General features: G+C 62.2%; 57 protein-coding genes. 19 read left to right on the top strand and 38 right to left on the bottom strand.

Annotated features, from left to right (window positions below):
* The first annotated feature begins 207 nt into the window (after nt 1-207).
* Entirely contained in the window at nt 208-366 is a 159-nt protein-coding gene (locus tag ACERJA_RS14210) for a hypothetical protein (protein ID WP_006065432.1), read from the top strand.
* Nucleotides 367-514: 148 nt separating this feature from the next.
* Here the strand turns inward: ACERJA_RS14210 and ACERJA_RS14205 are convergent, their stop codons facing one another.
* From ACERJA_RS14205 to ACERJA_RS14190, 4 genes are all read right to left on the bottom strand, one after another.
* Nucleotides 515-1213, bottom strand: coding sequence for a glycerophosphodiester phosphodiesterase (locus tag ACERJA_RS14205; RefSeq protein ID WP_373608920.1), 699 nt, complete (start codon nt 1211-1213; stop codon nt 515-517).
* A gap of 153 nt (nt 1214-1366) precedes the next feature.
* Nucleotides 1367-2047 carry an NTP transferase domain-containing protein gene (locus ACERJA_RS14200; protein ID WP_373608919.1) on the bottom strand — a complete coding sequence of 227 codons (681 nt, stop codon included), beginning with the start codon at nt 2045-2047 and terminating at the stop codon, nt 1367-1369.
* Nucleotides 2035-3021, bottom strand: coding sequence for a CDP-glycerol glycerophosphotransferase family protein (locus ACERJA_RS14195; RefSeq protein ID WP_373608918.1), 987 nt, complete (start codon nt 3019-3021; stop codon nt 2035-2037). The genes ACERJA_RS14200 and ACERJA_RS14195 overlap by 13 nt, the downstream gene beginning before the upstream one ends.
* Before the next feature lie 839 nt (nt 3022-3860).
* Complete coding sequence (locus tag ACERJA_RS14190; protein WP_373608917.1) at nt 3861-4031, bottom strand: hypothetical protein; 171 nt, start codon at nt 4029-4031, stop codon at nt 3861-3863.
* Between the two features lie 168 nt (nt 4032-4199).
* On the opposite strand from ACERJA_RS14190, the gene ACERJA_RS14185 reads away from it, so the two are divergent.
* Together ACERJA_RS14185 and ACERJA_RS14180 are read left to right on the top strand one after the other, a co-directional pair.
* On the top strand, nt 4200-4655 hold the full coding sequence (locus tag ACERJA_RS14185) for an HIT family protein (protein WP_006065438.1): 456 nt from the start codon (nt 4200-4202) through the stop codon (nt 4653-4655).
* Nucleotides 4656-4726: 71 nt separating this feature from the next.
* Nucleotides 4727-4951: a hypothetical protein gene (locus ACERJA_RS14180; RefSeq protein ID WP_373608916.1), complete on the top strand. Its 225-nt coding sequence runs from the start codon at nt 4727-4729 to the stop codon at nt 4949-4951.
* Nucleotides 4952-4954: 3 nt separating this feature from the next.
* On the opposite strand, the gene ACERJA_RS14175 is transcribed toward ACERJA_RS14180, so the two are convergent.
* The 3 genes from ACERJA_RS14175 to ACERJA_RS14165 form a co-directional block, all read right to left on the bottom strand.
* A complete protein-coding gene (locus tag ACERJA_RS14175) occupies nt 4955-5950 on the bottom strand; it encodes an A24 family peptidase C-terminal domain-containing protein (RefSeq protein WP_373609062.1) in 996 nt (331 codons plus the stop codon).
* Between the two features lie 144 nt (nt 5951-6094).
* Nucleotides 6095-6484: a ferredoxin Fer gene (fer, locus tag ACERJA_RS14170; RefSeq protein ID WP_006065441.1), complete on the bottom strand. Its 390-nt coding sequence runs from the start codon at nt 6482-6484 to the stop codon at nt 6095-6097.
* A 328-nt stretch (nt 6485-6812) separates the two neighbouring features.
* Nucleotides 6813-7997: an anion permease gene (locus ACERJA_RS14165; protein ID WP_373608915.1), complete on the bottom strand. Its 1185-nt coding sequence runs from the start codon at nt 7995-7997 to the stop codon at nt 6813-6815.
* Nucleotides 7998-8315: 318 nt separating this feature from the next.
* Between ACERJA_RS14165 and ACERJA_RS14160 the strand changes: the two genes are divergently transcribed.
* Entirely contained in the window at nt 8316-9005 is a 690-nt protein-coding gene (locus tag ACERJA_RS14160) for a hypothetical protein (RefSeq protein ID WP_373608914.1), read from the top strand.
* A 15-nt stretch (nt 9006-9020) separates the two neighbouring features.
* Here ACERJA_RS14160 and ACERJA_RS14155 read toward each other — a convergent pair whose 3' ends face one another.
* The 3 genes from ACERJA_RS14155 to ACERJA_RS14145 all read right to left on the bottom strand — a co-directional run bounded on the left by ACERJA_RS14155 (nt 9021) and on the right by ACERJA_RS14145 (nt 12651).
* Nucleotides 9021-9446 carry a universal stress protein gene (locus tag ACERJA_RS14155; RefSeq protein WP_373608913.1) on the bottom strand — a complete coding sequence of 142 codons (426 nt, stop codon included), beginning with the start codon at nt 9444-9446 and terminating at the stop codon, nt 9021-9023.
* Between the two features lie 40 nt (nt 9447-9486).
* Nucleotides 9487-10653 (bottom strand): anion permease, encoded by a 1167-nt coding sequence (locus tag ACERJA_RS14150; RefSeq protein ID WP_373608912.1) that lies wholly within the window; start codon nt 10651-10653, stop codon nt 9487-9489.
* 141 nt (nt 10654-10794) lie between these two features.
* Entirely contained in the window at nt 10795-12651 is a 1857-nt protein-coding gene (locus ACERJA_RS14145) for an SLC13 family permease (RefSeq protein ID WP_373608911.1), read from the bottom strand.
* A gap of 126 nt (nt 12652-12777) precedes the next feature.
* On the opposite strand from ACERJA_RS14145, the gene hisA reads away from it, so the two are divergent.
* Nucleotides 12778-13515 carry a 1-(5-phosphoribosyl)-5-[(5-phosphoribosylamino)methylideneamino]imidazole-4-carboxamide isomerase gene (gene hisA / locus ACERJA_RS14140; protein ID WP_373608910.1) on the top strand — a complete coding sequence of 246 codons (738 nt, stop codon included), beginning with the start codon at nt 12778-12780 and terminating at the stop codon, nt 13513-13515.
* 78 nt (nt 13516-13593) lie between these two features.
* On the opposite strand, the gene ACERJA_RS14135 is transcribed toward hisA, so the two are convergent.
* From ACERJA_RS14135 to ACERJA_RS14120, 4 genes are all read right to left on the bottom strand, one after another.
* On the bottom strand, nt 13594-13857 hold the full coding sequence (locus tag ACERJA_RS14135) for a hypothetical protein (RefSeq protein ID WP_373608909.1): 264 nt from the start codon (nt 13855-13857) through the stop codon (nt 13594-13596).
* 218 nt (nt 13858-14075) lie between these two features.
* On the bottom strand, nt 14076-14996 hold the full coding sequence (locus ACERJA_RS14130) for a manganese-dependent inorganic pyrophosphatase (RefSeq protein ID WP_373608908.1): 921 nt from the start codon (nt 14994-14996) through the stop codon (nt 14076-14078).
* 103 nt (nt 14997-15099) lie between these two features.
* The gene (locus tag ACERJA_RS14125; RefSeq protein WP_373608907.1) at nt 15100-16629 is read right to left on the bottom strand and encodes a TrkH family potassium uptake protein; all 1530 of its coding nucleotides are present in this window, start codon (nt 16627-16629) and stop codon (nt 15100-15102) included.
* A 99-nt stretch (nt 16630-16728) separates the two neighbouring features.
* Entirely contained in the window at nt 16729-16998 is a 270-nt protein-coding gene (locus tag ACERJA_RS14120; protein ID WP_373608906.1) for a hypothetical protein, read from the bottom strand.
* Nucleotides 16999-17291: 293 nt separating this feature from the next.
* Here ACERJA_RS14120 and hisB point away from each other — a divergent pair, with 293 nt between their 5' ends.
* Entirely contained in the window at nt 17292-17879 is a 588-nt protein-coding gene (gene hisB / locus ACERJA_RS14115) for an imidazoleglycerol-phosphate dehydratase HisB (RefSeq protein ID WP_373608905.1), read from the top strand.
* Nucleotides 17880-17905: 26 nt separating this feature from the next.
* On the opposite strand, the gene ACERJA_RS14110 is transcribed toward hisB, so the two are convergent.
* Together ACERJA_RS14110 and ACERJA_RS14105 are read right to left on the bottom strand one after the other, a co-directional pair.
* Nucleotides 17906-19129 (bottom strand): glycosyltransferase, encoded by a 1224-nt coding sequence (locus ACERJA_RS14110; RefSeq protein ID WP_373608904.1) that lies wholly within the window; start codon nt 19127-19129, stop codon nt 17906-17908.
* A 104-nt stretch (nt 19130-19233) separates the two neighbouring features.
* Nucleotides 19234-19944: a hypothetical protein gene (locus ACERJA_RS14105; RefSeq protein WP_373608903.1), complete on the bottom strand. Its 711-nt coding sequence runs from the start codon at nt 19942-19944 to the stop codon at nt 19234-19236.
* 150 nt (nt 19945-20094) lie between these two features.
* Between ACERJA_RS14105 and ACERJA_RS14100 the strand changes: the two genes are divergently transcribed.
* Complete coding sequence (locus ACERJA_RS14100; protein ID WP_006065454.1) at nt 20095-20598, top strand: hypothetical protein; 504 nt, start codon at nt 20095-20097, stop codon at nt 20596-20598.
* Here ACERJA_RS14100 and ACERJA_RS14095 read toward each other — a convergent pair whose 3' ends face one another.
* Nucleotides 20599-21003 carry a hypothetical protein gene (locus ACERJA_RS14095; RefSeq protein WP_373608902.1) on the bottom strand — a complete coding sequence of 135 codons (405 nt, stop codon included), beginning with the start codon at nt 21001-21003 and terminating at the stop codon, nt 20599-20601. It lies immediately after the preceding gene.
* Nucleotides 21004-21202: 199 nt separating this feature from the next.
* Between ACERJA_RS14095 and ACERJA_RS14090 the strand changes: the two genes are divergently transcribed.
* A complete protein-coding gene (locus ACERJA_RS14090; RefSeq protein WP_006065457.1) occupies nt 21203-21823 on the top strand; it encodes a YigZ family protein in 621 nt (206 codons plus the stop codon).
* Nucleotides 21824-21849: 26 nt separating this feature from the next.
* Here the strand turns inward: ACERJA_RS14090 and ACERJA_RS14085 are convergent, their stop codons facing one another.
* The 5 genes from ACERJA_RS14085 to upp all read right to left on the bottom strand — a co-directional run bounded on the left by ACERJA_RS14085 (nt 21850) and on the right by upp (nt 28118).
* Nucleotides 21850-22719 (bottom strand): hypothetical protein, encoded by an 870-nt coding sequence (locus ACERJA_RS14085; protein ID WP_373608901.1) that lies wholly within the window; start codon nt 22717-22719, stop codon nt 21850-21852.
* Nucleotides 22720-22770: 51 nt separating this feature from the next.
* Nucleotides 22771-25473: a TRAP transporter permease gene (locus ACERJA_RS14080; protein WP_373608900.1), complete on the bottom strand. Its 2703-nt coding sequence runs from the start codon at nt 25471-25473 to the stop codon at nt 22771-22773.
* A gap of 7 nt (nt 25474-25480) precedes the next feature.
* Nucleotides 25481-26005, bottom strand: coding sequence for a DUF1850 domain-containing protein (locus ACERJA_RS14075; protein ID WP_373608899.1), 525 nt, complete (start codon nt 26003-26005; stop codon nt 25481-25483).
* 33 nt (nt 26006-26038) lie between these two features.
* Complete coding sequence (locus ACERJA_RS14070; protein ID WP_136350819.1) at nt 26039-26995, bottom strand: TAXI family TRAP transporter solute-binding subunit; 957 nt, start codon at nt 26993-26995, stop codon at nt 26039-26041.
* Between the two features lie 445 nt (nt 26996-27440).
* Nucleotides 27441-28118 carry a uracil phosphoribosyltransferase gene (gene upp / locus ACERJA_RS14065; protein WP_373608898.1) on the bottom strand — a complete coding sequence of 226 codons (678 nt, stop codon included), beginning with the start codon at nt 28116-28118 and terminating at the stop codon, nt 27441-27443.
* Between the two features lie 267 nt (nt 28119-28385).
* Here upp and ACERJA_RS14060 point away from each other — a divergent pair, with 267 nt between their 5' ends.
* From ACERJA_RS14060 to ACERJA_RS14050, 3 genes are all read left to right on the top strand, one after another.
* Entirely contained in the window at nt 28386-29108 is a 723-nt protein-coding gene (locus ACERJA_RS14060) for a DUF5828 family protein (protein ID WP_373608897.1), read from the top strand.
* 147 nt (nt 29109-29255) lie between these two features.
* Nucleotides 29256-30449 (top strand): anion permease, encoded by a 1194-nt coding sequence (locus ACERJA_RS14055; RefSeq protein WP_373608896.1) that lies wholly within the window; start codon nt 29256-29258, stop codon nt 30447-30449.
* An 81-nt stretch (nt 30450-30530) separates the two neighbouring features.
* Nucleotides 30531-31265, top strand: coding sequence for a hypothetical protein (locus tag ACERJA_RS14050; RefSeq protein ID WP_373608895.1), 735 nt, complete (start codon nt 30531-30533; stop codon nt 31263-31265).
* A gap of 103 nt (nt 31266-31368) precedes the next feature.
* On the opposite strand, the gene ACERJA_RS14045 is transcribed toward ACERJA_RS14050, so the two are convergent.
* The gene (locus tag ACERJA_RS14045) at nt 31369-32949 is read right to left on the bottom strand and encodes a tryptophan--tRNA ligase (protein WP_373608894.1); all 1581 of its coding nucleotides are present in this window, start codon (nt 32947-32949) and stop codon (nt 31369-31371) included.
* 193 nt (nt 32950-33142) lie between these two features.
* Between ACERJA_RS14045 and ACERJA_RS14040 the strand changes: the two genes are divergently transcribed.
* Nucleotides 33143-34852 carry a PQQ-binding-like beta-propeller repeat protein gene (locus ACERJA_RS14040; protein ID WP_373608893.1) on the top strand — a complete coding sequence of 570 codons (1710 nt, stop codon included), beginning with the start codon at nt 33143-33145 and terminating at the stop codon, nt 34850-34852.
* Between the two features lie 46 nt (nt 34853-34898).
* Here the strand turns inward: ACERJA_RS14040 and ACERJA_RS14035 are convergent, their stop codons facing one another.
* The 9 genes from ACERJA_RS14035 to ACERJA_RS13995 all read right to left on the bottom strand — a co-directional run bounded on the left by ACERJA_RS14035 (nt 34899) and on the right by ACERJA_RS13995 (nt 41931).
* Nucleotides 34899-36044: a cell division protein FtsZ gene (locus ACERJA_RS14035; RefSeq protein WP_373608892.1), complete on the bottom strand. Its 1146-nt coding sequence runs from the start codon at nt 36042-36044 to the stop codon at nt 34899-34901.
* A 76-nt stretch (nt 36045-36120) separates the two neighbouring features.
* Nucleotides 36121-37170, bottom strand: a complete 1050-nt coding sequence (endA, locus tag ACERJA_RS14030) for a tRNA-intron lyase (RefSeq protein WP_373608891.1) — start codon at nt 37168-37170, stop codon at nt 36121-36123.
* A 92-nt stretch (nt 37171-37262) separates the two neighbouring features.
* Nucleotides 37263-38039 (bottom strand): endonuclease NucS, encoded by a 777-nt coding sequence (locus tag ACERJA_RS14025; RefSeq protein ID WP_006065470.1) that lies wholly within the window; start codon nt 38037-38039, stop codon nt 37263-37265.
* A 64-nt stretch (nt 38040-38103) separates the two neighbouring features.
* Entirely contained in the window at nt 38104-38334 is a 231-nt protein-coding gene (locus ACERJA_RS14020) for an Lrp/AsnC family transcriptional regulator (protein ID WP_373608890.1), read from the bottom strand.
* A 55-nt stretch (nt 38335-38389) separates the two neighbouring features.
* Complete coding sequence (locus tag ACERJA_RS14015; RefSeq protein ID WP_006065472.1) at nt 38390-39085, bottom strand: hypothetical protein; 696 nt, start codon at nt 39083-39085, stop codon at nt 38390-38392.
* A 174-nt stretch (nt 39086-39259) separates the two neighbouring features.
* Nucleotides 39260-40384: a hypothetical protein gene (locus tag ACERJA_RS14010; RefSeq protein WP_373608889.1), complete on the bottom strand. Its 1125-nt coding sequence runs from the start codon at nt 40382-40384 to the stop codon at nt 39260-39262.
* 111 nt (nt 40385-40495) lie between these two features.
* Nucleotides 40496-40744, bottom strand: coding sequence for a hypothetical protein (locus tag ACERJA_RS14005; RefSeq protein WP_006065474.1), 249 nt, complete (start codon nt 40742-40744; stop codon nt 40496-40498).
* 317 nt (nt 40745-41061) lie between these two features.
* Nucleotides 41062-41283, bottom strand: coding sequence for a hypothetical protein (locus tag ACERJA_RS14000; RefSeq protein ID WP_240756831.1), 222 nt, complete (start codon nt 41281-41283; stop codon nt 41062-41064).
* A gap of 84 nt (nt 41284-41367) precedes the next feature.
* A complete protein-coding gene (locus tag ACERJA_RS13995) occupies nt 41368-41931 on the bottom strand; it encodes a hypothetical protein (protein WP_373608888.1) in 564 nt (187 codons plus the stop codon).
* A gap of 268 nt (nt 41932-42199) precedes the next feature.
* Between ACERJA_RS13995 and ACERJA_RS13990 the strand changes: the two genes are divergently transcribed.
* The gene (locus ACERJA_RS13990; protein WP_373608887.1) at nt 42200-42796 is read left to right on the top strand and encodes a DJ-1/PfpI family protein; all 597 of its coding nucleotides are present in this window, start codon (nt 42200-42202) and stop codon (nt 42794-42796) included.
* Nucleotides 42797-42852: 56 nt separating this feature from the next.
* On the opposite strand, the gene ACERJA_RS13985 is transcribed toward ACERJA_RS13990, so the two are convergent.
* The gene (locus ACERJA_RS13985) at nt 42853-42981 is read right to left on the bottom strand and encodes a hypothetical protein (protein WP_373608886.1); all 129 of its coding nucleotides are present in this window, start codon (nt 42979-42981) and stop codon (nt 42853-42855) included.
* A 118-nt stretch (nt 42982-43099) separates the two neighbouring features.
* On the opposite strand from ACERJA_RS13985, the gene ACERJA_RS13980 reads away from it, so the two are divergent.
* On the top strand, nt 43100-43777 hold the full coding sequence (locus tag ACERJA_RS13980) for an HAD family hydrolase (RefSeq protein WP_373608885.1): 678 nt from the start codon (nt 43100-43102) through the stop codon (nt 43775-43777).
* Nucleotides 43778-43801: 24 nt separating this feature from the next.
* Here ACERJA_RS13980 and ACERJA_RS13975 read toward each other — a convergent pair whose 3' ends face one another.
* From ACERJA_RS13975 to ACERJA_RS13965, 3 genes are all read right to left on the bottom strand, one after another.
* The gene (locus ACERJA_RS13975; RefSeq protein WP_373608884.1) at nt 43802-46165 is read right to left on the bottom strand and encodes a DEAD/DEAH box helicase; all 2364 of its coding nucleotides are present in this window, start codon (nt 46163-46165) and stop codon (nt 43802-43804) included.
* Nucleotides 46166-46237: 72 nt separating this feature from the next.
* Nucleotides 46238-46837 (bottom strand): hypothetical protein, encoded by a 600-nt coding sequence (locus ACERJA_RS13970; RefSeq protein WP_006065480.1) that lies wholly within the window; start codon nt 46835-46837, stop codon nt 46238-46240.
* Between the two features lie 123 nt (nt 46838-46960).
* Entirely contained in the window at nt 46961-47476 is a 516-nt protein-coding gene (locus ACERJA_RS13965) for a PH domain-containing protein (protein ID WP_373608883.1), read from the bottom strand.
* Between the two features lie 151 nt (nt 47477-47627).
* Here ACERJA_RS13965 and lipA point away from each other — a divergent pair, with 151 nt between their 5' ends.
* The 5 genes from lipA to lpdA all read left to right on the top strand — a co-directional run bounded on the left by lipA (nt 47628) and on the right by lpdA (nt 54066).
* Nucleotides 47628-48596: a lipoyl synthase gene (gene lipA / locus ACERJA_RS13960; protein ID WP_373608882.1), complete on the top strand. Its 969-nt coding sequence runs from the start codon at nt 47628-47630 to the stop codon at nt 48594-48596.
* Between the two features lie 272 nt (nt 48597-48868).
* Complete coding sequence (gene pdhA / locus ACERJA_RS13955) at nt 48869-49975, top strand: pyruvate dehydrogenase (acetyl-transferring) E1 component subunit alpha (RefSeq protein WP_373608881.1); 1107 nt, start codon at nt 48869-48871, stop codon at nt 49973-49975.
* A 1-nt stretch (nt 49976) separates the two neighbouring features.
* On the top strand, nt 49977-50975 hold the full coding sequence (locus ACERJA_RS13950) for an alpha-ketoacid dehydrogenase subunit beta (RefSeq protein WP_373608880.1): 999 nt from the start codon (nt 49977-49979) through the stop codon (nt 50973-50975).
* Nucleotide 50976: 1 nt separating this feature from the next.
* Nucleotides 50977-52566 (top strand): 2-oxo acid dehydrogenase subunit E2, encoded by a 1590-nt coding sequence (locus ACERJA_RS13945; RefSeq protein ID WP_373608879.1) that lies wholly within the window; start codon nt 50977-50979, stop codon nt 52564-52566.
* 57 nt (nt 52567-52623) lie between these two features.
* Complete coding sequence (gene lpdA / locus ACERJA_RS13940; protein ID WP_373608878.1) at nt 52624-54066, top strand: dihydrolipoyl dehydrogenase; 1443 nt, start codon at nt 52624-52626, stop codon at nt 54064-54066.
* Nucleotides 54067-54297: 231 nt separating this feature from the next.
* Here the strand turns inward: lpdA and ACERJA_RS13935 are convergent, their stop codons facing one another.
* Together ACERJA_RS13935 and ACERJA_RS13930 are read right to left on the bottom strand one after the other, a co-directional pair.
* Entirely contained in the window at nt 54298-54594 is a 297-nt protein-coding gene (locus ACERJA_RS13935; RefSeq protein ID WP_373608877.1) for a hypothetical protein, read from the bottom strand.
* The gene (locus ACERJA_RS13930) at nt 54591-54968 is read right to left on the bottom strand and encodes a helix-turn-helix domain-containing protein (protein WP_006065488.1); all 378 of its coding nucleotides are present in this window, start codon (nt 54966-54968) and stop codon (nt 54591-54593) included. Before ACERJA_RS13930 ends, ACERJA_RS13935 begins: the two co-directional genes overlap by 4 nt.
* Between the last annotated feature and the right edge of the window lie 690 nt (nt 54969-55658).

Below are 55658 nucleotides of genomic sequence, written 5' to 3'. Positions count from 1 at the left end.
ACAGTTGTCCGGAGCCGATGATCGTTAGAGTAACAACTGAAACGACTCACACACTGGTCGAACAGCTGCCGTGCGATCAGCTGTGGAGTAATTTCCAGTGGCTACTATACTGCAGTCTTCTCACGGTGGCTCCACGATGTGCGCCACTCATTTCAGTTCGGCGTATAATCCGATGAGTTTATGTATGGGTGGGTGTCACTAACATACATGGTGGCAGAACCCCACACCGTGACGTCCGACACTGTTGTCGGTTCGATCGACTCGAGTGACTCGAGTGCGGAATACGTCATCGCAGACATCTCGGCCGACGGGGCGTGGCTTTCGATGCAGGCGGATGACGCGCCGACGCTTCCAGCGTGGCGATAAGTGGGGTGTACTCAGAGAGTAGCGACTGATTTTTGCAGGGCCAGCCGATCAGCAGCGGCCAATTCCGAGCCGGGAGAATGTGAACGCCTCCGGCGGGACACGCGGCGCTTGCCGTGCTCGAGTTGTGCGTCCGGGCGGCGATTCGTGACTATCTCCGTGTCGTGACCGTCGCCTCGAGCGCGGGTGGGGCGATATCCCAGCGGTCCGCAGTGACGCCGTCGACGCCGAGTTCGTCGAGGGTGCGGACGTCGTCGACCGTCCGTGCGGCTTTCCAGGCGATGACGTTCAGATCGTGTTCGCGCGCGTTGTGAACAATGTCTGTCTCGACACAGAGGTCGTAGTGGGGAAAGACGTGCGTGCAGTCGTACTCGAGGGCTCGCGAGAGGTTGGCCCCGGGCTCCTCGCCGAAGAGTAGCCCGTTCGGGACGTCGAGACAGGCTGCCTCGATTTCCGCGATCGCCTCGGGGAGAAACGACGAGACGCGGACGTCCGCGCCGGCCGCCATCGCCAACTGCAACGTATCCGCCGCGATCTCTCGCTCTTTCAGTTCGAGCTGGACGGTGACGTCGTCCGGCACGGCCCGCAACACCGCCTCGAGGCGCGGAATCGACTCATCCGACTCGAGGACGGTGAGCTCACGAAGCTCGGACCACGGCGTCTCCGCGACTCGCCGGTCGTCGTCGGCGACGCGGGCTAAGGTTTCGTCGTGTACGACGACCAGTTCACCCGATCCACAGCGCCGTACGTCCACCTCGACGGCGGGCAGTCGGCGGGCGGCTTCGCGGATTGCGAGGAGTGTGTTCTCCGGAACCTGCGCTGCACAGCCACGATGGCCGATAATCTCCATCTACCGAGACCGCGGGAGCCAGAACCCATCAATATTTTCTTTTCCACGTGCTATAGCAGTCAATTGTACAGAATCTACTGTTATTCGTACTGTTCTGTGCACCGACAATCGGTAGCGAGTCCCCGTCGGGAGAGCCCTCACGCAATCCGTCAATCAGGCACACTGGATCCGCTCGGACGCAAGCCACGCTCGAGCCTGCTCGAGGTCGGCTGGACGGTTGACCTCGACGTGACGAGTGTCCGGGATCAACAGCGGCTGTGTTGGCGTCTGTGGGTAAACACAGGGGTACCACTCCTCGAGTCGGTCGCGGAGGATATCCATCGCCGCCGACCGGTGCTCGCGGCTCACGATGCCGAAGCCGGCGTGCTGATGGCCCTCGATGAGTCCGTACGCCGCCACACGTCCCGACTCGTCCCAGCGGATCGCGGTTGCTTCGTGCTGGAGACCGGGAATACAGCCGACGAGATTGAGCCGGCCTCTGAGCGCGTCGAACTGTTCGGCCAACCGCTCGAGTTCGCGTTCGTCGACGAGGATGTCGCCGTTGAGGACTAACACGTCGTCGTCGATCCGTCTGAGTGCAAGGAGCAACGATGCGGCGTTCTCGTACCGGTCCCAGTCCTCGAGGACGATTGGATCGTCGGGATCGTATCTGTCTAGGACGGTGTCGTGGCGATAGCCGAGGACGATGCTCGTGCCGTCGACGTGTGGCTCGAGCAGTCTGCGCTGGCGGTCGTACAGCGTCCGTCCGTCGAACTCGAGGAAGGCTTTCGGGACGTCGTCGGTGTGATGGCCCATCCGTTTCCCCTCGCCTGCGGCCAAGATCACGCCGCGCATCGCATCACCTCCTCGGCGGCGCGTTCGCCCGCTCGGCCGTCCATCGGGATGCCGAGGTCTGCGAGCCACGCCTCGCGTCGGCGCGTGACGGCCTCGGGTTCGCCGTCGTGATAGAGGTCGTCGACGAGTTCGACCTCGAGTGTGTCCGTCGTCGCGCCGATCCGTGGCACCTCGCGGTCCGGGGCGTCGATGTCGGTCAACTGGATCAGCGGCCGGCCCGTGTGAAGCCACTCGGCGATCGATCCCGAATAGTCTGAGATGAGTACGTCCGAGCGGCGCATGCTCTCGGCGGGCGTCGCGGCCGTATCGAAGACGACGTTCGAAAGCTCCGCAATCCGGTCGCGACAGGATTGCGTAACGGCCAGTCCCGGCCCCTCACGTCTGTCGGTCGGGTGCGGCCGAAAGAGCAGTTCGTACTCGGTGTCGGCGAAACATTCGAGGACCGAGCGAGCCGTGTTTGCGTACGCGCCCTGTCCGATCATGTAGTTGGTTGGTGCGTACAGCACCCGCCGTTCGCGAGGCGGCGGTGAATCGACCAGCACGTCGGCTTCCGGAATGCCGACGACGGCGACGCGCACGTCCGGCGGGGCAGCCTCCCGGTATGCCCGTGCCCACCGCTCGCCGGGTGCGAGCGCGGCGCTGACGTGCGACAACATGGTCGTGGCCGTCACGGCTCTCTCGCCGCGACCGATCGACGCGCCGTGGCGGATGTGGACGAGCGGGTACTCCTCGTAGAACGTGAAGCGTTCGATGCCGAACCGATGGTTGTAGACGACGACGTCGGGGTCGATCGCCCGGACGTTCTCGTCGACCGCGTCGGGGTCGTCTACCGCGATTTCGTCGATGCGGTCGCTACAGCCGCGGGCATCCGCTCGGACCGGGATGTACGCCGACTCGACGTCGACGTGGCGGTCGATCGCCTCGAACGTCTTTCGCATGAACGGTCGATCGATCGCGTACAGTATTGTTGCCATCGTGTGAGTCCTCGCTTGCGCCTTGGATCCTCGAGTGGCAGTCGTCTACCGTCCTCGGGACATCACTGACAGGGTGGCAGGTCGAAACCATCGACGCCAGACAGGCGACCGTCGCGACAGTTGATCGATGAAATCCGGCGATCGCACTCGACACCGGCTGCCGTTCGACCACGAAGCGCCGCTCTCCCGACATGCCGACGAACACCGTGGCGGGTCGGGTGGTCGGCCGCTGAGACCAGCCTCGTGTCGTCTTCGATTAAACGATGCTCCGGACTAGCCCGACGAGCATTATAATAGTTGCAGCTTGCAGGGGGTAGAGGACGTGACTGTCCACTAAAAATGTGTTTCTCTGGTTGAACTACACACAAACACGCCAGTTCTCGGGCGCTCGGTCGGCGTCAAACGCGATCGTGTTAGCCACGTCTCGAGCGCGACGATGTCGTCAGTACGGCATCCGGACCCACTGCACTGTACAGTCCGACGGGTCTTCGATACCGGTACTTGAGGGCTGCGTGGCTCCCGCGTCGCCAGTGGTGCGTAGAAATCGCCAGCCGAGGGCTGGCATTGGAGCCCCCTCTCCGTTTGGAAATGAAACAACGGGTAGGGGTAGTAGAGATCGGTGACGTTGGGATGATCTCTTCGACGGGGCGATGTGATGATGTCTCAGAGTCGGACGCCGTCGGCAACGACAGTCGTCCGCCCCCGCCAGATAGACTCCGTACCTATCACTGGTTAACTATACAGCCGATAACCCGTTTCACTCGAGTCAACTAACAGTCACACCGCCGTTTTTGTGGCATCTACTGTCGGATTTGGCCTCGCTTGGTCGTCTGACTCGCTCACAAAAACGTCGTTACGACGGTGTAGGTGGCAGAAAAAAGCAGAAACCAGAAAATCGATCTGACGAGGATTTTGCTGTAGCTGTCTTTGATCGGTGCGCTCTCGTGAAACCGTTGTTCAGTACGCAACAGCGCTCGAATCAGCCCGCCGCTCGGTTTTGAATCACTCATCTGTCGTCCGCCTATTAGTCGCTATGGGGTCGTAACCACTGCGAAGTTCCGCGCTGCTTAGCGGAGACGCGCCGGCTCACGGCGCGACGCGAAAGCTATGTCAATCGCAATCGAGTGGCATGTCTGTCGCGGGTAACCTTCTTACAGTGGGCCGACACACACTCTCGTATGAGTACGATCTTCACTCAGATTGTCGAGGGAGAGATCCCCGCACGGGTCGTGTACGAAGACGAGACGACGATTGCGTTCCTCGATGCTAACCCACTGGCACCGGGACACACGCTGGTCATCCCGAAAGAGGAGTACGAGCGAGTGAACGACGTCCCTGACGACGTCGCCACCGACCTCTATGCGACCATCCACCAGCTGATCCCCGCTGTCGAGGAGAGCGTCGACGCCGACGCCTCGACCGTCGCGTTCAACAACGGCGAGGCGGCCGGACAGGAAGTGCCACACGTCCACTGCCACATCGTCCCCCGCTTCGAAGGTGACGGCGCTGGCCCCATTCACAGCATTTTCAGCGACGCCGGCTCGTTCAACGTCGACGACCTGGATCAGATCACCGAGGACCTCTCGGACGACGAACTCGACGAGATCGCGGCAGATATCGAGTCTCGAGCCTGATCGTCAGTACTCGAGTCGGCCGCTTGACCAGCCGTCGTGACGTTTTTCATCGTTGCGCGTGAGTCTCGCGTATGATCGCCGACCTCGTCGCGCAGATTCGAGCGGTTCCCATCGCTGCCGTCCTCGAACTCGGGAGCGTGCTCGTCTGTGTGCTACTGTTCCTCGGGACGCTCGTGTTGCTCTCGAGTGGCCCACCGACCGGTCGGGGCGACCTGTGGCTCGCGCTCATCGGCCTCGGGACAGCGTTCGTCGTCTTCTGGACGGTGCTGGTGCCGCTGTATGAACGGACGCTGTAGCACTCAGATGAACGTCCCGACGAGCAGGTCGCCATAGACCAGCGCGACTGCCAGTCCGACAAACACGGGGACGAGAAACGGTGTCCCCGGCGAGATCCAGACGGTGTCTTTCGTGCTCAGTACCTCGAGACCCTCCCGAAGCTCTTCGGGCGTGGTGCCGTAGGCTGTCCCTTCGATATCTGCGAGGAACGCCTCGGCTCCCCACGGATCGTCGGTGGCGGCCGTCAGATCAGAGTTGTCAGCCTCGAGTGTCGCCCCACCATCGCTACGAACGGTGGCGGTGACGGCCCCGTCGGTTGGCGGATTCGGCTCGGCTGGCAGGGTTGCGGGATCACGATACCGATCAGGGTGGGTGCGAACGTCGGCCAGCGAGAGGCCCCGCCAGCGCAGATACATCCGCAGGGCGTCGAGGTCGAGCCCGCCTCGAGAACGGCCCTCGGGCGTCTCGAGGAGTCGGCCGTGCGTTTCGGGTACATCGTCCCACGAGATGGGCCAGCCGATGACCATTACGGACGTGATGCGGCCAGCAGCAGCGTTGCGAACCGCGAGGACGATTGGGATCGTCATTCCGACGATGACGGCGTTCGTCAGGATCGTAAACGAGAACGTTCCGATTGGCGTGGTCGTCATCGGCAGGGTCCACGAGCCGACCGTATACTGTGGGAAGGTCGGAAACAGGAGCGCGAGTACGAGCAACGCCTTCGCGTCGGCCCCGCCGAACCCCCCGAACCACCAGAACAGGTACGCAATGGGCACGACGAAGCCGAGGCTCACCGCCGTCGGGATCAGAAACTCGTGACTCCAGACGAAGCCGCCCGTGTGCCAGGCGAGTCGGCCGTCCCAGATGAGCGCGACGAGCCCCAGTATCGCAAGTGGAATCCAGACGCCACTCGAGACCCGTCTGGTCTTGATATCTCGAACCGCAACCCAGGCGAAGACGGGGACGGCAACGAGCCGCAACAGATCCGGCATCGTCGCCGACACGCCAGCGAGTGTCACAGCCGTCTCTCTCGAGCGCGACGGTGTTATTGTTTCGACCTCGACGGCGGCCTGTCTCGAGCGCGTCGCCACCGTTCACGGAACTCGAGGAGTGCTGTGGCTACCTGACGGCTGCAATAAAAAATGTGATCTGGATTGCGTCGTTTAAATGACGCGGTTCTGCAGGTAGTCGAGGTGCTTTGCGTTGTAAACGATCTGCACTTCATCGGTCTCTGCGGAACCGATGCAGGTCAGACGGACGTTTTTATCCTCGACTTCCTCGTCCGAGAGGATCTGCTGCATGTCCATCTCGATCTCGCCTTCGTAGACGATCGCGGCACAGTTCGCACAGGCACCTGCACGGCAGGAGAACGGCCAGTCGTAGCCCTGGGCCTCGGCGGCCTCCAGGATGTACTCGCCTTCGGCGACTTCGAGGCTGTCGTAGTCCTCGGTGTCGAGGCCAGCGTCAGCAGCCTTCTCGAAGAGGTCGTCGTCGTCCATTTCCCAGCCCTGGTCGTCCAGTACTTCGTAGTTGAGGTATTCTACCGTGGGCATCACCCTCTGGTTCGAGTCCCGTACTGGTATAGCTTGCTGTTCGATCCTAAATTGACTTTGAGTCAGAATGTAGCTACTCGAGGGAAAGAACGTCACTGTTTGTTGACTAATACGCTATGAAACAGTAGGAAAGTACTGAAATTAGAACAAACATGCGGATCTGCGGTCTTATTTGTCGCTTCTGTGGCTTCCCCAGTCCGCCGTCGCCGGCAGCCGCGCGTGGATCGCTCGAGACAGCCGGCTGCGATCTTCACGCCCGGTTGGTTAGGCTCAGTCGTGGCAACGTCCGTGAACAAGAGTCAAACGCGTCGGAACGATCACCAGACGTTCAAAAGCCAAAGATCGGGATGAACCGGAAGGTGAGAAAGGCACCGACGGTCGAGAGGACCGGCACGACGTTTTGCATCAGGATCACGCGGGCCGTCGTCGAGGGATTGAAAAGATCGGAGGCACTGGGAATGTCTTCAGGTTTTTCTTCGCCGATCTCGGGTGAGGATTCTCCTTCTTGTTCGGCGGTTAACGCGCCGACTGAGACGTGGGTCTCTTCGCCGGCTTTGACGTCAGAGAGCGTGGTCGTCCGGGTTGCCCGCCCCCAGCCGAGACCGACGATGCTCATCGTTGCGATGACGACGAAACTAGCGGGGATGCCGATCGATGAGAGACCGATGACGATCCCCGAGCTGATGATGGCGACGACGATCGCCGCAGTCAGCGGCAGGTTCGTGATGTCGTTGCCGAGCGTGTCGAGTGTCCGCCGAGCGATCGTGAAACAGCCGATCGTGACGGCAGCCGATCCGATCAAGATCAGCGGGATCATGTCGACGTCACCGGTGCCGTAGATCGGCGCGATCGCGTTTGCGATGTTGCTCGTTCCCGAGGAAAACGCCATCAGACAGCCAATTCCGACGACGATCAGCGCACCCGTGATCTCCCGCCGGTCTGCATCTTTTTCGAACTGCAGGCGGGGCACGACGCCCGAGCGGTCGACGCTGACCATCGGGTTCCCGCCGTCGGCGTTACTTTCGATGGCGACCCACGCGTTGATTCGCGGGTAGAAGTACCGGCCGATCATGCCGGCGACCCAGAAGCCGATGATCGGCGCGACGATCCACCAGACGACGATCTGTCCGAGCACGGCGAAGTTGAGTTCGCCGGTCGCGAGGCCGAGGGCGGCGATTGCCCCGACGGCCGTCATCGACGTCGAGGCGGGAACGCCAGCGTAGTTGCCGACGAACAGCGCGCCGCCGATGAAAAAGAGGACGGCGACGTTCGAACGCATCGTGAAGATGTCAGTGTCGGTGACGAGTTCACGACCGAGTGTGTCGACGACCTGTGGGCCGATCGTGATCGCCCCGAGAAAGAAAAAGACCGACATGAGTGCGGCTGCCATCAGCTTCGTGATCACGTTCGCGCCGACCGCGGGCCCGAATGCAGGGCCGGTCGTCGCGCCGCCGATGTTGTAGCCGACGAAGATTGCGACCAGAATCCCAACGATAAGCAGTACTTCCGTCACGGTTTAGAGTCACGTGGTCCGATCCTAAAAACGCGCCTATTCATACGCAGAACTGCTGAATGCCCGACTTAAACGGGCGTGACGGTAGTTCGGCCACGTTTGGATAGCGCATCCGGGCACCCTCGAGGCCGCGCCCGTGTCCACAGCGGGCCACTGATGATCGCTTTCCCAAAGGATTTCACTGATTCACACCATATTTCCTACTATCATGTTGGTACGCGTGCCACCGATTCAGTCGGAAAGGCGACCGTGGAACGGGCGGAATCCGCTTCGGTCCCAGCACACACTGCTCGAGTCGAGAACGGGTGAGACTCGACGATGAGGCCGGCACGCATCGACGCAGTTATCGATCTCGCGTACGGAGCGTTGATTCTCCTTTCGATTATCCTGATCGCGACGCTCGATATCCAGATCGGGTTGACGTTCGGACTGGGTGTCTTTGCCTCGTACGTGCTCCACGTCGTCTGGAAAATGGCTCGGTTCGATCCCGACTGGATGACAACGACGGTCCAGGAAACGGTCGAACAGTCGGTCGAGCAGACGGTCGGCGATACCGTCGAGAAACAGGTCGAAGAGACGGTAGACAGGACCGTTGGTGAGCGGGTCGAACAGACAGTGAGCGACACTGTCGAAGAGACGGTAGATAAGACGGTGGGCGAGCGAGTCGAACAGACGGTGAGCGACACTGTCGAGGAGACGGTGGACAAGACGGTGGGCGAGCGGGTCGAACAGACAGTGAGCGACACTGTCGAAGAGACGGTGGACAAGACGGTGGGTGAGCGGGTCGAACAGACAGTGAGCGACACTGTCGAAGAGACGGTAGACAAGACGGTGGGTGAGACGGTCGAGCAGACAGTCGAAGAAACAGTAGGTGAGACAGTCGAGCAGACAGTCGAAGAAACAGTGGACAAGACCATCGGTGAAACAGTCGAAGAGACGGTCGGCGAACAACTCGAGCAAGTCCAGGCACAGGTCGAGTCAGCCGACGACGACCGGACCGAGGAGTAGCCGGCTCCGGATCGGTCAGCGAACGACGACGACCGGCGTCGGTGATTGGTGGACGACCTGTTTGGCGACGTTGCCGACATAAAGGCGGTCTGCAATGGTACCGCTGTGACTACCGACGACGACCGTGTCGTAGTCGTCTGCTCGGTTGATGATCGACCGGACCGGATGACCGAGTTCGATGGCGGTCTCGAGGTCGGCATCCCCGTCGGCGTCGGCGACGAGTTCGCGGGCACGGGCGAACGTTGGTTCTGCGAGGTTCTGTGCTGCCTCCTCGAGGTTGTCTGCGAGGGCAAGTCCCGACGCCTCACCCCACATCGGAGACGGTTCGCCGACGACATGCAAGACGGTTATCTCGGCGTTTGGATAGGCCTCAAGAGCGTACTCGAGGGCGTGTTCGCTCATCTCGGAGCCGTCCATCGGAACGAGAACGCGTGAGATCATACATGGCCTACGACGACGGCGAAAATAAGCGCGGGGGAGATTATCCGACGAACGGAACCGCGACGAAGAAGCCGTAGGCAAGCAGCGTCGACATCGACGGCCCGATGACCCACATCGAGATGTACTTCATGACGGCTCGCGGGTTGAACAGATCGCCGGCGTCGAGGACCTCCGCTGGTTCTTTTTCGCCGATCGGTGTGACGGGGGCATCCGGTTCTGCTGTCAGAGCACCTGTCGCGAGCTCTTTATCCGATTCGCCGCGGATGGCCTCTTGGGCCGTGACAGGGCGGGTTGCTCGCCCCCAGCCGAGGCCGACGATCGTCATCACCGACGACATGACGAGGCTGATTGGAATGCCAGCCCACGAGAGCAGAGTCGTAATCGTCGAGGCGGTGATCATGACGATCAGCGCCGCCAGCAGCGGGATATCGCTGAGTTCGCCGCCGACGGACTCCATCGTCCGTCGGGCGATGGTAAAGCCACCGAGGCCGATCGCGATGGTCGCTACGATGATCGCCGGATTCGGCTCGAGGGCGCCACTGCTGACCAGTGGGGCGACAGCGTTGGGAACGTTGCTCGCGCCGGCGCTGAAGGCCATGTAACAGCCGATGATGAAGACGACGATTGTCCCACCGAGTTCCTGATAGGTCGTGTTCGGTCCAAGAACCGGCTTCGGTACTGATCCGCTCCGATCGAGCGATAGGAGCGCCCCCTCGGAGGCTTTGATCTCGAACCGTCGGTTGAGTTCGGGGTAGACGTAGCGGCCGATCGTCGCGCCGACCCAGAACCCGATGATCGGCGTCACGATCCACCACGAGACGATCCAGCCGATCGTCTCGAAGTTGAGCGTTCCCGTCGCCAGCCCTAATCCGGCAATCGCCCCGACGGTCGTCATCGATGTCGGGACGGGGACGCCGAAGACGTTCGCGATGAGAATTCCCAGTCCAATAAAAAAGAGGACAGCGACGCCCGCTCCGAGCGAAATATCGATCGTGATGATCCCCTCACTCAGGGTGTCCATCACGTTTCGACCAACGGTCCAGCCGCCGAGAAAGACGAAAAACGTCATCAGCGCAGCCGCCGTCGTTTTCCGAAGCAGACCGGCACCCACGGCCGGTCCCCACGCGATCCCGGTCGATGACCCACCGATATTAAACCCAACAAAAATCGACGCAACGACGCCAACGAGGAGAATAGTCTCGACCATTACTGAACGGTATGAGTGTCTTCGTAAAATAAGTACTGGAACTCTTTGATACGTTACCTGTATTATGTTTATATTTTATAGAACAATCGGGTAGGTGGTTAGCGTTTTTGCTTGTGTACGGGCAAGCTTTTGTCGATAATCCTATACCCCCCAGAAGAACGCGATGCCGAGCACAGTGACGACCGAGAGAATCAACTGCAGAGGTGCGCCGACACGGAAGTAGTCCGTGAACTGGTAGCCACCCGGACCGTAGACGAACAGGTTCGTCTGGTAGCCGATCGGTCCCAGAAACGAGGTGCTCGCGGCGAACATGACCGCGAAGACGAACGCGAGCGGATTTGCACCGATCCCCGCCGCTGCGGCCGCTGCGACCGGAATCAGTAACACGACGCTCGCGTTGTTGCTGATCAGTTCCGTGATCAGTCCCGTTACGATGTAGAACACCCACAACACGACGAGCGTCGGGAGGAACCCGGCCGTCGAAACGACCAGAAACGCGAGGTAGGCTGCCGCCCCGGACTGTTCCAGTGCAATCCCGAGCGGGATCACACCCGCTAACAGGAAAATGATGTCCCACTCGACGGCATCGTACAACTCGTTCGGCTCGAGGACGCCACTGACGACCATCGCAACGACACCGGCAAGCGCCGAGAGCAAGATCGGATAGATATCCAGTGCGGCGACCGCGACGACGCCGATCATGATGGCGACGGCGATTGGCGCTTTATCGGCCCGATACTCGGGCAGCGATGGCTCGCGGGCGACGATCACATCGTCGCGCCGCGAGAGTCGATCGAGCGTGTCCGGCGGGGCCTGAACGAGGAGGGTGTCGCCGACGTCGAGTCGTTTGCCGACGATGCGGTCGCTGACGAGCGACCCGTGGTGGCGCAGTCCGAGGACAGCGGCGTTGAACTCCTCGCGAAACGATTCAGGATCGAGTCGCTCGCCGACCAGTCGAGAGTCGAGCGAGACGACCAGTTCCGTGATGATCCCCGCCTCGTTGTCGGTCGATAGCTCCGCATCGGACTGGGGGTTGCCGACCAGTTCGACGCCCGTGGCGTCTTCGAGCATCGAAATCGCGTCTCGGTCGGTACGGACGACGAGTACATCACCCTCGCGTAGTCGTGTCTCCTGGCGTGGGGCGACCGAGCGATCCTCATCGTGGACGACCTGTACGACGTCGATTTCGGGGCCGAGGCGTTCGGTTACAGTTCCGACTCTCGAGTCGACGTGCGGTGACCCTGGGACGACGGCGATTTCGACGATGTAGTCACCGACGTCGTAGGCCTCGACGTAGTCCGCCCGTGCCGGGACCCGCTCGGGCAGGAGGTAGTGGCCGACGAAGATCAGATACAGTGCACCGACGATGACGACGATCACGCCCAGTTGCGTGAACTCGAACATCGAAAACCGGTGGAGCTCGGGGTAGTCAGCGCCGAGTCGAGCGCTGATGTCGCTCGCGAGGATGTTCGTCGAGGTCCCGATGAGGGTGAGCATGCCACCGACCTGTGAGGCATAGGACAGCGGGATCAACAGCTTCGACGGCGACGTGTTCCCGCGGTTGGCGACGTCAGTGACGACCGGCACCAGCAACGCGACGACAGGCGTGTTGTTCAGAAAGCCGGAGACGGGACTCGTCGCGACGACGGTGGCAAACAGCTGTCTGCGAATGCTGTCGCCTGCATACGCGGCCATCCGTCGGCCAAGTTCCTGTACGAGCCCCGTTCGGGCGATGCCGCCGCTCAAAATCAACATCGCGAGCACCGTGATCGTCGCGTCGTTGGCGAACCCGGAGATCCCAGTGCTCGGATCGATCCCCGTCCAGGGCTCTAAGACGACCAGAATCACGATCAACAGGATCGCAGTGACGTCGATCGGCAGTCGCTCGGTGACGAACATCACGAGCGCAAATGCAACGACGCCAAAGACGACGAGCATCTCGGTCGTCAGCGCTGGCTGTGTCACCGGCTGCTGGGCGAGCGCCAGACTTCCTCCCATTCACTCTCATCCGAGTCCACAGTACCGAAACATGTAACAATTCTGCACGGAACTCGAACAGTGTTGGGCCGATGGTTGTTGCGCGAAACCGTCGCCTTTACTCGAGTCCGACGCGCGCACATGAGTATGAGCACCAACACACACGACGGGTTCGAGGTAATCCCCGCAGTCGACGTCCAGGATGGCGAAGTCGTCCAACTCGTCCAGGGCGAACGCGGCACCGAGAAGACCTACGGCGATCCGGTCGAGGCCGCACAGCGATGGATCGACGCTGGTGCGTCGTCGCTCCATCTCGTCGACCTCGACGGGGCGTTCGAGGGCGAACGGCAGAATGCGGACGCCATCGACGCCGTCCTCGAGACCGTCGACGTCCCCACCCAACTCGGCGGCGGTATTCGGACCGCCGAAGGCGCAATCGACCTCCTCGAGCGCGGCCTCGACCGCGTTATCCTCGGGACGGCAGCCGTCGAGAACCCCGACATCGTCGCCGAAATCAGCGAAACCCACCCCGACAGCGTCGTCGTCAGCCTCGACGCGAAAGACGGCGAGGTCGTCGTCGAGGGCTGGACCGAAGGCGCGGGCATCACGCCAATCGAGGCCGCCGAGCGCTACGAGGATCTGGGTGCGGCCGCGATTCTGTTTACGAACGTCGACGTCGAGGGGCAACTCGAGGGCGTCGCAACGGAACCGGTTCGAGAGTTAGTCGAGGCGACCGACATCCCAGTCGTTGCGAGTGGTGGCGTCGCGACCCTCGAGGACGTTCGGGCGCTCGCAGAGACCGGCGCGGCGGCGGTGGTCGTCGGCAGTGCACTGTACGAGGGGAACTTCACGCTCGAGGATGCACAGGCGGCCGTCGACGAGTAATCGCCATCGGAGAGACGGTTTCTTCGGTCAGTGCGAGCTGTGACACCCGTGCCCAGTAGAGGCGGTCTATCGTATTAGTCAGAAAACGCGAATGATGAGCGTCGTGGATGACTGCTCGACTCGCAGATCCGAAATTCGCACACGGTCTGTACGAAGCATTTCCCGAAGCTCATCCGTAAGGGAGTAGGATGGTTTAATGAGAATTTCAAGCTCCGTACAGAATCCATCTTCGTGTTCAGAAACCAGCGCCATCTGATTGCAGTCTTCCACACAGCGCTTCACGTTCTGCACGCGAGTGCGATGCCATTTGTGATCCGTGAAAAATTGTTTCAACACGCTCATACTATTACCATCCGCCATATATGTTAAAAATCTTGGTTTTCGAATTTGATATTTAATTCATTTCCACACGTTCTTCTCAGACAATGTGTTCGGTTTCAACTGTCTCTCTGAAGCATGAGACCATGCAACGATCTGCTGATAAAAAACAAAGCCGAGTCGTCGTCACGCGATCGGACGACCGCGCGACCGACGTGTGATTCGCGTTCGAACCGACTGCGTCAGAACGCGTCCTCGAGCGGCGGGACGACCTGCTTTTTCCGGGACATGACGCCGGGCAGGAAGGCTTCGCGATCTTCGACGGTGGTGTCGAGGGCCGCTTCGACGGTGTCGGTGTGGTCGCCGGCGATCAGGGCGGTGGATTCCTCCTCGAGGAGGTCCGTGACGAGCAAGACGAGGAGGTCGTACTCGCGCTCGGCGACGACTTCATCCATCGCCTCGAGGACGGCATCGCGCTGCTCGAGCACCGGAGCCGGTTCGACGGTTTCGATCTGACCAATACCGACATCGTAGCTGCCGAACTCGAACTCCTTGAAGTCGCCAAGCACCATCTCTCGGGGCTCTTTCTCGCCGAGTTTGCTCTTCTGTTTGAGCAGTTCTTTGCCGTACTCCTCGTAGTCGACGCCAGCAATCTCTGCGAGGCGTTCGGCGACGACTTCGTCGGTCTCAGTGGTCGTCGGCGAGCGGAGGACGACGGTGTCGCTCAGCAGGCCGCTGAGCAGCAGACCAGCGGTCTGCTCGTCGATCTCGACGTCGGCCTCGTCGTAGAGGCCCGTAAGGATCGTCGCGGTCGAGCCGACTGGCTCGTTCCGGAAGCGAATCGGGTTGCTTGTTTCGACGTCACCGATTCGGTGGTGGTCGATGATCTCGACGACGTCTGCCTCTCGTGCGCCCTCGACGGTCTGGCTGTGTTCGTTGTGGTCGACGAGGATCAGCTGTTCGTCCGTGGCGTCTTCGAGCAGCGTCGGCTCCTTGACGTCCCAGCGCTCGAGGACGAACTGCGTTTCTGGGTTCAGTTCGCCGGCTCGCGCGGCGACGACGTCCTCGCCCTGTGCCTGTTTTAACCGCGCACATGCGAGCGCGGAGATGATCGTGTCCGTGTCCGGCTGCTGGTGACCGATGACGTACGTGGTCTGTGACATGGTCGCTATCTCGGGCTACAGTTTTAAAAAGTGAGGTCTTTTCGCTCGCTCACTGAAACCGGATTTTCGCCCTCGAGCCGAGCTGTGCGTGTGTTTTTCACACTCATGATTTCCAGAACGCTGGTGTCAACAGGACGAGGACGGGAATGATCTCGATGCGGCCGACCCACATCATGACGATCATGACGGCGCGTGTGGTGGTGGGGAAGCCGGCGTAGTTGTCCATCGGGCCGGCCATTCCAAACGCGGGGCCGATGTTGAGAAAGATCGACGCGGAGGCACCGAGCGCTTCGAACTCCGTGACGGCCGTGCTTGTTCGAGCGGCGTCGACGACGACGAAGATCGTCAACAGGAAGAAGATGATGATCGCCAGCAAGACGTAGGCGTAGATATCCCGGACCGTCTCCTCATCGACCACAGTATCGCCGAGACGAAGTGGCCGAACTGCTTCCGGATGGATCGAGGTAAAGAGGTTGCGCCGGAACGCCTTGAACGTCACCAGCCAGCGCAGCGACTTGATCGAACAGGTCGTCGAGCCTGCCATCCCGCCGATGAACATGCTGAGAAACAGCATGTGCGTTGCACCGGACGACCAGAGCGCGAAATCCGTCGAAGCGTAACCTGTTGTCGTCACCAGCGAGACGACGTTGAACAGCGCGTGTCTGATCGTCGGCTCGAAGTTTTTTCCGATCTCCGGATCGAACCAGAGAATCGCCGCGACAATCGCGCCAAAGCTTGCGAGGACACTGATATAGAATCGGAACTCTTCGGACTCGAAGGGATGGCGATACTCTCCCTGGGTGACATAATAGAGCAGGACGAAGTTGGTCGCGCCGAGGATCATAAACGGAATGATGGCCCACTGGACGATCGGTGTGAACGCACCAGCGCTCAGGGGTTCCGGCGAGAAGCCTGCAGTCGCAACACTTGTCAGCGCGTGCGAGACGGCGTTAAAGAGATTCATATTGGGGGCCAGCCCAAGCAGATGGAGGGCGTAGAAGGTGGCGGCGGCGAGCACTGTCAAGCCGACGTACAGTCCCCAGATGAGTCGAGCCGTCTCGTCGAGGTGCGGCCGGAGTTTGCGGACGTTTCTGGTCTGGGTTTCGGTCTCCATCAGCTGTGCACCACCGACCATCAGATTCGAGAGCAGACCAATCGCAACGATCAGGATACCCAGGCCGCCGAGCCACTGGATCAGCTGTCGCCAGAGCAAGATCGAACGCGACTGGTTGTCGAAATCCCAGCCGCTCATCACTGTCGCACCGGTCGTCGTGAGGCCACTCATACTCTCGAAGAGGGCGTTAACGAGGCCACCGACGGGTGCCGCAAACGCAGAGCTTGGATCGGATCCCAGGCCAGTAAGATAGAACGGAATCGCGCCGATAACGGCGACGCCGAGCCACGTCAGCGCAACCATCAAAAACGCCTCTCGCTGCTCGAGGTCTTGCTCGTCGCTTAGTCGCTCGAGGGCGACGCCGACCGCGACCGTGGCCACGACTGCAGCCACGAACGGAAACGGGCTGTCACCGTCGAGTATCGCCAAGATGAGTGGCACTGCAAGCGGGACGGCGAGCCACTTCAGGACCGTCCCAGTGAGGCTACAACTCGAACGCCAGTCGACGCGTATTGTCATCGCGTATCTGCCTCTGTGACTGGAGGGGCATTAATCGGTTCGAAAGCCAGAGGGTCAAAATAGTCGATCAACGACTGTCGATCGTCCCCGGTCGTGCCGTCACTCCCCGTAGTCGTGACCGATGTAGAGCGCGAAGACGTTGAGTGCAAGCAGCATGAGAAAGGTGAAAGTTACCTGTGGATCGCCAAGCCCTCGTGTGAGAAGCGGTAGGTAGACAAACGGAAGGGCGATTGCAACCCAAAAGGAGACGAACTGCAGTGGCCTTTTGAGCGAGCGGACGGCGCTGTGAGAGCGCCGCTCCTCGTTTCGGTCTGCCTCGGGGCTAGACGGTGTGACCGATTCGTTCGAAAGCGGGGTGTGATTAGACATCGATTCAGGTCTCCTCTTCGTACACAAGACACTCTCCCCACACGTCATATAAGGGGCCGAACATTAGCTCCGTTTCGGTCCGTTTTAGACCCGCGTTTGCTCTCGAGACGATCTTTCGAAACGGCTCGAGAGACGGTTAAAAATTTTATACACGATTTTCAGACAGTATTTCCATATTGAACTACTAACTCAACCACAGGTCAGTTGGCGGACGATGCGGTCGCGTTGTGCCCACAGTCGGTGTCGTGTCGGCGAGCGCAATCGCCTTGTACCGGCGGCGACATCGATTCGACATGAGCGAACGAGTCGCGACTGTCACGCGCGAGACGGGCGAGACGTCGATCGAGTGTACGGTCGCAATCGACGGCAACGGCAATGCCGACGTCGATACTGGGATCGGCTTTTTCGATCACATGTTGACGGCGTTTGCCAAACATGGACTGTTCGACCTCGCCGTCGACTGTGATGGGGATCTCGAGATCGACGACCACCACACGGTCGAAGACGTCGCTATCGTCCTCGGGGAGGCACTCGACGACGCACTCGGCGACCGGGCGGGCATCGTCCGCTATGCCGATCGGCAGGTGCCACTGGACGAAGCCGTCGCCAGCGCGGTCGTCGACGTCAGCGGACGGCCTCGATTCTACTTCGACGGCGAGTTCTCACAGGAACAGATCGGCGAGTTCACGAGCGATATGGCCCGTCACTTCGTCGAGTCGCTGGCGATGCACGCCGGGCTGACGGTTCACCTCGAGGTCACCGGTGAGAACGCCCACCACGAGGTCGAGGCGCTGTTCAAAACGCTTGCCCGGACGCTCGACGACGCGACCCAGGTCGACGAGCGACGGACGGATACGCCGAGTACGAAAGGCACCCTGTAGTTCGCGTGTCGAGTTTCGTGGTCGCGTTACTCTTGGATCAGTGGCTGCTCGGTGTCGGCTTCTTCAGAACGGTCTTTCCTGTCACTCAGAAGCCGCCCAGTGCCGTTGTGGGCCGCGACGTCACCGTTCTCGAGGGACGGATGCACTGATTCGATCGTCGTCGGAGCGACTTTTTCCGTGACCTCGAACTCCCTGACCGGTGAGAGAACGCCCCAGGCTGCCCCAATGGCGTGGAGGACGACCGCAATCGGTGTTGCAAGGGCGAATGCTGGCCACAGAAGCGGCCGCATCTGGTACGCCCAGAGCCCACAGCACATGTAGGCGACGAGCACCACGCCGAGCAGTGTCGACAACGAACCGAGCACGGACGGGAGGGCTACTGTGCCGGGCATGAACAGGCTCACGAGCAGCGCTAGCGGAATCGCTGGCGAGCAGGCCCAGGCAAACACCCGGGTGAAATACAACGGCCGATAGGACAGCGGGAGGAGGCCGTCGTCTCGTAGTGAGCCGGAAATCCAGCGGCGTCGCTGTCTGAACATCGTTTTCAGTGACGGTGGTGCCTGATTCCGAAAGCGCGTGTCGACGACCCGAAACGTCACGTCGTGCTCACGGGCAGCCCGCCACACGAAGTTGGTGTCCTCCGTGATCGTCTCGACATCCCAGCCGAGTTGGTCTTCGAGGCTGGACCGGATGGCCACGCCGCCGCCCCATGCGTAGAGTGGATACCGGAGACGGTGAAAGCCGAACTGCTCGAACTGGTAGCCAACACGAAACACCTCACAGCACCAGGCGAGCCACGAGCCGGTGTAGATCGGCTGCTCGGTGAACTGCACGATGTCCGCATCGGGCATCCCGGTGAAGTCGGTTACTAGCGTGTCCTCGTCGAGATAACAGACGTACTCGCGCTCACAGGAAAGCGTTCGACTGGCCCACTCGAGTGCACGGCCCTTGTTCGTCGCCGCGCACTCGAACGAGTCCGGGACGACGTGGACCGTCGCGCCGGCGATCTGCATCGGTTTTTCGGCGATGACGTGCACGTCATCGACTGCGTCGGGTACTGTATCGACGGTTCCCTGGACGACCGGTTCAGCGTCGACCGTGAGGATTCGCACCTGCACGTCCTCGAGTCCCCACTCGAATTCGCCGTCGCTTCGCCAATCTCGCGACAACACGACGACCTCGAACAGCCACCAGAGCGCCGATAGCCCGTACATCACGAGCACAACACCGAGCGCTGCGGCGAAGAGCATCCATCCCACGTCTAGTGAAACCGATCCGAACACTCATGGATAATAGAATAACTAAAATGAATATATTTCGCTCCTGTTGTCCGGACACAGCGACGCGACGACCCTTACGGCCGTTGCAGTTGGCCGCGTTCTTCGACGAACTCGCCGTTCTCGAGCGCATACTCGATGATCGCGTCGACCTCGTGGGACTCGAGGTCGTAGGCCCCGGCGGCCAGTCCCTCGACGGCGCTGCGGGCCATCGGGAACTCTCGGTTCTGAAGCAGTCGGATGACCTTGCCGTAGCCCGCCGGCGGCCGCTGTTTCTGACTCACCGACTCCTCAGCTGTGTCGTCGTTCGAGTCGTCCGCAGCTGTTGGCTCCGCTGGATCGCTTGTCTCCTCGCCGTCGCGTGTGCCTGCGGAGTCGAACGTGATCCCGCTCTCGAGTGCCGGCGTGGCGTGTGTGCCCGCGTCGTCGGCGTTGTCGTTCGATGACGTCGACGTCTGGCTCTCGCTCTCGTTCGAGTCGGCTGTGGTGGTGGCACGTTCTTCGACTGTAGTGGCTTCACGGGCAGCACCGACAGCTGACTCTGGAGTCATCGATCGCGCCGCGTGATCGTCGGTCCGCTCCGGTGGTGTTTTGGCCGATTCACCGGCACTGTCGGCATCGAGACGTGCGAGCAGTGGCTCGAGGAGATCCTCGAGGCGGGCTTTACAGTCGGGACAGAGCACGATACGGCGCTGTTCGGTGTCGCTCGGCTCGAGTTCGGGCGGGATGACCTCGAAGGTGCCGACGGCGTCGGCGCCACAGAAATCACAGGTCTGGAGTGCGCGCATGGACGCCGCTACTGTTCGGACGGTCAAAAATCGTCCGTCAGACGGACTGTTGACGATACTGTCGCATCGACAGTGACCGACCAGCGCCGAGACGAACGGCGGGACCGATCACCGATCATTATAGGGTAGCCCGCATATGTTCGACAACGAATGTTTGACGAGATCATGGAGAAGTTCGAGGGGTCGCCGAGCCAGCAGGCGGTTATTCGGCTCCTGTTGGAGCGTGGGTTCTCGGTCAACGATGACGGCCGTGTCGTTTCCGGCGGGATCGAAATCCCGAACACGGGAATCGCCCGCGAGATCGGTGTCGACCGCCGGGTCGTCGACTCGACGACCGACGTCATCCTCGAGGACCCCGAACTGCGGCGGATTTTCCAGAACATCTCACAGGTGCCGAGCCTGATGGACCTCGCACCAGTGCTCGACCTGACGGTTCTTTCGATCGCGGTCGACAACGCCGAGCAGGTTGGTATCGTCGCAACGATCACCGGCACGCTCGCGGAGCACGAGATCTCGATCCGCCAGACGATCAGCGAGGACCCGGAGTTTACCGACGAGCCACGGCTCTACCTGATCACGGATCAGGAACTCTCTGGCGAGGCGATCACCGCGATTCGCAACCTCGAGTTCGTCCGGAAAATCGAAATTCAGTAGCTACGCGCCGTCGGCATCGACGCCGTCTGCAAACTCGTCGAGGACCGCCGCGAGTGCGCTCGTGAGCTCTTCGAATCGCTCCATCGACATGGGATCGGTCGTCACCCAGACGCCGTGGGGCCCACGAATCACCCGCGAGAGGTAGCCGTTTTCGAACATCCGAATCGTGGCCTGATACTCGCCGAGTTGGGTGTTGCGATACGCCGACTGGCCGTGAAAGCCGAGTCGTTCATGATCGGCAAAGCCGACGAGGTCGGCCGTTCGATCGAGATCCGATCTGAGATACACTTGCTCGACGTCGTCTTCAGTAAAGTAGGTAATACTGCGAAGTTCGTCACCGACGGCTGTCCGGCAGACGCTGTATAACTCCTCGGCGAGTGTTGGGTCGATAGCCTCGTCTTCCATAGGAGGTGCTACCACAGTCCATGTGAATAACGTACTGGTCGCCGTATTTTTAGCCGCCGTTGCTCGAATCGACACCCACACCGTTTCGCTCGAGTCGGAGGGACCGATGGGCTCTTTTCACCGGCGAACGCAGTGCCAGCATGGGCATTCGACGCCGCTGGATGGGACGTCACGCACGCGCTGTGTGGGGTGAGAAACGGTGAGTCGAACCTACCAGACCGTCGCGGAGCCGGCGACGGCCGAGTTCGTCGTCCAGGGCTCTGAGTTCATCGGTCATATCCGGCCCGTCGACTCCGTCGCGGCAGCCGAGGCGTTCATCGACGCCGTCAGTGAGGAGTACGCCGACGCGACCCACAACGTCCCCGCCTATCGGGTTCGGACCGGCGACGAGAGCGATCCCGACAGTCAGTTTCTTCGGGAGTACTCGAGCGACGATGGGGAACCCTCCGGCTCGGCGGGCAAGCCAGCGTTGAACGTCCTCACCCAGCAGGACATCGAGAACGTTGCTGTCGTCGTGACACGCTACTACGGCGGGACGAACCTCGGCGTCGGCGGTCTCGTCCGGGCCTACTCCCGGTCGGTCAAAGACGCCGTCGAGGCAGCGGGCGTCGTCACCGAACGGCCCCACGAGCGCGTCTCGATCACCGTCGCGTACGACGACTCGGGGACGGTGCGTGGCATCGTCGAAAGCGAGGGCTACGAGTTCGAAGCCGACTATCAGGAAGACGTCTCCTTCGACGTGCGGGTGCCCCTCGAGGAAGCCGACGCGTTTCGAGATCGGCTCCGCAGTGCGACGAGCGGGCGTGTTGCGCTCGAGTGATCGTCTGGCGGCTTCGAACAGGGTGACTACCAGGCGTTTTGTGCTGCCAGCTGTTGGTCAACTGCCTCGAGGACAGCGTCGGGCTCCTCGAGTTCGTCGCGGTTGAATCGAACGCTACGCAGCCCACAATCGAAGACGAGGCCGCCGTTGTGCATGCGGACGTGATCGATGTCGCGCCAGTGAACGAGCGTTCGCGTGTACGGTCGCTGTTTGACGATTCCGGCGTCGTAGAGCTGCAGCTCGGTTCGATCACCACTCGGTCCGAATCGCCATCGTCCCTCGACGAGACAGCTGCCGACCCAGAGGCTGCCAAGACTGACCCACAAGAGCGCTTGCAGCCAGTTTTCGACGATGGCGTTTCCGCCTGCGAGAACCACGTACAGAAAGACGAGGACGCCATCCAGTTTGACGGAGCCTGGTGGTAGCCACCGCCACGTGTCGATGGGATCGTCACCAACAACGGTCTCGACGTACCGGTCTCCAGCCAGCTTCGAGAGAGCGTAGCCTGTCGCGAACACGACGACTGCTGACGGGAAAGCGACGACATCGACGTATGGCTCGAGCGAGAGGACCCACGTGCTACCGCCAACGACACCAAGCGGCACTGCTGGAACGGTGAGTGCGAGTTGGCGAGTGACCGTGCGACCGAGACGGGCCGGCAGCTCGTGATCGACTCGTGCGAGCATGAGACCGCCGAGACAGCCACTGATGAAGCCGATTGCAGACGTTGCAGCGAGAACGATCAGTGACGATCCGACCAGCGCGATCGCTGTCGTCACGAATCCTGCGAGGAGCGTCCCGCCGTAGATGGCGGTTGCGAGCTGAAACGCCGTGTCTGGCGTGTCACTCCCGCGGAGACCTGCATCGAACGACGTGAGTGCAGTTCGGACAGCCACTACCTACCCGTCTCTATGCTCGAATAATAATAGTTCCCCGGACGCGGCCGCTCAGGCCTCACCCGGTGTCGGGGCGGTCACGGCGGACTCATCGCGCTCGCTCTCACCGCTTTCTTTCTTTCCGCGTGAACGGTTGTGGTTGGTCAGACCGGCAAGCATCACCAGCCCGATCCCTCGCAGCGAGACGGTTACCTCAAACGTCGTCAACGAAGGCGCCACACCGACGAGTGTGAGTAGCCCTTCGGCGACGAGCAATGGAAGCTCCGGCACCATCAGCAACACCGATGCAACCGAGTAGAGTGCTCGCCCGACCGAGGAAACCGACGCGTACTGGTAGCCAATGATCGTCACGCCGAGTGCGTAGACACCGAGGAACATCCCGACCACGGGGATCAGCACATCGGGGACGAAGAAGCCGACGTCAGCGACGTCAGCCCAGCCGATGACGTTCCACCCGTCCGACCCCTGTCGAAGGAGGAGAATTCCGGGCGAGAAGACGAACGCGAACGGCACCAGGATCTTGTTCAGCGAGAGCAAGAACGCGATCGTCGCAGTCTTGAGCTCGTCAGCTTTGGCGACGCCGGCCCCGGCGAAGGCGGCGACAGCGACTGGTGGCGTCACGTCTGCCATCAGCCCGAAGTAGAGGATAAAGAGGTGGCCGGCGAGGATCGCGATGCCGACATCTGAGATCGGCGTCTCGAGCATCGCGACCAGGATAATGTACATCGCGGTTGTCGGCATCCCCATCCCGAAGATGATCGAGGCGAAGCCGGTCAGGACGAGCAGGATCAGGATCGACCCGCCACTGACGATGTCGATGAGTGCCGCGAGGTTCGGCCCGAGCCCGGAGACGCTGATCACACCGGGGACGACACCCGCAGCGGCGACGGCGACGACGACGGTCGTCGCGGTTCGCGCACCGGAGTCCATCGATTTGCCGACGAACGTCAGATACTGGTAGGCGCGACTCGAGGCCAGTTCGGGTCGGCCAACTGCTGTCGCGCTCCGGGTGGCGGCCGTGTCGACGTCGTCGGCGAAATCGAGCAGCGGCGCGTCACCACGTGGCTGTGCGAGCAAGAACGCGATGCTGACGAAGATAACAATCGCGCCGAGATCCGAGACTGCTGCGGTTGCCGCTGCCGTGATCGGGATCGGGTCGGCGGCTGCCCCGGTGCCAGCGAGCGTTTGGACGGCACTGACGAGACCGCTGCCAGTGGTTGCGTAAGCTGCGGCCTGCCCCAGATAGAGCGCTGCAATCGTCCCGAGCAACGGCAGTCGCGTCCGTTCGTTGTAGGCGGCGACGACAGCGAGTAAGGCGACGACTGCAACGATGGTGTACCAGCCGGCTCGGTTGATCGAGAACCGAGCGATCACGAGGAAGTACAACAGCAACACGATCGGAAGCAGATAGAACCACCCGGTCCGAAGCTCTTCGATCGGATCTGGCAACTCTGCTTTCGAGAGGCCACCGATACCGCCCCGGACCGCCTCGAAGTGGACCATCACCCACATGCCGAAGAAGAAGGCGAGCGCAGGCAGCGCCGCGGCGACGATGACATCCGCAAACGGCGTGCCCGTGAACTCGACGATGAGGAACGCGGCAGCCCCCATCACTGGCGGGAGCATCTGGCCGCCGGAGGATGACGACGACTCAACAGCACCCGAGAACTCGGGGGAGTAGCCCGCCCGTTTCATCAGCGGGATCGTGAACGCGCCCGTCGTAACCGTGTTCGCGATCGACGACCCGGAGAGCATCCCCATGAAGCCACTCGAGACGACGCTCGCTTTGGCCGGCCCACCGCGTTTCGTCCCGGTCAGCGAGTACGCGAGATCGATGAACCACTTGCCAGCGCCGCTCATCTCGAGGAACGCTCCGAAGAGGATGAAAATAAAGATAAAGCGAACGCTGACGGTGACGGGTGTGCTCATGATCCCGGCTTCGGTGGTGTACCAGAGGTTGTAGACGATGTTCCCCCAGCTTTCGGCCGGGATCGACATCGCCCCGATCGCCGAATCGCTCGGGACCAGATATCCCCAGCGAGCGTAGACGATGAACAGCGACACAAGCGACATAAGCAACAGCCCGAGCGTTCGCCGAGTTGCCTCGAGCACCAGCAAGATCCCGAGGATCCCGAGCAGGAAGCCGTACGAGACCTCATCGAGCGGGATGCCAAGTGCGGCAATTCCCATGACGAGCGGCTCGAGGGTCGGATACACCTCGTGAATCGGACGCACGCCCTGAATGCCAAAGAGGGCCATCTGCTGGATCTCGCTGTACTCCCGAGCGGTGTAGATGGCGGGAAGCAACGAGAGCGCGATCAGCACGACGTCTAACGGTGTCACCTGTGCCAGATTGCGGTCGACAGCCGCCCAGCGAACGCCGTCACCGAGTCGCTCGACGAGCCGGGTCAGGCCGCTTTCGGGACCGAACCGCTTGCGTGCGGCGGGCTCGATCGCCCCGAACTGGCTGGCGACGAAGCCTTCGCCCCGGCTTGCCGGAAACAGGAGAAACGCAAGCACCAGCGCAAACGTCACGTGAATCGTGTTGACCTGCAGCTGCTGGAGCGAACCGAGCCAGCCGAAGCTGTAGCTGCGGGCGGCGATCCACAGCTGGAACGTCGAAAACGTGATCGCAATCAGTGTGACGAGTGCGGCCGCTGCGCCGCGGTGGCTTCGGCTCCGTTCGATCGTCTCTAATAGGTCATCTTGTTCTTCGTCCGAATGTGCCTCTGTATCGCGGTTATCTACGCTCATAGCTCAATCAGTGAATCAGTTGTGCGGATCGATCGTCGAACGGTAGTTGTAGGGGTACCTGGTCAGTGAGTCGCTGTTCGGTCACTGTAATGACGACCGATCCGTCAGTCAGCGCGACCAGATCATGTCGCTCCTCACCGACGACGAGTTCGTGACCGGGGACTGGTCGCGGCGCGACGACGACCTCCTCGTAGGACTCGTTCAACGGGAGTACGAATCCGTCATCCGTTTTTTCGATCCCTCCCGCTGTTGGCAGTCCTGCACCGTGTGAGTGAAACACCATCCGATCCAGTTCCAGCGTCGTTCCGTCGACAACGTAGATATCTTCGATCGGCGTCTTCTCGACGCTGTGTGTGTACGCGAGTGTCAGTTCCGTCCCCTCCTCAACTGGGGTCTCGAGCAGTTGCTCCCCGGTGTCGGCGTCGGTAACGACAAGCGTCCGCTCCGATGGGACCGCAGCCACGACGGCTGCTGTTGCTAGCAGAACGGCGAGAACGACAACGGCAATATACCGGTGAGTCGGTTGGTGCACGACTGAAAGCCGTCGGCTGTCGCGAGCCGAAGATTAGTTGAAGTACGCTGCAGCGCCGGCGTGGAGGTCGATCGGCATCCCGTCCTGGGCCGTCTCGAGGTCGATGAAGTCGGCCTTCTGGGAGACGCTATCGAGGTTCTCGAAGATCGCTTCCGTCACTGCCTCGACGACGGCGTCGTCGACACCGTCGTGCGTGGCGATCATCGCCTGCACCGAGACCGTCTCGACGTCCTCGTCGACGCCGTCGTAGGTGTCTGCGGGGATCGTGTCCTCGGCGAACCACTCGGCGTCGCCCATGACTGCCTCGCGCGTGTCGCCGCTGACCTCGACCAGCGAGATATCGTTGCTCGTCGCGAGGTTCTCGACGGAGCCGGCTGGCCAGCCAGCAACGACGAACGCCGCGTCGACGTCACCGTCACTGATCTGGTCCGTTGCGGTGTCGAAGTCGGTGTTCTGCTCGTCGAAGTCGTCTTCGTCGATGCCGGCGCTCTCGAGAATCTGCAGGGCGTTGACCTGCGTGCCACTGCCGGCGTCGCCGGTGTTGACCGTCTGCCCCTCGAGGTCTTCGATCGTTTCGATACCCGAGTCGGCCTGCGTGATGACGTGAATCGTCTCGGGGTACAGCGACGCGACCCCACGAAGGTTCGTCATCTCGGCGTCTTCGAGCTCTTCGATGCCGGTGCCGGTGTAGGCGAAGTGGGCAATGTCGTTTTGAATCAGCGCGAAGTCGGCCTCCTCGCGGTGGAGGCTGCCGACGTTTGCGGTGCTCGCGCCGGTCGACTGGACCTGGAGCGTGTACTCCGTCTCCCCGTCGACGATTGATTTGAAGTCCCCGGACAGTGGGTAGTAGGTTCCGCCCTGACCGCCAGCGTGCCACGACAGCTCGTTGCCGTTATCATCGCCGTCGCCACCGAGACAGCCAGCGAGTCCAGCCAGTCCAGCAGCGCCGCTCAGTGCGATGAAATTGCGTCTCTTGATATGTCCAACCATACCCGCTTTTTATTCATAGTATGTTAATAGCTGCTTCGATCTCCCTTATCAATGTGAACAAGTCACTGATTTCATCTGAGATATGCTTACTACAGCATAGATTATCGATGTCTCTGCTCAAACGCGTCTTGATAACTACCTGCAAACAACTCTGTGTCCATTGCTGGACCGTTTCCGGTGGACCTGCAGACATCAGACCGCTCGAGTACGGGTGCGAGAGTCGGGTTCGACCGGAAACAAGGGGGTTGTCTGCGTATCGCACAACGTGATGCGTGTCCGCTCGCTCGTCCGTGGAAACGCACTCGGTGGCGTCGGTCGCGTACGACGGACTTCGCTCGGAACCGTGCTGCTCGGGCGGCTACCGGAATCGAGATCGAATGGTTAGAGCGCTCGTTTCTGCCGCTCTGTCAGCCCCGTCACAGTGCAATAGCCGAAACCGTCGAGTTCAGGTCGTTCGGAACGCTCGGTCGCCGGCGTCGCCCAGCCCAGGGACGATGAAGCCGTTGTCGTCGAGTCGGTCGTCGATCGAGACCGTCAACAGGTCGGCCTCGGGATGTTCCTCGCCGACACGGAGCAGGCCTTCGGGTGCCGACACCGCAGAGAGGACGATCAGGTTCTCGGGTTCGGGCGAGTTCTCGATGACGTGCTCGAGGACGGTACACATCGTACTCCCTGTCGCAAGCATCGGATCAGCGATGATGACGGTGTCGTCCTCGGTGATATCCGGTAGTTTCACGTAGTCGACGGTAATCGGGAACGAGCCGTCCTCGTCACGGCCCGCCTCCTCGTCGCGGCTCGCGCTAATGACGCCCTGTCGGGCGCGGGGGAACGCCTTCAGCAGGCCTTCGACAAAGGGCGTCGCCGCGCGCAGGACGTTGATGATCACGACGTCGTCGAGACCACGAACGCGCTCGCCCATCGTCGGCTCGAGTGGGGTTTCGATCTCGACGTACTCGGTTTCCATCCGGCCGTCGATGATCTCGTAGCCACTGATGCGCCCGAGCTTTACCAGCCCTTTCCGGAAGCTGACCTGCTCGGTTTCGACGTCCCGAAGCCGCGAGAGCGTGTCTTTTGCCAGTGCGTGGGTGATGAGATGTGCGTTGTCCCGGTCTTCGATCGGCATATCTGTACGGGCTTGCGCCGGATAGTTCACCTTATCGATCAGCGTCGACTGTGTGAACGGCTTGCCATCGGGACTCGACACCCCACCCGTCGCCGACGTCTTGCAGTTAGGGATGCTCGTCGGAGTTCATCGGTTTCTGATGAAGAACTGAAATACACCGCCGAAGGCCGGCTCTCAGAATCTCCGGTTGACGACGGCAACCCTAACTGCAGTCGTCCGACGGCGAAGAAGTTTATATTGGGCCACGCCTATGACTCGCCCAGCCGAATGGAAGAGAGCATCTCAGGATTCAAAGTTCGCGGTGACTGGGGCGACGTCGTCGAACACGGCGAACGAATCACGCGCGCGCTCCGAGACGCGGGCGTCCACGATCCAGCACACGATTACGGTGCGAGCCTGACTCGCGCGTTCAATGACTGGGAGGAGTGGCGGCCGAAAGCCCACGAAACCCTCGAGTCGGACGTCAGCGAGAAGACGGCCGACCAAGCAAGTGTCGAGGAGGGAAAAGGCGAAAAGGCCGGTAAAGGGCCCGACGAGGACATCAAGACCGCCGGCGAGAAACTCTCGGAGTCGTACGAGCAACTCGAGGAGGACGATCCGGGGGCCGCGGTGGACAACTGGAAGGAGTCGATCGACTACGTCGCGCGGGCGGCTGACTCCGCCGGACGCAAGGCCTTGCGCCGGGTCGAGGACACTGTCTATCAGAACGTGATGACCCAGCTTGCACCGTACTACTTCGACAACGAACTGATCAGTGCGAACATTCAGCAGTCGGCTCGCGGCGCCGACAACGGTGAGCAGTTCGTCTTCGAGGTCAACGTCAACGATGACGTCCTCAAAGACGATGTTTCCGATCGACTCGCCGAAATGGACGAGGAGATCGACCGCTGGCACGTCGAAGTCGAGAAAGACACCGACGCGGCCGAAGCGATCGAGGGTGCCGAACCGCCGCCGAAACCCGACGACAACTCGAAATCGACGACGAACTGAGTGACAGCCCACGCCCACACTGCGAGTGTGGTGTGGAGACTGATCGCCCCCGGTCGCGGCTCGTGACCTCTCGTCGAGTGGTCGGTACCTGACACGACAGCCGAAGGTCGGCACACACTTGTAGGGCTAGCTGGAAAGGCGGAATAGATGGTCGAGCTCGTGACGATCGGGACGTTTCTGGTGGCTGCAGTGGCCAGTCTGTTCATGGCCTGGGCGATCGGTGCTGGCTCGAGCGGGTCGACTCCGTTTGCACCGGCTGTTGGTGCGAACGCGATATCGGTGATGCGGGCTGGATTTCTCGTTGGTATTCTCGGCTTTGCTGGGGCCGTTTTGCAGGGTGCAAACGTCTCCGAGGCGGTCGGTGCCGACCTGATCGGCGGCGTGACGCTGTCGCCGATGGCGGCGACGATCGCCCTGATTATCGCAGCCGGCCTGGTCGCGATCGGCGTCTTCGCGGGGTATCCGATCGCGACTGCCTTTACCGTTACCGGAGCGGTGATCGGCGTTGGGCTCGCGATGGGCGGCGATCCAGCATGGGCGAAATACCGGGAGATCGCCACCCTCTGGATTCTGACGCCGTTCGTCGGCGGCGGACTCGCCTACGGGATCGCCCGCCTGCTGCGGAGTAAACCGATCGCCGAAGAGTATCTCATCATGATGCTCGCAGCGCTGATCGGCATCGTCGTCGCCAACATCGAGTTCGCAATCCTCGGCTCGGGGGCTGGCGGCGGGGCGTCGATCGCCGAGGCCTCGAGTGGCTGGATTCCCGGCCCCGATATCGCTGGTGTCGCCGCAGTGACGGTCGTCATCGCGGCGCTCTGGGCGGGGGCGACTGGGTTCGACTTGCGAGGCGATATCGAACGCGGTGAACGCCACTTCCTGCTCGTCCTCGGCGGACTGGTCGCGTTCTCCGCGGGTGGGAGTCAGGTTGGACTGGCAGTTGGCCCGCTGATCCCGCTGTCGGGTGACGTTGGGCTGCCACTCCTTGCCCTGCTCGTCGGTGGCGGCTTCGGGCTCCTGCTGGGGTCGTGGACCGGCGCGCCGCGGATGATCAAGGCGATCTCACAGGACTACTCCTCGCTTGGACCACGCCGGTCGATCGCCGCACTTATTCCCTCGTTTATGATCGCACAGACGGCAGTGCTGTACGGCATTCCGGTTTCGTTTAACGAAATTATCGTCAGTGCGATCATCGGCAGCGGGTACGCTGCAGCCGGCGCTGGTGGTGGCGTCAGCGCCCGTAAGATGGGGTATACTGTCCTCGCATGGGTCGCGTCGCTCGTCGGCTCGGTTGTCATTTCCTACGTCGGCTACATCGCGATTTTCGCCGTCCTGGGATAGACCCTCCTCGAGTGCCTACAGCTGGTTTGTGGGTCTGTTCGACATCGAACAGGCTTTACACCACGCGTCGTGAGTCAATCTATGGACGAGGACGCCGCGAATTCACCCGACACCGAGATGATCCAGTGGCGACGCGACGCGTCGACGTCCCGGACCGTTCGTCTCCTGTGGTCGCTCGGCGTCGGCACGTTCTTCGCTGCAATCGGAATCATCGTCTTCTGGCGCCTGTTTGATATCGCGGGCCAGGTCGGCACGCTCGCCGAGGCAACTGTCGCTGCCTTCTTCGCTGCAGTCATCGTGACCGCGTTCGCATTCGCCGTGACCAGCAACACCGAACAACGAGTCGCGGCTCTCTCCCGCCGACTCCCGGTCGACTTGCCTACGGGGCGAGGCCTCGAGCGCGGCGCTGACGCTGTCATCGGAACCGTCGTGATGATGATCGTCATCGGGTCGCTGATGATCGCCGGCCGGATCGTCTCCCAACGGGAACTGTTGGAGGTTGGTGCCGGCCCGTTTACCGGACTGGCCGCGCTGACGATCCCGCTTGCACTCGTCGCGCTCGTTCTCGCCTCGTTTCTCCGATCCGTCGGCGCACTCGACCGCGAGGAACGAACGATCTATCTCTACGATCCGGACCAGGCGATCGATCTCGAGGTCATCAACGCAATCTCGACGCGCCAGCTGGGCGATGCAACGATTCTGACACTCGAGTACGCCCAGCCGGATGGCCAGTACGTCGCCGGCCCGCGCCGGATCGTCGTTCCGCCAGCCGTTGCACAGGAACTACAGTCACTCGTCGACGAGACCACTGTCTGAGACCTAGCAGAAGCGTTTCGTCGGCGTTGAAACCATCCGCCAGTAACTTCTCTTGGTGAACTCGATCATGTCGCGAGTTCGCCTGTAAAAACAGTCGCTCGTGTTACCGCCGCCGCGGCGACTCGAGTTCGATCTCGGCTGCCTCGAGCAGCTCCTCGACCTCGTCGCGTTTCTCCTGGTGGTCTGCGAGGAACTCCCGCATTAGCTGCGCCGCTTGCTCCTTGCAGTCGCCACAGAGTCGTTCGCCGCCGACACACTCGTCGTAGACGCGCTTGGCGAACTCGTCGTCGTCGCCGGCGAGTAGGTAGGCGTACAGTTCGTAGACGGGACACTCGTCGGCTTTCCCGCCTTTTTCGCGCTGTTCTTCGGCCGTCTCACGACCGCCCGTCGTCGCCGATTTCACCTTGTTGTAGCCGTCCTCGGGGTCGTCGAGCAGGGAAATGTGGCTCGCCGGAATCGACGAAGACATTTTGCCGCCGGTCAGCCCGGTCATGAATCGGTGGTAGATCGACGACGGTGGTCGGAAGCCGTAGCCGCCGGTGTCGACTTCGACCTGTCGGGCGAGTTCTTCGGCCTCGTCGCGGTCGATCTCGAATGCGTCGACGTGGTTCTCGTAGACGCGTTTTTCGCCCTCGATGGCGTCGATGAGCGCGTCGAACGCCTTCTCGGTCGCTCGGCGGTCGGAAAACCGCGTCCGTGGCCGAATCGGCTCCATCCCGGCCTCGTTCAGCTTCGTCAGCACCGAACTCAGGATGTCCGCAGGGACGCCGAGTTCCGACAGCGGCGCCTCCTCGAGCGCCTCGGCGACGTGCACACAGCGCAGCGTGTCGTCGTCGAACTCGGCCGGGTCGAGTCGTTCGTAGAACTCCGCAACGAGGTCGCGTTCGACGGGACCGAGTTCGAAGCTGGCGTAGGCCTCCGAGACCTTGAAAAACCGCATCCGTTCGGCGAGGTCGCGAGCCAGCCGGACGTGGGGATCTTGGTCCGGGCCGACGGGGATGACGGTCGGCTTTGGCTCCTCGAGTTGTGGGTAGAGAATGTCGGCCATCTGGGTAACGACCGACTGCATGTGCGAGACGTCTGTCTCGCCGTCGAAGCCGTAGATCGCCTGTAGCTCCGAGAAGTTGGCCTCGGCGCCGAGGTCGAAGGCGAGGTCTTGCACCTCGCGGTGTGCCGACTGTCGGTAGAGTTCACCTGCTTCGGGGTCGAAGCCGAGTGCCAACAGCGAGAGGAGATAGTTGCGCGCGTGCTCGTCGATCTCGTCCCAACTCATCCCGCGGGCGGAGTTGGCCTCTAAGTCGGCGATCAGCGCGTAGGCGTCGGCGCCCTGCTGTTGATGCCAGATAATTTCGTCGAAGACGAGTTTGTGGCCGATGTGGGGGTCGCCCGTCGGCATAAAGCCCGAGAGGACCGCTGCGGGCTCGTCGTTCTGGAGCGCCCGTGCGACGGGACGATAATCTCGATGGCCGAAGATCACACCCCGGCGCATCAGGTAGTGGGGGTTCGGCACCTCCTCGAGCACCTCGTCGAACTCTTCGATGCCGAACTCCTCGAACAGTTTGCGGTAGTCGGAGACGCTCGAAGAGCCCCAGGGGTCGAGCGCGACATCATCTGCACCTGCGGCCCCGCCGTCGGGCAACGGTTCCCCTTGCGCTGACTCCTCGAGTGGATCGTCTCCGGTCATTACTGACTGCCTTGGCGCGCCAGCGCGCAAAAGGCTTCGGCTTCGTTGTGGTGGCCCGACTCGGAATTATAGTTGCAGTTGTTACTATAGCAGTCTCCCGCTCGACTGAACGCTCCGTTATCGTAACTGTTCGTGCAGACGAAATCGAGATAGTACGCACATAAGAATATCATCGTCCAGTGACAGGGTGCGTATGGTCGAACGTACCAGACGATCGATGCTGGCCATCGGGGCAACAGCGCTGACGGGCGGGGTACTCACCACGGTTGGGACGAGCAGTGCCGACGAGCAGTGTCCCTGTCCACCGGCACCGATGGATGCGAACGGCTGGTCGTCCCATCGGGGGACGCCAGCGAATACCGCACACGTCGAGACTGACGCGTTCCCACAACTGGAGACGATCGCCTGGGAGTACGAACGAACCGGTTCGCTCGCCGCCGTCGACGACTGGGTCTACGTGCGGACCGACGACGGCGAGGTCCACGCACTCGACGCGGTTGACGGCAACCGCGAGTGGAAACACACCGAACTCGACGCCACGGGGACCCCTGCAGTCGCCGACGGAGCGGTGTACGTCGCCGGGGATCAGTTGACCGCACTCGACGGCGCCACCGGCGACGTGCTGTGGGAGATGCCGTTCGATGAGAGCGAGCCAGTAGCGAGTCCGACGGTTGCAGACGAGATGGTTTACGTCGTCGCCGGCGGATCGCTCTACGCGGTCGACGCCACCGATGGATCGATCAGCTGGCAGCACGACACCATTGAACTCGGCGTCTACGACGAGACCGAAGACGACGCCACAGCGGTCCGTTCGTTTGCGGCGGACCCCGTCTCCGTCGCTAATGGCGCCGTTTACGCCCCCACCTCGCCGTCGGGATTCGTCGCCCTTGATGCCGCCTCGGGCGACACGTTGTGGACGACGGATCTGCAAACGGGTGGCAATCTCGTTCTCCCGACAGCAGATGGCGTCTACGTGGACCGCTTCGAAGCGGGCCACATGGCCGGCGAGGCGTATCAGACGGCATACGAAGATGAACCGGAGGACGTTGGCCCCTCGAGGCTCCAGGAGTCTGCGAATCCGTTCACGGAATCTAATGCCTTCGCAACATCGGGTGCGGTGCGGATCGTCATCACTGAAGATGGACGACACCTCAAGGCGTGGGACAACGAGCGCGACGAGTTCCGGTGGACGTACGAGTATCTCTCCGAACTCCAACTCTTTCAGTGGCCAGCAATCGCTGGTGACACAGCCATCGTCTCCTACCATCCACCCTCGATGTCTGACGACGAGCAAGCGGCGGTCATCGACGGGTCCGGAACCGAATCATCGGCTCTCGAAGTGTTCGGAGCAGAACCGGCGATCATCGGGGTCGATCTGACCGACGGCTCTAAGCGATGGGCGATCCCCTACACGGATCTCGAGGGCTTCGACATCGCCGGTGATGAGTTCCCATACGTCGTTAGTGAAGACGCCCTCTATATCAACGCCGAGAGACTCATCGCCGTTCGATCGTCCGACGCTGTCGCCGACGGAGAGACTGATTCCGATGCGAGCACCGCTGATGAATCACAAGACGGCGAGACGGAAGCTGAAACCGCCGACGAAACGTCGGTAGACGAACGCGATAGCGAAGCCGACCGTGACAGCGACGAAACGGACACAAACCTCGGAACGGACGATCCCGAAAATAGCTCCGAAACGGAAGCTGCCAACGAGAGTGAATCGACCGAGATCACAAACGAGAATGAATCGACCGGGACTGCGAACCAGAGCGAGTCAGCCGGCACCCCAGATGAAAACGATAGCGTCCCCGGCTTCACCACCGGCGCTGGACTCGTCGGTGGCGGACTCACGCTCGAGTGGCTCCGCCGTCGAGCGACGACCGACGAGTCGACGGAGTGAATCGAGCCGTCTCTCACGCAGACGTCTGTCAGGTGAGCCGGCAGTCTCAGTCGACCATCGCCCGCAATCCGTCAACTCGAGCCGATTCGACGCCAGCCAGCACGACCGCTGCGAAGACGGTCTCACCGTCGGATCGTGGCGCATCGCCGCCCAGTACGCCGTTACCACCGACAGTTGCTTCGAGTTCCCGTCGGCCGTCGGCGATCGCCTGTCGGTTGAGCCAGGCCGGCGGCCCGCCGACGATCAGTAGCCCGCGCTCGGCCGTTTCGGGCTCACACTCGAGGGAGAGCTTCCCGCGAACTCCCTTTCGGACGACGGTTTCGACGGCACTGACGGCCTCGCTCGTCTCGACGTCTCGCTCGGTCGGCAGGAGGCCAAGCCCGAACCGCGAACTGGTCGTCTCGACCGTCTGCTCGCCGTAGCCGAGGCTGACGATGGCCGACTCGCTGCCGAGAGTTCGGTCGATGTCGCTCGCGTCAACGACGTTCTGGGCGACGACGCCGTCCGTGTCACCGCCGGCGAAGATGGCTGCAACTCGAGTCGCTAGCTCGCGGTTACACCGATCGCGTGCGTCAGCGATCGTCTCGCCGGGGCGAAGCCACGCCTCGTTGTCGAACAGCACGATTGCACTCGCGAGTCCGTCGAGGGCCTCGAGCGTCCGAAGCGCGTGTGACGCCGCGGCTGGCCGCGGTGGCTCGTCGGTTCCAGCTCTCGTCGTCACTCCCGAATGTGGCCCACGGTCGGCCGCTCCGGCGTCGGGATCGAACTCCTGATCGGCCGGTAGCGTTGCGAGGACGTACACCGGCGCGTCAACGGTCCGCTGGAGCGCGGCGACAAGTGCGGGTGCTGTCGGGCCGCCGGTCGTGCCGCCGAGGCCAACCGTGACGAGAATCGCATCCGCCGCCGTCGACCCGCTTCGTTCGCGTACCGCGAGGAGATCGTCGACGACCGCTTGGCCAGCCTCGAAGCCCGGCTCGAGATCACTGTCGAGCCCATTCGACCCTTCGAGGGCGGTTCCCTGGCCGTACTGGGCACGGTGTGATTCCGGAATCACGGTTCCCTGAAGGGTCGACTCGTCCGTATCGAAGGCGAAGACATCAGTGAGAAATGCGTGGTCCGCGGGCGCTGCGGCCCGAATCGCGTCGGCGAGCCGACAGCCCGCGCCGCCGAGTCCGACTACCTCGAGTTGCATACTGGCATGCTCGTCCGTCGAGACTTATATAATTCTGTTCACGAGAACATGGTACGAAGCCGACTCGAACCGAGTTTCAGGGTGTCAGTCGCTCGATCGACCACCAGTCAATCGCGCCGTCGTCGACGAGAGCGAACACCATCGTCTTGCGCACGCCGTGGGCCAGGCGCACGTCGAGGGCGAGGTCTCGTGGCTCGAAAACGTGATCGGCGGGATGGACCCGGATCAGCAACTCGGAGTGGCCGAGATTCTCGACGGACTCGACGTCGGCGTACGTTCGGAAGTCCGCGCCGAACTTGTAGCCCGTCTTCGGGACGACGTCGCGCTCGCGCAGGGCAGTGTAGACCGCCAGCCGGCGGACGAACCGCTCGCCTTCGACCTCTCGGCCCCGTTTTCGGACCGTCTCCGGCTCGAGGTCGATCACGCCGCGTTCGGCGAGCGACGCCGCCTCGAGCAGCGAACACTGGAGCGTCGGCTCGTCGTACTCCCGGCCCTCGAGTGGCTGGCCGTAGAAGCCGCGTTCGTAGAGTTCGAGTGGTGGCTCCCAGACGACGACCCGGTCCTCGAGTAAGTCGGCGTCACAGCCCTCGGGTAGTGCCGCCGTCGACGAACCCGAAGGATCGCGCTCCGAGACCTCGAAGTAGGTAATCTCGCTCTCTTCGTCGACGATTGCGAGCACGCCAGCCTCGAGTTCAGTCGACGGCACGTCGGTTCGCTCGCCGAGCACGCGCAGGGCGTACTCGATCTCGCCGTCGCCGGGGCCTTTCCCGCGTGGGAACACCGCGAAATCCACCTCCCCGTCCGGCGGGTCGACCCACGGCTCGCGGGCCGGCGAGAGATAGAAGCCGCGCTCTCGCAGATCGGCGTAGACGAGGAATCTGACGCCGAACTTTGCGCCGGGTTCGCGGGCCATAAACGACCGGAACTCGAGTCGCTCGCCCGACTCGGTGACGACCGCGCCGAGGTCGCCCCGATAGAGCAGGTGGGCCGCCTCGACGGGTGCCAGTGCGATCTCGTTGCCCTCGAGTGGATAGCCATACCCCCGCGAATCGTGATAGCGCTGGCGTGCGTCCCCGCCCACGCGGATGACGCCCGCCGCTTCGTCGAACCGCCCCTCGAGTGTCATACCCGGGCGTTGGCCGGCCGTGACTAAGTGGCTGCGGATCGATTCCCAGTCGGTTTGGGACTCGCGGATTTCTGGATCAGCTGTATGGGTCGTCAGTCGTCTGCCGCGGACTCGGCCTCGAGTGTCCCCTCGAGCGCTCGCTCGCAGGTCGCATCGAGACAGCGGGTGCCGCTTTTCGTTTCGAAGGTGGGGAGCCCACAGCCGCAGTCGCCGGTGACGATGCCGGCAGGGATCGCGAACCCGGTATCGCACTCGGGGTAGTGCTCGCAGCCCGCGATGAGCCCGCCACGCCGGAGGATTCGCAGGTCGCCGTCACAGCCCGGCTCCGGGCAGTCCCACTCGCGGTCGAACGCTTCGCGGACCGCGTCGTCGAGTGACTCACAGCTCCGATCGATGCAGACGTCGAATGCGAGGCCGCGCTCGACGCGCATCCGCGGCAGCCCGCAGTCACAGTCACACTGTTCGTCACGGATCGTTGCGTCGGCAGGGATACCGTAGCGGTTCCCGCAGTCGATACAGTGGACGTCACCCGAGCGGATGAGCGTGCCACCACACTCCGGGCACTCGCCGACGGGCGTGCCCGCTGCCGACGCCGGGTAGTGGGCGAAGCCGTCCTGGTCGTGGGCGGCGATCCGCAGCGTCTGGGTGTCCTTTTTGGCGACGAGGGTGAAATCGTTCGCACGATCGCTCGAGACGCTGTCGGCTCGAGTCAGCCACGCCACGGGTTGGTAGCCGTCGATATCGTGGACGAGAACGGTGTTGTCGGGCTTGACGATCGTCGTTACCCGACCGCGATACTCCGTGCGGTCGGCGCCGTCGGTAATAACGGTACAGTCACCCGCGAGCACGCGGATCGCGTCGTCGATCATAGCTCGTTTGGGCGCGCTTTCGTATGTAAACCCGCGGCTGCTCGAGGACGTGCCGACCGGGAGCTCAGTCGAGACAGACGTACGTTCGCGTCGCCCCGACACCCTCGAGGGGTCGGACGGACTCAGTGATCGTCGCGAGAATCTCTTGGGTGTTTTCGCCTGCGAACTCGACCATGACGTCGAAATCGCCGGCGATGACGTGCGCTTCGACGACGCCGTCGGTATCCCGCAGGGTCTGACAGACGCCTTCGGCGGTTCCAGTTGCCGTGTCGATCGTCGCATACGCGTGGACCATCTCATTGCGTTACGGTACCAATGGGCAAAAACGGACGTGCGATCGCGGCCGCTGTTCAGTTCTCGTCCGACGTCGCGACGGTTTCACGCTCGCTATCGTCCCGGTCGTCGACCTGCTCCTCTCCGGGGGGCGTAGTCGATTCAGCGGGTGTCCGGTCATCGGTCGTCGATCGATCGACGTCCTCGCCAGCAACCGAGCGAGCGATCGCTGCAGTCTCTGGCCCGCCGTGTTCGCCGGCGCGGTCTCTGAGCGCACGGATCGCCTCGACGTCGACGTCCTGTTCCTCGAGTACGTCTTCGGAGAGTTCAGCTGTAGCCGTCTCAGCTGCGGTAGCCTGTCGTTCGACGGTCTGCATCTCGGCGACGGTTGTCGCGACTTCCGCCTGATAGCGGCCCTCACTGAGGTCACCGGCGTTGCGGGACTCGTTCAACTCCGTGAGTCGGTCCTCGAGTTCCGTCTGGCGCGTTTCGCTCGCTTCGAACTGTTCGGCGACGACGGCCGCTTTCGCTTCGGGAGACGTTGCGTTCGCGACTTTGGCTTCGAAGGTCCGTTCCGAGACGTCGCCGTTGACTTCGGCGTTCTGGACACCGACAACGGCGGCGAACCGCTCGCCGGGGGCGATCGATTCGTTCCCCGCGTCGGATTCGGATTGGACACTACTACTCGGGACAGCACTCGCCGCAGCGAGTGGAACCGCGATCGTCGCGGCGACGAGTATCACGGCCAGCGTGATCGACGTGGTTTGATTCATTGGTGGATGTTGTATTCGTTTCGTGATATATCCTCGAGACGATGGCTCCGGTTCAACGACCGTTAACGCGATTCAACGCCGTTTTCGATCCGCCTTTGTCTGTTGATTTCGTCGGTTTGACCCGGCCGTTGGCGCTCGTCCGGTTGAATCCGTTGCAGACCGGTATTGTGGCTGTCATTCCATGGTCTCCGCCGTCACTTCGTCGTCCGCGTCGGGCAGCGAGAGCACGTTCTCGCGGCCAAGGCGGAACGACTCGAGGTCACCCTCCTCGCGCAGTCCGCTGACGACCTTGCTGGTTTTCGCGTCGGTCCAGCCGAGTTCCTCGACGACCGTTTGCTGTTTCATCCGCCCGCCGTTGTCCCTGACGAGTCGGAGGACCTGTTCTTCGTTGCTGAGTAGTTCCATTTCGGCGGGTTCGGTCCCACTCGAGGCCGCCGACTCGTCGGTCGTACTCGAGGCCGTCGTGGTCGCGGTCTCCGCGCTGGCTGCGGGGGCAGCTCCCGACTCAGTGCCCGAATTCTCGTCTCCGCCGGCCGGCCGATCCGCCGTCGGATCGCGGGTTCGGTACCACCAGACACCGACGGCGCCGAGCCCGAGTGCGACGACCGCGGCACCCGCGATTATCGTCGCGTTCGGGCCGCTTCCAGCAGTGATGACGACCTGCGGCTCTCCGGCGATGAAGTCGGTCTCGCCGCCGCGCCAGATCACTGCGTGCTCGCGTTCCTCATCTGGGTCGGGCGTGGCCGACTGCAGTTCGTAGTCCTCCGGCCACGCGACCAACAACCGCGTCCCGTCGTCGATGTAGATGCCCTCAATGGCGTCGCCCGCGTGGATCTCGTCGCCATCGACGGCGCCGAACCCGTGCCAGTGGAACGTGTATCTGACGACGCCGTACTCACGTGCGAACGACTGGCGCTCGGTGGTCACGCTGTACCCCTCGGCGGACATCTCACGACCCGTGGTGTCGCTCGCCGCGACGACCGTCTCGTCCATCCGGTCGGCGAACGACTGCGTGTGGCTGTCGGGGTCGTTCTGAATGTCCTCTTCGAGCGATTCGAACGCCGTCGTGCTCTCCTCGTCGTCCAGCCGAACCCAGAACTCGAGGGTCCACTCGGCGGTCCCGTTTTCCCGGAGTGTGACGTCCATTCGGATCTCGTCCGCGTCGAGCTGATCCTGCTGGAGTGAAAACGGCGTTGACTGGTCCTGATCGACGGCTGTGGGTCCACTTGCGGCTGCAATCGGCCCCATCCCGACCAGAAGTACCGCGACGACGACTGTCAAGCCGACGCGAACGTTCATACGAGTCAGTATCTGCCACCCCCATTAAAATATGCGAAACCCATAGAACGCGTTTATAACGACTCTCTCGGCTCTATGATCGACATCTAGTAAAAACATGTTGGATGACTTTCAGCTCCCGCTGGCGTTCAACCCGGCCGCGCCACTACTGGGGGTGAGGCCCCGGACGGTCTCACCGAGTGCCTCGAGCGCCCCGCCGACGAAGTCGGCGATCGCTCCGAGGATGTCGGAGACGAACTCCGGCACTGGCTCTGGAAGGTCGTTCGGTGGGCCGTCGGCTGGCTGTGCCGCCACAGTACCTGTTGCACTGACGAGCAGCGCAATCGCAACCGCGATCGTGAGTATCGTTCGTTTCTTCATCACGAATAGATGGAGGACATTCACCCACATTAACCAGTCAGTTAATCAACCGAAATTGCGCCGGTTTGCGCCGGATAGTGGTCGTTTTCGAGCAATCGGGGACCGACATGCACCGTGAAACCCGACGATCACCTATCGTCTTCAGAATTGTCAGGATCGTTTCAGCAGGTGCGTGGTGACGTCAGCGGGAGCGGTGTCAGTGGCAAAAGTCGTCGGCGCGGACGCGACTCAGGTACCCGGCACGCCGAGTGCCGAGACTGGGCCGGTGCTAACTCGAGAGCTGTGAGGACGACTACAGCGGCCGCCTAGGCGATGATTCAGACCGCACCGGACCGAAACCAGCCGAGTCGGTAGCGCCATTTTACGGCGGCGATCCACGCCACGAGTGCTAGCACGCCGCTGACAAGCGGTATCGGCTCGAGGAGCGCCCAGACCAGTGCCCCGAGCAGCGCGGTCAACACTGCGTGGGCATAGTCTCGAGCGCTCGAGACGGCGACGGTGCCGGCGTGGAGATCGATACCGCCGATCACCAAGCTCACGGCGACCGTTAGCAGTCGCTCCTCGAAGCCGATTGCTGTCAGCGAAGCGAGTCGGGAGAATGAGGTGGTCAGGAACGTGTCAGGTTATTCGTCGTTGTCCGATTCGTCTCCGTCGTCGTCAGCGTCTTCGGTCGCCTGCGAGTCGTCGTTGTCGTCGTCAGCTTCGCTAGCGTCGTCAGCCTCGTCGGCGCCGTCGTCACCGTCAACAGCCTCGTCGGCGCCGTCGTCACCGTCAACAGCCTCGTCGCTGTCGTCAGCGCTCTCGTCGTCCGGCGTCACTTCGCTAACCGCGTCACCGAGCGGGCTCTCGAGAGCACCGCTCAGGAACGAGGAAATCCGCTCGTGGATCGCGGAGACGTGATCGGGAACCTGGTCAGGGAGATCGACGTTCGGTCCCTGTCCGTTCCGTTCGTCGGCGGCGCTGTTGTCAGCGGCCTCGTTTGCGTTATTAGCGTCGCGTTCGTCCGCGTGTTCGTTCGCGTTCTCAGCGTCGGCTGCGTGTTCGTTTGCGTACTCGGCCTGTGAGTCGTCGGCACTGTCCGCGTCTGCGTCCACGGACACGGGTGCGTTTCCTGGTGCGGCGGCGACGAATCCGGTCGCCACGATCAGTACCGCGAAGACGGCTGCGATGAGCGTTGTTCGGTTCATAGCGTGCATCCGATCCTGGGTGGCTCGACCGACTTGAAGGGGGGATGCCGTGAACGCGGTTTTCGACGGTTTGCATCCGTTTCTCGGGACGTTTTCGTTGCTTTGGCTCCCGTTTGACACGGTTGGAACGGGATCGAACCGGTGTGCCACGCCGTCGCGACGACCGTCGGTGATCCACCGCGGGCGCGCTCGCCACCACGATGGTAGTCGTCCGTGGCACGAGATAACTAAGCACAACGAATTTCCCCACCGCCCGTGACAACCGAACATGGTCGAGACGACTGCGGAAATCGTGCTGTTCGACGGCTTCGACGAACTCGATGCCATCGGCCCCTACGAAGTGTTCGAAAACGCAGCCCAGTTCGGCGCGTCCCTCGAGACGTTTCTGGTCACGCTCGAGGAAACCGATCTCGTCACTGCCAGCCACGACCTGCGCGTCGAACCGCAGGGAACGCTTGGCGAGCCTGACATCCTGCTCGTCCCCGGCGGCGGCTGGACGACGCCGACGGAGGGTGCTCGAGCGGCTGTCGAGGACGGTGTCTTGCCCGATGCGGTCGATAACTGCTATACCGAAGGGGCGACAGTCGCGTCGGTCTGTACTGGTGCGATGATCCTTGCCGAAGCGGGGCTGCTCGAGGGACGGCCTGCTGCAACCCATCCCGTGGCCGTCGACGACCTCGAGGCCCACGCCGGACGAGTGGTCGACGAGCGGGTCGTCGACGACGGCGACGTGTTGACTGCAGGTGGGGTCACCTCCGGCATCGATCTGGCGCTGTGGCTCGTCGAACGGGAGTTCGGCGCGGATATCGCAACTGAGGTCGCCGAACTGATGGTCCACGAGCGCCGCGGCGAGGTGTTCGGGTAGTCGGAGCCGTCTCGAAGGCTTGGGCTAAAATCGTTGAAGTGGCGCTGTCGTCGCGTTCACTGCGCGGACTCTTTTTCGACGGAGGTGGCGCGACCTCGAGGACGCTTCCCGCTGGCGGCGATGAGTTCCACGTCCTCCCCAACCGGTTCGCTCGCGAGACTCGCTCCCCCCTCGCACGTTGTCATCGGCCGTCCTCGCTCTCACTCGGCCGGCCGATAGCGTGCGCCACCGCCGAGAGTCCGAACGAGTATCCCATTGCACCATGCCAAACGGCTATCCGTGATGACCGGGTAGGCCGCTCACATGCACGCAGTGTTGTTCGATATGGACGGCGTCATCGTCAACAGCGAGGACTACTGGGTCGAGTTCCAGCGCGAGGAGATCCTCCCCGCAGCCGTGCCTGACGCGACCGTCGACGTCGCTGAGGTTACCGGGATGAACTACCACGAAATCTACGACTACCTCGAGGCCGAGTACGGCACTGACATCTCCCGTGAGGCGTTCGTCGACCGCTTTGCTGATGCTGCCGAGGAAATCTACACCGAGCACGTCGACCTGCTGGACGGCCTCCCCGAACTGCTCGTGGAACTCGAGGACCGAGGCGTCGAAACGGCGGTCGTCTCCTCGTCGCCCCACGACTGGATCGGCATCGTCCTCGAGCGCTTCGACCTCGTGGACGCGTTCGATCACGTAATCAGTGCCGACGACATCGATGGGGCGAGCAAGCCCGAACCTGACGTCTTCGAGTACGCCGCCGCCGAGGTCGGCGTCGAACCCGAGGCGTGTCTCGTCGTCGAAGATTCCGAAAACGGGATCGAGGCGGCGACGCGCGCCGACACCACGGTCGTCGCCTACCGGATTGACGCTCACGACGACCTCGACCTCTCCGCGGCCGACGTCGTCGTCGACTCGCCTGCCGAACTTCGAGCGACGATTCTCGAGGCCGTCGAGACTGATCCGGCAACACAGCACACGGACTGACAGCGGGAGAGAAAGCGAGCGCCCTCAGACGACGTCGACGGTTCGGGACTCCTCGAGTGGCACCAGCGGTTCCTCGGGGAAGACGACGCTGATAGTAAACTCGAGGTCGTCCGCGTCGGCTCCGAAGACGCCGACGGGGAGCGTTTCCGTGTCGCGCAGATACGTGCTCGTACTGCTCATTTCGACCCCGTTGACCGTGACGCGGATGCCGGCCCGTGCGGGTTCGCCGACGTTGCGAACCGTCACTTCGCGGACGTCGTTCTCGCCCATCGCGATCGACTCGGGGAACGCCCCCCAGTCGACCTCGAGGACGGGCAGTGACTGGGCGCCTTCATAGACTCGTTCGGCGACACCTTCTGAGAGGCCGGCGTCGATGAGCCCCTCGAGGCCGGCGTCCATGACGGCTTCGGGGGTCGAGATACCCTCCGTCGCGAGTTTGCTCGCTCGGCCGGGGCCGACGCCTTCGATAGCCGTGAGCCCGACTGCGTCCTCGGCAACGCCGTTTTCGACTCGAGCTTCGACCCGCCGAGCGAGGTTTGCCGCGTGCGGACCCGCGAGTCGGTCGAGAAACGCACCCAGCGCCGAGATGAGTCGCGTCGCGTTGCGCCGGATCACCCAGGCGTCACTGCGCAGTTCCGACGGCGTCGAGCCGCTGGCCGCCCCGCGAAGGATTGCGAGCACTTTCCGCTGGCCGGCCTCGAGGTCGCCTGTCTCCTGCCCGACGAGGACGGCGTTGATCGCGTCGCGTTCTGACTGACGGGCCGACACCGAGTCGAACTCGCCGGCGGTCGCGACTGCCTCAAGGATGTCTTCGGGCTCGAGGCTCTCGCCCTCCTCGACTCGGTCACACAGTTCGGCGAACGTCGCGGCCGTCTCGAGGCGCAGGTAGTACTTCGAGGCCAGCACGCCCCGCGGTGTCGCCTCGATCGACAGCTCCGGCCCGGTCTCGACGAAGCCACGATCGACCAGTCCCTCGAGGCAGTCTCGAACCCGCTGGCGGAGGTTCGGGAAGTCGTACGCGTCGGGTTTGGACTGGCCGCGGACGTAGTAGAAGGTCGTCTCGAGCCAGTCCATCACGTCCTCGAGATCGGCGATCGTCCCCATCGCGATTTCGGCGTTGAGGTGTGTTTCTAACGTTTCGGCGAGTCGTGACTCGATCTCCTTGCCGTCCCGGAGCAGTTGGCGGTATTTGTCCGCGTCCGCCCCGTCGCAGACGACCCAGCCGTAGCCGACGTCGTCGTAGCCGGGCCGTCCCGCCCGCCCGAGCATCTGGAGGACGTCGAGTGGACTCATGTCGACTTCGCCCTCGAGTGGGTCGTGGTGTTTCGTGTCCCGAATCACGACACAGCGGGCGGGGAGGTTGACACCCCACGCGAGCGTCGAGGTCGAAAACAGCAGTTCGATGGCACCCTTCTTGAACCACTTTTCGACGAAGTCGCGATCGTTCTTCGACAACCCCGCGTGGTGGAACGCGACGCCGTCGGTGACCGACTTGGATAGCGTCTCGTTCTCGAGATCCTCCTTCTCGTCGTGGAAGTCGTAGTCGTGGAAATCGTGTCGCGCTGTCATCGGGACGTCCCGCTTGGCAATCTCGTCTCTGGCCTTCTCCGCCGCGCGGACGGTATCCTGCCGGGAGGAGACGAACACGAGCGCCTGCCCATCCTCGCGGAGGTGGGGCTCTGCGATATCGAGCGCGCGGTAGAGGCGGCGATACTTATCGGCAAACGAGTTTTCGCCGTGGGTGTAGGTCTTGACGCCGGCGTGTAAGTCGACGGGGCGGTACTTATCGCCGAACTCGAAGGTGGTCTCCTCGGGCGCGTCGAGCCACGCCGCGACGTCGTCGACGTTCGGCATCGTCGCCGACAGCGCGACGACGCGGGGCGCACAGAGCCGCCGCAGCCGCGAGATCGTCACCTCGAGCACCGAGCCGCGGCGGTCGGCATCGAGCAGGTGGACCTCATCGATCACACAGACGTCGATGTCGGTGACGAAGTCGTATCGTCGCGAGTCGTGTTTGCGCGTCGCCGAATCGAGTTTTTCGGGCGTCATCACGAGGATATCCGCGCGGCGTGCGCGCCGCGGGTTCAAGTCCCGTTCGCCCGTGACGACGTACACCGAGTAGTCAAGGTTCTCGAACCGTTCCCAGTCGTCTTCTTTCTCGTTGGTCAGCGCCCGTAGCGGGGCGATAAACAGCGCCGTGCCGCCGTCGGAAAGTGCCTTACAGATCGCCAGTTCGGCGAGGGCAGTCTTGCCCGACGCCGTCGGCGCGCTTGCGACTACGTTTTCGTCGGACTCGAGCAGCCCTGGCAGTGCCTCGCGTTGCATTCGGTTGAACTCCTCGAAGGCAAAAGCGTCGGCGAACTCGGGGAGAACCTCGGCGACCTCCATCACACGAAACCGGGGAGTGACAGGCCAAAGGCGTTTCCTTCGCGCTCGCAGAGACGGGCAACGGCCGAACGACTACCGTGCGTTGAACACCGCCGCAAGCACCGAGCCAGCGGTCGCGAACACGAGTGGGTAGAGCAGTCCGCCAAGGATGAGTGCGGGGACGAACTCCGGCGCGATCGACCCGGTCGCTTCGATACCGAACACTTCGACTTCGGTGCTGGATTCGGCGACGAGCGCGCCAAGACCCATGACGATCGCATAGCCGATCGTCACCGGTGCGCCGACGACGACTGCCTCACCGATGTCTGTCACGTCCCACTGGACGGCCAGAATCGCACCGATCGTGAGCAACACGAGCGGCGGGATCACGTACAGTAGACTGGCCCCACTACTGCTCGACTGCGAGATGAAATCAACGGTGCTTGCGCCGCCAAACGAGCCAAACGCTCCGCTGGCTTCAACGTCGACCATGTGGGCGTTATAAAAATACCAGGCAACACCTTTCCAGTCGGCGACGTCGTCGCCGACGGCCTCACGGACCTCACTGACGATCAGCACGTACGTCACGAGATACCCAATCGCCGCAGCCAGAACACCGAGGCCCGCACTTGCCGCGACGCTCGAGCCACGTGATACGGTACTGTCGTCTGTTGCCGAACGCTGTGCGGTCATCGTACCGACTCTCGAATAGGGTCGGTCGTATGGGCTTTGTGGTTTGCGGTAGTCAACTGCCCCACCCACGGTGGGGCGGGGAATCCGCCTCGCTACCTAGTTTGAAACGGGCCTCGAGGTCGGTCAGACCACTGACTCGTCGGTCGTTGCTGCCTCAAGCTGGTCGCTCAACAGTCTCGAGGCGCGTTCGGGGTTGGCGACCCGTTCGAAGACGAGTTCAGGATCGCCCGAACCGGCGGTGTAAACGGTCAGATCGCCGTAGCCGAGCGCACGGCCGACAGCGCTTTGGCTCAGGCTCGTGTTCTGGACGCGGTCGAGGCGAAACTGGGTAACGTCTCTCGAGACGACGCCGTGTTTTTTGTACAGCTCCGAGCTCGTGATCACGTAGCGGGTGTTCGTCCAGACGAGATATCGGGCGAACGCGAGGCCGATGCCCGCGACCGCGATGAGGAGGCCGATGATCGTCAAGAGCCCGGCACTGTCGGTTGCGGTCCAGCCGGTGAGGATGAGGCCAACGAGTGCGATGCCAACCCCGACAGGGAGGCCAATCCCCATCGTAATCGGGTGGGGACGACTCTCCCAGACGACATCCTCGTCGTCGCTGATATGAAACCAGTCGGGGGTCGTGCCAAACGCCATCAATACCATCTAGGTGCGCGCCCAGCCTAAAGCTATCAGGTGGCTACCCTCGGTAACCGCGGCATACATCTCTCGAGATCGACACTCAACGGACACGGCGTGGTGTCTCGACCGCCGTAACCACCATGATTTTGACTGCGCAGCCCGTTGTGTGGGTATGAGCAGCGCACGCAAGCCCGACTGGTTGAAGATGCGGCCGCCGTCGGGTCGTGAGTTCGCCGGCATCCGGGAGACGCTGCGCGAGCGGAACCTGCATACCGTCTGTGAAGAGGCCAACTGTCCGAACCTCGGCGAATGCTGGTCCGGCGGCGCCGGCACCGGCGAGGGCGAAGGTGGGACAGCCACGTTCATGTTGATGGGCGATCGCTGCTCTCGAGCCTGTAACTTCTGTGACGTCCAAACTGGCGGGATGGAGCCGCTTGATCCCGACGAACCCGCAAACGTCGCTGATGCAATCGCTGAGATCGGGCTGGATTACGTCGTCCTCACGTCGGTCGACCGGGACGATCTGCCGGATCAGGGCGCGGGCCATTTCGCGGAGACGATCAGCGAGATCAAACAGCGCCATCCGGGGATTCTCGTCGAAGTGCTCATTCCCGACTTTCAGGGCGAGGAGCGCCTCGTGCGGAAAATAATCGATGCCGACCCGGACGTGATCGCCCACAACGTCGAGACCGTCTCCCGCCTGCAGTTTCCCGTGCGAGATCGACGGGCGGGCTACGAACAGAGCCTGAGCGTCCTCGAGCAAATCGAGCGCGAGTCCGACATTTATACGAAAACCTCGATCATGCTGGGCCACGGCGAGTACGACCACGAAATCTACCAGACGATGGCGGACCTCCGCGAACGCGGGGTCGACATCGTCACCCTCGGCCAGTATCTCCGCCCCTCGATGGACCACCTCGAGGTGCAACACTACGACCACCCGGATAAGTACGAGACGTGGCGTCGCGTCGCCGAGGAGGAACTCGGATTCCTGTACTGTGCGAGCGGCCCGATGGTCCGATCGTCGTACAAAGCGGGTGAGCTGTTCGTCGATGCCATCCTGCGTGAGGGCAAAGACGTCGAGACGGCCAGAGCCGATGCGCGCCGCCAACAGTCACCGCAGACTGAGTCCTGATCGGCTGCGACAGCGCTCGATCGACGCCGACACGCGATTTCACCGCTTTTCCGCGTTCGAACCGTGTATTCGTTCAGTATCCTCTCGGCACGGCGCTCGTGCTGGACAAACGAGTTGAAATGTCGCTCTCGCCCCATCGATGTCCACAAAGAGCCACTGACGGACGAAATTCTTCGATTGGGTGGCAAGAATCTCGTAAATAGTAAACTATTTTGGGAAACTCCTTTATCCTGAGCGATAGTTCGTTTAGGTATGGACAGGTGGGACTCCCCGTGAGCACGATACAGCGCGATCCCCGCGAGCGAGTACAGATACTCGACGACTCCGGGCAGGTTCTCGAGGACGCCGAGGTGCCCGACCTCTCCGAGGCGGAACTCGTCGAAATCTACGAGCAGATGCGGCTGGTTCGCCATTTCGACGAACGAGCAGTGAGCCTCCAGCGACAGGGCCGGATGGGAACATATCCCCCGCTATCGGGTCAGGAGGCCGCCCAGATCGGCAGTGCTCACGCCCTCGATGACGACGACTGGGTGTTCCCCAGCTATCGCGAACACGGCGTCGGGCTGGTTCGTGGGCTCTCCCTCGAGCGAACCTTGCTCTACTGGATGGGCCACGAACAGGGCAACTTCATCCCCGAGGACGCAAACATCTTCACCGTCGCGGTCCCCATCGCGACCCAGATCCCCCACGCGACGGGGGCCGCCTGGGCGTCGCAACTCAAAGGCGAAGAGAATGCGTTCGTCTGTTATTTCGGCGACGGGGCGACCTCGGAAGGCGACTTCCACGAAGGGCTCAACTTCGCTGGCGTCTTCGACACGCCGAACGTCTTCTTCTGTAACAACAACCAGTGGGCGATTTCAGTCCCACGAGAGCGCCAGACGGCAAGCGCCACGCTGGCCCAGAAGGCCGAAGCCTACGGCTTCGAAGGGGTGCAGGTCGATGGGATGGACCCGCTCGCAGTGTACAAGGTCACCCACGACGCCGTCGAGAAGGCGAAGAACCCGGACGATGACGAACTCCGTCCGACGATGATCGAGGCGGTGCAGTACCGCTTCGGGGCGCACACGACAGCAGACGACCCCTCCGTCTACCGGGACGATGACGAAGTCGAGCGGTGGCGTGACAAGGACCCGATTCCGCGCCTCGAGACGTATCTTCGAAACGAGGGGATCCTCAACGACGAACGCGTCGACGCGATTGAATCCCGAATCAGGGCTGACGTGGCCGACGCAATCGATGCCGCGGAGTCGTACGAACGGCCCCAGCCAGAAGAAATCTTCGCGCAGGTGTACGAAGGAATGCCTCGACGCCTGCAGCGACAACTCGAGTACTTCGAATCGCTTCGCGAACGCCACGGTGACGACGAACTTCTAGAATAATATGGCTGCAGAATCAGACGCACGATCGGAGAACCTCACGCTCGTACAGGCGGTACGAGACGGATTACAGACGGAGATGGAACGCGACGACGACGTCATCGTCATGGGCGAAGACGTCGGGAAAAACGGCGGCGTCTTCCGCGCGACGGAAGGCCTGTACGACGAGTTCGGCGAGAACCGAGTCATCGACACCCCGCTGGCCGAATCCGGCATTATCGGGACGGCGATCGGGATGGCCGCCTACGGGATGCGGCCGGTGCCGGAGATCCAGTTTCTGGGGTTCATTTACCCCGCGTTCGATCAGATCGTCTCCCACGCCGCGCGCCTGCGATCGCGCTCGCGCGGACGGTATACGTGTCCGATGGTCATCCGGGCACCCTACGGCGGTGGCATCCGCGCCCCCGAACACCACTCCGAGTCGACAGAGGCGATGTTCGTCCACCAGCCCGGACTCAAGGTCGTCATCCCCTCGACACCCCACGATGCCAAGGGGCTGTTGGCGAGTGCGATCCGTTCACCGGATCCAGTCGTCTTCCTCGAGCCGAAACTCATCTACCGTGCGTTCCGCGAAGCGGTCCCCAGCGACACTTATGAGGTGCCACTCGGCGAGGCGGCCGTCCGCCGCGAGGGAAGCGATATCTCGGTCTACACCTGGGGGGCGATGACCCGACCGACGATCGAGGCTGCAGACACCCTCGAGGGAACGATCGATGTCGAGGTGATCGACCTGCGGACGCTGTCACCGCTCGATGAGGAGACGATCGTCGAGTCGTTCAAAAAGACGGGACGGGCCGCGGTCGTCCACGAGGCCCCGAAAACGGGCGGGCTCGGAGCGGAGATCGCCGCGACCTTACAGGAGGAGGCGCTGTTGTACCAGGAAGCGCCAATCGAGCGCATCACGGGCTTTGACACGCCGTTCCCGCTGTATGCACTCGAGGACTACTACCTGCCGGAACCGGCTCGAATCGAAGACGGCATTCGAGACGCGATGGAGTTTTAACATGGTCAGAGAGTTCGAACTCCCCGACGTCGGCGAAGGGGTCGCAGAGGGTGAACTGGTTTCGTGGCTGGTCGAGCAGGGCGATGCGGTCTCGGAGGACCAGCCAGTCGCAGAGGTCGAAACCGACAAGGCCCTCGTCGAGATCCCCTCGCCGGTCAACGGTACCGTCCGCGAGTTACACGTCGAAGAAGGCGCGGTCGTTCCCGTTGGAACGGTCATCATCTCGTTCAACGTCGACGGCGAGGATGATCTCGAGGCCGAGGGTGAACCGGAACCCGAACCCGCCGATGAGGGCACCGACGAGGCTACTGCCGGACGTCCCGGCGCGACTGGGACCGAGGACGACCAGCTCGAGACGCCTGACGATCGCGTGTTCGCGCCCCCGCGCGTGCGACGCATGGCACGCGAGGAGGGACTCGATCTCTCGAGTATAGAGGGCAGCGGACCGGGCGGCCGGCTCACCGCAGCCGACGTTCGGGCCGCCGCCCGCGGTGGTCCCGCCAGGGACGAGCAGGCGCCGGTAGCGGAACCAACGCTAGCCGGGGACTCGAGCGCCGCGGACGCGGCTGCCGGCGAGTCGGGACAGCCGGCCGAGTCCTCAAGCCCAGTCGAGACGACGACCGAACCGCAAGCAGGGACCGACGCTGCTGACCGCGAGACGACTCTCGCCGCGCCGGCAACCCGTCGAATCGCACAGGAGGAAGGTGTCGACATCGACGCCGTCCCCGCGACCGAGGAGCGCGACGGCGAGGCGTTTGTCACCCCTGAAGCGGTCCGGGAGTACGCCGACGCCCAGCGACAGGCACAGGAAGCCGACAGGGAGGCCATAGCGGCGGGCGACCCGGTCGGAACGACCGAAGCCGAGTTCGCTCCCGGAAAACGCGAGCGTCGCGAACCGTTCCGGGGCGTCCGTAAGACGATTGCCGATGCGATGGTTGAGTCGAAATACAGCGCACCCCACGTCACCCACCACGATGAGGTGGACGTGACCGCACTCGTCGCAACCCGCGAAGAACTCAAACCGCGCGCTGAGGAGCAAGGCATTCGGCTGACGTACATGCCGTTCATTATGAAAGCCGTCGTCGCGGCGCTCCAGGAGCATCCCGAGATGAACGCGGTCATCGACGAAGACGCCGAGGAAATCGTCTACCGCGATTACTACAATATCGGCGTCGCCACCGCGACCGACGTCGGCCTGATGGTGCCCGTCCTCGAGGACGCCGATGAGAAGGGGCTGTTACAGCTCTCTTCGGAGATGAACGAACTCGTCCAGAAAGCCCGCGAGCGGACGATCAGCCCCGACGAACTGCAGGGCTCGACGTTTACGATCACCAACGTCGGCGGCATCGGCGGCGAGTACGCCACGCCGGTCATCAACTACCCCGAAGCCGGCATTTTGGCGATCGGCGAGATCAAGCGCAAACCGCGTGTGGTGACCGACGACGAGGGAACGGAGTCGATCGAACCCCGATCCGTCCTGACGCTGTCGCTGTCGTTCGACCACCGACTGATCGACGGCGCGGTCGGTGCCCAGTTTACGAACACCGTTATGGAGTACCTCGAGAACCCCAGCCTACTATTGCTCGAGTGAGCGTAGCCAAACACACATCATGAACGCGAACTCATCGAACACGGAGGAACTGCACTGATGGTCGTCGGAGACGTTACCACCGGGACGGACCTTTTGATCATCGGAGCCGGACCGGCCGGCTACGTGGCCGCGATCCGCGCCGGCCAGCTCGATCTGGACGTCACGCTCGTCGAAAAAGACGCCTACGGCGGTACCTGCCTGAACTACGGCTGTATCCCATCCAAGGCACTGATTACGGCGACCGATATCGCCCATGAGGCCGGCACCGCCGAGGCGATGGGCATTCACGCCGATCCAGCGATCGATCTCGCAGGGATGGTCGAGTGGAAAGACGGCGTCGTCGACCAGCTCACGAGCGGCGTCGAGAAACTCTGTAAAGCGAACCAAGTCACCCTGCTTGAGGGCACGGCCACGTTCGTCGACGAACACACCGTCCGCGTCTCTCACAGCGGCGAGGGACAGGGCTCAGAGACTCTCGAGTTCGAAAATGCCATCGTCGCAACCGGCTCGCGCCCCATCGAGATCCCGAACTTCGAGTACGGCGACGAGCCAGTACTGAACTCGAAACAGGCGCTCGCGCTCGACGCTGTCCCCGACTCGATGGTCATCGTCGGCGCAGGCTACATCGGGATGGAACTGGCGGGTGTGTTCGCCAAGCTGGGAACTGACGTAACCGTCATCGAGATGCTCGACTCGATCCTGCCGGGCTACGACGACGATCTGAGACGCCCCGTCAAACAGCGAGCGAACGACCTCGGCATCGAGTTCGAGTTCGGATACACCGCCTCGGAGTGGCACGACCGCGACGACGGCGACGGCATACAGGTCATCGCCAACCCAGCGGCCGACGATAGTGACGACGAGCGACTCGAACTCGAGGCCGAGAAGGTCCTCGTTGCCGTCGGCCGCCAGCCCGTCTCGGACACACTCGCCCTCGAGGATGCGGGTATCGAGACGAATGACCGCGGCATTATCGAAACCGACTCGCGCGCACGCACGTCTGTCGAACACATTTTCGCCGCTGGCGACGTGGCAGGTGAGCCGATGCTTGCTCACAAAAGCAGCATGGAGGGGAAAGTCGCCGCCGAGGTCATCGCTGGCGAGCCGTCGGCGATCGACCATCAGGCGATGCCCGCAGTCGTCTTCACTGACCCCGAAATCGCGACCGTCGGGATGACCGAATCAGCGGCCGAAGATGACGGCTTCGAGACTGTCGTCGGCATGTTCCCGTTCCGTGCCAGCGGCCGGGCGCTGACGACTGGCGACACCGACGGGTTCGTCAAAATCGTCGCCGAGGAGTCCGACGGCTACGTCCTCGGCGCCTCGATCGTCGGCCCCGAAGCCTCCGAACTCATCGCTGAACTCGGTCTGGCAGTCGAGTTGGGTGCGACTCTCGAGGACGTCGCTTCGACAGTCCACGCTCACCCGACGCTCTCTGAATCGGTGATGGAAGCCGCCGAGAACGCGCTCGGCCACGCGATTCACACGCTGAATCGCTGACTTTCCAGTCCACTTCCGGAGTCGTCCCCGCATCGAAGCGACACTCGCCTCGCATTCGCTGTCCGAGCTCTCTCGAGTTCGGACCAGCTTCGACCTGAAACTGATTCGATTCGCCGCTCTCCGACACACTACATCATGATTGAGAGCTTTCCCCACCGCGAGCTAATACTCAAGAACAACGCAAGTCAAGCTGTTGAGCGATCACGGGCAGTCCCGTCCCAATCTCGACACTCACTGGACGTACAGCGAGTACGCAATTACGAGAAAGCCAGCCAGTACGAGCAGACTCTCGAGTAAAACACCCACCGCGAGTTGGACACCGAGCAGCTCATACAGCAGTCCGGCAAGCACGAGTCCGAGTGTTACGAGTCCGAACCCGATCGTAAGATAGCCAAGCGCCTGTTGGCGTGTCCGCCGGTATGCTTTGAACGCAAAATACGTGATGACGCCTCCAACCACGAGAACGAGTGTTTTGACAACCGCAAGCGCAAGTGCAATCTCGGTCGTGCCAGTCTGGTGTGGACTCATGTCTCCTTTCGCACCTCCGACCACAGCTCGGCCAGCCGCTCGTCTGCCGTCCGAGCCGGGCGCTCGATCTGGACAGCTAGCGTTCGATCTTCATCTAACACGAGCGTGATCTCGTCGAACGCAACTGCGTACTTGCTCGCGTGGTGGCCGTCCTGACGGATCTCTGTCGACTCTTCAAGTAATGTCGACTCGGTTAGCAGTTCCAGCTTCCGATATAGCGTCGACTGTGGAATCTCACACTGATTCGTTAATTCAGCGGCTGTCATGGGCTCCTCGAGGTTCCGGATGATTTCACGGCAGTCGGGATCGTCGAGTGCAGAGCAGATCTCCTCTGCTGACGGCGTTGACTCCGAAGCAATCGGGTCCCGGACCATTCGTTCTACCCTTACAACGCACGCGGTTTATCGGCATCGATGCGTTTGTTCCTCCTGTTGTCGATACCAACACGCTCTCGACGCATTCCTACTGATCGAGTCACGAAGCTTTCTTGCGCGTGCACGCTCAACTGCATTCCACGCGGGTCTCATTCGGTCCGACCGCGTCTACAAGGGTGGGATGATCGACCGACCTCCGCCCGCGTGACATTCTGTCCGTGAACTCACGCCTCGAGTGTCTACCGTGTTTGCGGCTGTGATCGAGCTGTGTAACTGATGGGGATCCCTATCATGGTACCGAGTTTCGATTGACAGTTCATTCGACGGCCTTATACATGAACCAGCCATTCGATGCTAATGCAAACGTCGTGGCGTACATCGCCACGTCCTCCGGCCGTGTTCCGGCACGGGGGAAATACATCATCCATCCTCGTACACAATCCGTCGGATTGCTTCGACGGTGGTAACGTATCTGGGCAGTCCAGATCAGTTCGCAGTCGGTCTCGCCGACCGCGACTGTTCACTGCCTTTATATGTTGCCAGACGATTGCGCTGGATCGAAAACACCTTGCCGGATGCGGCTTCCGACGAGGTCCGATTCGACGCCCTTAAGTGTACAAGGCAACTCGGATGTGAATGCAAAGAAGACGTGATCGACGAAGCGTTCAATCCGCTTCGTCATCTCGGACT

Origin of the sequence: Natronorubrum sp. A-ect3, assembly GCF_041821125.1 — an archaeon.
In the GTDB taxonomy this organism is placed as follows: domain Archaea; phylum Halobacteriota; class Halobacteria; order Halobacteriales; family Natrialbaceae; genus Natronorubrum; species Natronorubrum bangense.
Note: the sequence above shows the minus strand (reverse complement) of the source record. Positions and strands in the feature narration are given on the sequence as shown.

Coding starts and splice junctions, on each gene's coding strand:
- ACERJA_RS14210 (WP_006065432.1), top strand. CDS start 208: ATGGTGGCAGAACCCCACACCGTGACGTCCGACACTGTTGTCGGTTCG.
- ACERJA_RS14205 (WP_373608920.1), bottom strand. CDS start 1,213: ATGGAGATTATCGGCCATCGTGGCTGTGCAGCGCAGGTTCCGGAGAAC.
- ACERJA_RS14200 (WP_373608919.1), bottom strand. CDS start 2,047: ATGCGCGGCGTGATCTTGGCCGCAGGCGAGGGGAAACGGATGGGCCAT.
- ACERJA_RS14195 (WP_373608918.1), bottom strand. CDS start 3,021: ATGGCAACAATACTGTACGCGATCGATCGACCGTTCATGCGAAAGACG.
- ACERJA_RS14190 (WP_373608917.1), bottom strand. CDS start 4,031: ATGAGTGATTCAAAACCGAGCGGCGGGCTGATTCGAGCGCTGTTGCGT.
- ACERJA_RS14185 (WP_006065438.1), top strand. CDS start 4,200: ATGAGTACGATCTTCACTCAGATTGTCGAGGGAGAGATCCCCGCACGG.
- ACERJA_RS14180 (WP_373608916.1), top strand. CDS start 4,727: ATGATCGCCGACCTCGTCGCGCAGATTCGAGCGGTTCCCATCGCTGCC.
- fer (WP_006065441.1), bottom strand. CDS start 6,484: ATGCCCACGGTAGAATACCTCAACTACGAAGTACTGGACGACCAGGGC.
- ACERJA_RS14160 (WP_373608914.1), top strand. CDS start 8,316: ATGAGGCCGGCACGCATCGACGCAGTTATCGATCTCGCGTACGGAGCG.
- ACERJA_RS14155 (WP_373608913.1), bottom strand. CDS start 9,446: ATGATCTCACGCGTTCTCGTTCCGATGGACGGCTCCGAGATGAGCGAA.
- ACERJA_RS14150 (WP_373608912.1), bottom strand. CDS start 10,653: ATGGTCGAGACTATTCTCCTCGTTGGCGTCGTTGCGTCGATTTTTGTT.
- ACERJA_RS14145 (WP_373608911.1), bottom strand. CDS start 12,651: ATGGGAGGAAGTCTGGCGCTCGCCCAGCAGCCGGTGACACAGCCAGCG.
- hisA (WP_373608910.1), top strand. CDS start 12,778: ATGAGCACCAACACACACGACGGGTTCGAGGTAATCCCCGCAGTCGAC.
- ACERJA_RS14135 (WP_373608909.1), bottom strand. CDS start 13,857: ATGAGCGTGTTGAAACAATTTTTCACGGATCACAAATGGCATCGCACT.
- ACERJA_RS14130 (WP_373608908.1), bottom strand. CDS start 14,996: ATGTCACAGACCACGTACGTCATCGGTCACCAGCAGCCGGACACGGAC.
- ACERJA_RS14125 (WP_373608907.1), bottom strand. CDS start 16,629: ATGACAATACGCGTCGACTGGCGTTCGAGTTGTAGCCTCACTGGGACG.
- ACERJA_RS14120 (WP_373608906.1), bottom strand. CDS start 16,998: ATGTCTAATCACACCCCGCTTTCGAACGAATCGGTCACACCGTCTAGC.
- hisB (WP_373608905.1), top strand. CDS start 17,292: ATGAGCGAACGAGTCGCGACTGTCACGCGCGAGACGGGCGAGACGTCG.
- ACERJA_RS14110 (WP_373608904.1), bottom strand. CDS start 19,129: ATGCTCTTCGCCGCAGCGCTCGGTGTTGTGCTCGTGATGTACGGGCTA.
- ACERJA_RS14105 (WP_373608903.1), bottom strand. CDS start 19,944: ATGCGCGCACTCCAGACCTGTGATTTCTGTGGCGCCGACGCCGTCGGC.
- ACERJA_RS14100 (WP_006065454.1), top strand. CDS start 20,095: ATGTTTGACGAGATCATGGAGAAGTTCGAGGGGTCGCCGAGCCAGCAG.
- ACERJA_RS14095 (WP_373608902.1), bottom strand. CDS start 21,003: ATGGAAGACGAGGCTATCGACCCAACACTCGCCGAGGAGTTATACAGC.
- ACERJA_RS14080 (WP_373608900.1), bottom strand. CDS start 25,473: ATGAGCGTAGATAACCGCGATACAGAGGCACATTCGGACGAAGAACAA.
- ACERJA_RS14070 (WP_136350819.1), bottom strand. CDS start 26,995: ATGGTTGGACATATCAAGAGACGCAATTTCATCGCACTGAGCGGCGCT.
- upp (WP_373608898.1), bottom strand. CDS start 28,118: ATGCCGATCGAAGACCGGGACAACGCACATCTCATCACCCACGCACTG.
- ACERJA_RS14060 (WP_373608897.1), top strand. CDS start 28,386: ATGGAAGAGAGCATCTCAGGATTCAAAGTTCGCGGTGACTGGGGCGAC.
- ACERJA_RS14055 (WP_373608896.1), top strand. CDS start 29,256: ATGGTCGAGCTCGTGACGATCGGGACGTTTCTGGTGGCTGCAGTGGCC.
- ACERJA_RS14050 (WP_373608895.1), top strand. CDS start 30,531: ATGGACGAGGACGCCGCGAATTCACCCGACACCGAGATGATCCAGTGG.
- ACERJA_RS14045 (WP_373608894.1), bottom strand. CDS start 32,949: ATGACCGGAGACGATCCACTCGAGGAGTCAGCGCAAGGGGAACCGTTG.
- ACERJA_RS14040 (WP_373608893.1), top strand. CDS start 33,143: ATGGTCGAACGTACCAGACGATCGATGCTGGCCATCGGGGCAACAGCG.
- ACERJA_RS14035 (WP_373608892.1), bottom strand. CDS start 36,044: ATGCAACTCGAGGTAGTCGGACTCGGCGGCGCGGGCTGTCGGCTCGCC.
- endA (WP_373608891.1), bottom strand. CDS start 37,170: ATGACACTCGAGGGGCGGTTCGACGAAGCGGCGGGCGTCATCCGCGTG.
- ACERJA_RS14025 (WP_006065470.1), bottom strand. CDS start 38,039: ATGATCGACGACGCGATCCGCGTGCTCGCGGGTGACTGTACCGTTATT.
- ACERJA_RS14020 (WP_373608890.1), bottom strand. CDS start 38,334: ATGGTCCACGCGTATGCGACGATCGACACGGCAACTGGAACCGCCGAA.
- ACERJA_RS14015 (WP_006065472.1), bottom strand. CDS start 39,085: ATGAATCAAACCACGTCGATCACGCTGGCCGTGATACTCGTCGCCGCG.
- ACERJA_RS14010 (WP_373608889.1), bottom strand. CDS start 40,384: ATGAACGTTCGCGTCGGCTTGACAGTCGTCGTCGCGGTACTTCTGGTC.
- ACERJA_RS14005 (WP_006065474.1), bottom strand. CDS start 40,744: ATGAAGAAACGAACGATACTCACGATCGCGGTTGCGATTGCGCTGCTC.
- ACERJA_RS13995 (WP_373608888.1), bottom strand. CDS start 41,931: ATGAACCGAACAACGCTCATCGCAGCCGTCTTCGCGGTACTGATCGTG.
- ACERJA_RS13990 (WP_373608887.1), top strand. CDS start 42,200: ATGGTCGAGACGACTGCGGAAATCGTGCTGTTCGACGGCTTCGACGAA.
- ACERJA_RS13985 (WP_373608886.1), bottom strand. CDS start 42,981: ATGACAACGTGCGAGGGGGGAGCGAGTCTCGCGAGCGAACCGGTTGGG.
- ACERJA_RS13980 (WP_373608885.1), top strand. CDS start 43,100: ATGCACGCAGTGTTGTTCGATATGGACGGCGTCATCGTCAACAGCGAG.
- ACERJA_RS13975 (WP_373608884.1), bottom strand. CDS start 46,165: ATGGAGGTCGCCGAGGTTCTCCCCGAGTTCGCCGACGCTTTTGCCTTC.
- ACERJA_RS13970 (WP_006065480.1), bottom strand. CDS start 46,837: ATGACCGCACAGCGTTCGGCAACAGACGACAGTACCGTATCACGTGGC.
- ACERJA_RS13965 (WP_373608883.1), bottom strand. CDS start 47,476: ATGGCGTTTGGCACGACCCCCGACTGGTTTCATATCAGCGACGACGAG.
- ACERJA_RS13950 (WP_373608880.1), top strand. CDS start 49,977: ATGGCTGCAGAATCAGACGCACGATCGGAGAACCTCACGCTCGTACAG.
- ACERJA_RS13945 (WP_373608879.1), top strand. CDS start 50,977: ATGGTCAGAGAGTTCGAACTCCCCGACGTCGGCGAAGGGGTCGCAGAG.
- lpdA (WP_373608878.1), top strand. CDS start 52,624: ATGGTCGTCGGAGACGTTACCACCGGGACGGACCTTTTGATCATCGGA.
- ACERJA_RS13935 (WP_373608877.1), bottom strand. CDS start 54,594: ATGAGTCCACACCAGACTGGCACGACCGAGATTGCACTTGCGCTTGCG.
- ACERJA_RS13930 (WP_006065488.1), bottom strand. CDS start 54,968: ATGGTCCGGGACCCGATTGCTTCGGAGTCAACGCCGTCAGCAGAGGAG.